Source organism: Peribacillus kribbensis DSM 17871, from assembly GCF_000430765.1.
Lineage (GTDB): Bacteria > Bacillota > Bacilli > Bacillales > DSM-1321 > Paraperibacillus > Paraperibacillus kribbensis.
Genome location: NZ_KE387241.1, coordinates 254,631 through 306,812 on the forward strand (window position 1 = coordinate 254,631; position 52,182 = coordinate 306,812).

A 52,182-nucleotide genomic window follows, 5' to 3' on the forward strand; every position below is an offset into this window, starting at 1 on the left:
GGGCCACAAGGAAGGAAAACTCTGCGGATGTTTTGTGGTCGGCCCTTGATAGCAGCCCTCCTGAAATGGTTGACCCTGCTCGGGAAAATCCGGGAATAACAGCGAGGCATTGGAACAATCCAATGGAAAGTGCCTGCATGTAGCTTAGTTCATCGACAGTCGAGGCTGTAAAGCGGCCGTGCTTCTTTTCAGCAAAAATCATCAGGATGGCTCCCAAGATAAGGCTGACTACTACAACTTTTGGAGAAAACAGCACATTTTTAATAAAATCATGGAGAATCAGCCCAACCAAAGCAGCAGGCAGAACACCCAATATTATATGGATGATATCCAATTTCTTGTGGGACTTGCCGATTGTCTTAAAGTTTAGCAGAGATAAGTATCTCCTCCAGAACAAAACAAGAACTGCAAGCATGGATCCAAGCTGGATAATGACTTCAAATGTTGCGGCTTTCTGCCCCTCAAATCCTAATAAATGGCCGGCCAGGATCAAGTGCCCTGTAGACGAAACCGGCAGGAATTCTGTCAAGCCTTCAACCACACCAAGGATGAAAGCAATGATATGTTCACTCATGCTGAACCAACTTTCTTTACTTAGATATCAATTTTCTCTCCATGAATTCTAGCATTTTTCAATGGAAGTTACCATCAATATCAGGTTAATATTATATTAAGTTTACGCATTCTTTATCCTAAACAATCAATCTAACGTAAATTCCTTTGTGATTGTCAGCTCAAATGTACCGTCTTTTTTCCTGGATTGTCTCTAGTAAGTTATTATCCACATAAACCGTCGGCAGTGTCTACATATACCCTCCTCCTTTCTACCACCTCCCTATAATTTGACAAAAATTTGAAATATCCTTTTAAAGACCAAAATAAAAAGCGGCACAAGGCCGCTTCCGTAGGATTATATATCAGGCTGAAAATCAGCGTCAGCCAAAAAATGTTTCATATAACAGAAATAGATTCAAGCCGACAATCAATACTGCAATAACCCATGAGACCAGTGTGGTGACCCGATGATTGACGAGACTGCCCATGATTTTTTTGCTGCTGGTAAACATGATCAGCGGCACGAGGGCAAACGCAATTCCAAAAGAAAGTACTACCTGGCTTATCACAAGGGCCTTGGAAGGATTGACTCCCACTATGATGATGGCAAGAGGCGGGATCATGGTGATGAAGCGCCTTAGATAGATAGGAATTCTCCTCTTGATAAAGCCCTGCATGATAATATCGCCCGACATGGTTCCGACCGATGAACTTGAGAGGCCCGCAAAAAGCAGCCCCACCCCAAAGCAGACAGCAGTAAACGGGCCAAGAATATGCCCAAATTGGTGATAGGCCACATCCAAGTCTTCTATGTTCAGGCCGTTCTTATTGAAAATGGCGGCAGACACGATCAGCATGCTGGCATTAATCGCTCCCGCGAAGATCATGGCAATGATTACATCCGCCAATTCAAAATGAAAAATTCTCTTTCTCTCTTCATCATTCGTTCCCTGTATCCTTCTCTGGGTAAGGGCAGAGTGCAGATAGATCGCATGGGGCATGACGGTAGCTCCAAGCATTCCTGCTGATAAGAGGACGCTGTTGACTCCCTCGAACTTAGGAGTAAACAAGCCTGCCAGGACTGAGTGGCCGTCGGGCTTTGCATCGAATACCTGGATGCCAAAAGCCACCACCACCACAAGAATCATGGCTGTTATGAGAAACTCGAGAGACCTCATGCCGCGTCTCTGGATTTCGAGGATCGCGAATGAACCGGCTGCCGCAATGAGGGCAGAGCCAATCAGCGGAATCCCCAATAATAAATACAGGCCGAGTGCCGCTCCGATGAATTCGGCGAGATCTGTGGCCATAATGACGATCTCTGCCTGGATCCATAAGAAAACCGAAGTCTTTTTGGAAAAGCGCTCCCGGCAGAGCTCGGGAAGATTTTTGCCGGTCGCAATCCCAAGCTTGGCAGAGAGTGCCTGAATCAGTACCGCCATTAGGTTGGAGGCAGCGATTACCCATAATAATGTATATCCATAGGAGGATCCTGCGGTTATATTTGTTGCATAATTTCCTGGATCTATATAAGCCACGGCGGCTATGAACGCTGGCCCTAAAAACGGCAGAATCTGCTTTATGCCTTTGGCTTCTTTCCATACTGCTTGTTCTCCAGGCATGAATTTCACCTGCTTTCTTTGAGTCGTCTTAAAAAGTTTCTCTAGGGAAACTTTTTTCGGTTGTGCCAATTATATATCCATAAATATCAAATTGTCAAAGAGAAAATCCCGACATTTTCCCGGTTTTTTAGTGACTTCTTTTCCGCAAGACAATTCCCTGTTTTCTAACGTACCCTTTTTAAACAGAAGAATATCGTCATTTTTTTCATCTTGCGGAGGAATCCTATATTCAGTTTCATTAAAACAGCTTTTTAATAGGATTTTAAGGAGGTTTTAATGAACATCTGATACACTCATCTAAAAAGACAGAGAAGAAGGAGTCCTATGAAATCAAAAAGCCTGATCTATCCCGCACTAATAGCTGCCGCTGCATGCCTGCTGCTCATTCTTTATTCCCTGCTGGCTGCAAGACACGGCCTGGAACATCAACCTTCTGGCCCTTTTAAGAATGGCGGGCCAGCAGGAAGCTTTCGCCATGAGAAGGATAATCTGAAGGAAGCATTTAAATTCCTGGGTACTATAGCTGTCTATGCAGGTGCCTTAAACTTTTTATGGTTTTATTTTAAGAAAAAGCTTAAATCTCCCCTATCGTATATCAAAATAGCGGGAAGATATCTTCATAAATTCCATACCTATATCGGCTGGGCAGGGCTGATCGCTGCTGCGGTCCATGGAGTCTATTTTCTGCTCAAGGAATTCCAGGATGAGCATGTATTAACAGGGATTTCCTCTATCCTCATCCTGCTGACGCTGGCTGTCTACGGATGGCTGTTTAAAAAGCTCCGCAGCAAGAAGCTGATCAGGCAGATTCACTTTTACCTGGCCTGCTTGTTCCTATTGGTCCTTCTCATCCACGCAGGCGGTACCATGTTTGCTGCCGCTGCCATCATCATCGGAATATGTGTGATTGTCTGGTTCCTGGATTCACGAGCTCAAAATAGAAAATAAATTCTGAAAATAGTAATATAGGAGTACTACATATCTATGCTGAAAGGAAGGATATTGTGGCACTCCTAACCTGCCGATTCTATTCAGAAGTACTAAACTTAAGCACCTCCATGACGGTCCTGCTCCCGCAGCAGACTCAGTCCCAGATCGGTATGGAAAATAAGATGACATCCGGCAAACATCAGACTCTCTATCTTCTTCATGGGCTGAGTGACGATGACAGCATCTGGACCAGAAGAACATCCATAGAGAGGTATGCGGCTCCACTGGGTCTTGCTGTCGTGATGCCGCAGGTTCATCACAGCTTCTACACCGATATGAAATACGGCAATAAATTCTGGACTTTTTTAACGGAGGAACTCCCTTTTATTGCCCGCTCCTTTTTTCCTCTTTCTGAAAAGAGAGAGGACAATTTCGTCGCAGGGCTTTCGATGGGTGGCTATGGTGCCTTGAAATGGGCATTAAACCGGCCGGACCAAATAAGCGCTGCTGCAAGTCTGTCAGGAGTTACCGACATCGCAGCTGTTCAGAAAGAAGACAGGCTGCAGCCTGTGCTGGACCTGGTTTTTGGTAATGAAGAAGTTAAAGGGACTGAACACGATCTTTTCTCGCTCATCGAGAAAAACACGGACCGCAAAGACAGGCCGATGCTTTACCAGGCCTGCGGCACAGAGGACTTCCTCTACCAGGGCAATGTCCGCTTTAAAGAGCACTGTGAACGCTCCGGCTACCCTCTCACCTCCCTGTTTGAACCGGGAGAACATGAATGGGGCTTCTGGGACAAAACCATCCAGGACGTCCTTGCCTGGCTTCCGCTAAAAGGACAAAAATAAATATGAATGAAAAAGGGCGTCCAGAAGTCAGGTAAACCTGCTTTCCGGACGTCCTTTTTTTGATTTAAAGATGCCATAGTAATGGACGAGTTCCTTTATTAGAAATACAAGCCTTGTTAATGCATCTGAATGTTGGATTTTAGAATGAAGAAACATCCTAGGTGGAGAAAAACAAAAAGTCTTCTCCACCTCCTTTTGTTTAGGGACTTATCGAACAGCCTCCTTTTTATTCCAAAAAAACTGAGGATGGTCCCCATTTCCCAGCATGATTTCCCGTCAAGCTGATATAGTAGTTTAAAAGGGTATGTAGGAGGAGGTTTTTAAAATGGGTCTTTTTGCTGATACGCCTGAGCCGCCATATTATGCGGTGATTTTTACTTCAAAGAGGACGGAGGGCGATAAGGGGTATGGAGGGATGTCTGAAAAGCTTGCGGAGCTAGTGCAGGGTGAGGATGGTTTTTTAGGGATGGAGAGTGTACGGGATGAGACCGGTGCAGGTATAACGGTGTCATATTGGAAAAGCCTCGATGCGATCAATGAATGGAGGAATCATTCCGTCCATAAAGCAGCAAAAAAGAGGGGGCGGGAGGAATGGTATGAAGGTTTTGCCTTACGAATTACCAGGGTGGAAAAAGATACACGATCCTTCTAAAAATCATTCCTTGTATCGAAGGTATTCAAATTTCCCTGTAGGCTCTTCCTTTACAACAGTTCCGTTCAGGTCAGTATATATTTCATACTCTTCGTACTTCTCAACGAGATAGCCATGATCTTCTGAGGTATCAACGAGACGGCTTTCCATAAAGGGAAGGTTCATGACTTTCTGCTCCTTCTGCCCGGCAGATGGATCGAGGGATACCTGAAGAGACCCCGCTTTGCTGTCCCGGTCTGTACCGGGAGTTTCCATAAACGCAGCAAAGGCAAGCAGTCCCGCGACACAAGCAGCAGGAAGGAAAGTTTTTTTCATCACTCTTGAATCCCCCTTTGAAGATCTTTGTAATAAGCTTATGCTCGTCCCCCGGGTGATTATGCCAAGTTATCTAGGGCGTGTACTTTCTGTTTTGTAAAAAATGTCTTGCATTAAAAGGCTAAATCTACCGAAGCCTTAATAAAACGGATAGAAAAAAGCAGCCGGCCGGCTGCTTTTAGTCATCATATTTTTGTTCAATTTCATACTCGATCCCAAGCTCATTGAGTACAGCTCTTACAGCCTTAACAGGCGTCACACTGTCCAGAACCTTTTTTCCGTCGACAAAAAGCTTTGTCCCATATTCACAGCAGGCTCCATCCTCGCATTCTTTTTCCCATTCCACAAATGCAATTTTATGCTTCATGATGTGCATAACTCCTTCCATTTTGGCGTTCATATCTGCTAAGCTTCGTTCTCTATTGTTTAAGCAGCCTCATGGCGGTCATTTGATATATTTGAGGATGCCGTCATCCAGAGTTGGACGGCTATACCATCATTTTTAGTATCTATCTCTTCCCTCTACTTTATCATAACTTGTCCTTTTTTCTTAGAAAAAAGGCATTCCGGGCTGGAATGCCTGATTCTGTTATTTTATTTTTAAACCATACAATTCTAATTGCTTCAAGCGGCTGTCCTTATTTCCTTTTTCCTTTAGTTCTCCATGATAGACAATGGACTGCGTATCAAGGTCAGCAGCATAAAGGTCGTATACAGGTGTCTCTCCTCCTAGATCATTTCCTTGTTTAAAAAGGAGATAGGATTTGCCGCCGGCAAATATACTCCACGTTTGGATGCTATCTCCTTCACCATTCTTGTGCGGTAAGACAACCTCGTTATCAAGTTTTCCATTACTCAGATTAACTGCACTGATCTTAAGTTGATCCTTTAGTATCTGCCCTAAATAGATGTCAGACTCTTCATAATAAGGCTCGATTTCATTGCTTTGATTCTCCAAAACATCTTTTGGAATGTTTAATTCCCCTGTACTATCATCCATATAATCATAAAAAGAGAAGCTGCTCTTCCCAGATGGGATATCTTCTTCCGTTTTCTTTGTCAGGTAATTTTTAAACACAATATATTTGTTAGGCTTAATATGGTTTTCGGAATTCACTATCTGGTGATGGAGCTTCATATCAGCTGGTGCCTTTTCATTTGAGAATAACGTTTGGTCTCCAATCAATTTCTTTGCTGGGATATCAAACGTGTACACATGAAATTCCTCATCACTTGAATTACCATTCATATAATTGGAGGTTAAAACCTTCAGCTCCCGATCGATATATTGAACGTCCTGGACAGACACCATATAATATCTGTGACTGTCCTTCAGCTGAGATTCGAAAGTGATCTTGTTTTCTGATTTCTTATTCAGAACATCGATGTTAAAGGTATAGACTCTCCCTCCGCTATTTTCATCATGTTGATCCTTAACACCCGCATAGGCGAGCAGCCTGTCGTCTTCATAAAGGGAATCCTCCATCCGCTTGCCTCTCATAAAGTTCCGGTATTTCTGCTGTAATTCTTTTATCGTAGAATCAAAATATCCTGCTCCCATAATCTGCTCGACAAGTGAACGATCATTTCCATAGTCTGTTCCATTTTTTGAAACCTCTAATCTTTGATTGGCCGAATAAAACCCATTAATTACAAGGTCTTTAATTTCATTCTCATTTCCTGATATTTTCTTTATATAATACTGCGGAAGCTTGCTTGTAGAATTGGCGGCTTGTACATAATAAGTACCTATAGTCAGCAAAATCAAAACAAGCAGCACTCCTGGACGCCAATATTTTTTCAATATCTTTCCCTCCTTAGACTGAGACCTTTTTTGTAATCAATCTGCAGCCCAGCCAGATTGTGCATCCCAATAAAATCAATCCGATAATCAATACCAGTGAGAGAAGTTCCTCAGGATATAAATAATCTCCAAGCCCTAATGTTTCCAAGATGAAAATAGGTGCGAACAGGATAATGAGTACCGCCGCACAATATAGAATTCCAAGGACAATTCCTTTAATCCGATAGCTTCTTTCAAGCAGTACAGCTGTAAATAGACTAAATAAAGCCAGCAGGCCAAGGCTATAGTATAAAAGGAATGCTGCAAACGTTTTTGGCAGGAACACGGAGGTAATCGTGTTATTCTGCAGAAGTGTCAGCACAGGAAAATCTCTCCGAAACGCTCCAGGCACCAATGCTTTGAATAGACCCACCTCAAGTGGGAAGATCAGAAGCTGAACCCCTACCAACCCAAGTACCATTAAAAAGATTGCCAGTGCTTTGGAAAAATAGATGCTCGATCTAGAAGCAGGAAGCATCAGAAGCCGGTAAATAAACGTATTTTTTCCGGACCAGTCTCTGTACCAGATGAGGAATATATATAGAATTAAAGCAGCTGCGCAGATGGCAATGGGAGCTGCGAACCATAATGAATTCATCACTTTGTTAGAAAAATCAACCAATCCAAACTTCATGATGTATTCAGCCTGCGACAGCACATTTAACCTCATTTCTTTCCGGGCATCTGACATATAGGATCTGGAAATCAGATATGTTCCCAAAAACTGCACTAGTATGGTCAATCCCAGCAATACCGCATAAATCTTTGAGAATCTCTTAAGCTCAAAATTTAACAGCTTTGTAAAACGGTTCATCCCATGTACACCTCTCTCATTACATCCACAACGGATTTCCCTTCACTGGACCGCATTTCTTCTGTACTGAATTCCTTTAGCACCCGTCCATTATCCAGGAGTACAACCCGGTCGATTAAGTGTTCGATATCGTTGATTTCATGTGTTGTGATGAGGACCCCTCTGTCTTCGATCAAATGGGAGGTGAAGACATTAGCAATCTGCTCTCTGCTGAATATGTCAATCCCTGAAAATGGTTCATCCATCAATATGTAATCCACATCGATTGCAAGGCCCAAAAGAAGATTGATTTTTGCCGTATTTCCTTTCGAAAGCTCGGAGATCCGCATCTCGGGAGTCAGTTTAAAAAACTCCAGGAGCTCAGCTGCCCGCCCGGGATTCCAATTGTTATAAAAGTCATCCATAAACTCAAAGGCTTCCTTAATCGTCATGGATGGGGGCATGATGGCCGCATCCGGTATGAAGGTGATTTTCTCGTAAGTATCTTTTATTACTGGAGCTTCATCCACCAGAATCGTACCGCCCTGATAGGGAGTCAATCCCATAATAGCCTTCAGCGTGGTGGTTTTTCCTACACCGTTGATGCCGATCAGACAGGTGATTTCCCCTTTATTCGCCGAGAAAGACACACCGTCCAGCACCTTCCGCCTGCCAAACTTTTTGACCAGTCCTTTTACTTCTATCATGGTTTACCCTCCTATACGTTCTCCTGCTCGGAGTAATTTTCGCTGACCTTTTTCAGCAGTTCATCCAAAGGCACCTTGATCGGACGGACAGCCTCAACAAATGCATTCACGGCCTCCAGCAGTAATTCCTCCCGAACGGAGCTTAGCACCCGCTCGTCAGTGGTAATCTTACTTGGAAAGTTTCGTTCTGTTGTGATCAATCCCTGTTCCTCCATTTCTTTATACGCTTTTTGTGCTGTATTTGGATTGATTTTCAGCATGCCTGCAAGCTCCCGCCGCGATGGTATTTCCTGGCCGGCTTCCAGATTTCCGACAGCAATTTCTTCTTTAAAATACCGGACCACCTGCAGGTAAACGGGATCGCGGTTATTAAAAGTAATATTCATGCTAACATCTCCTAGCGTGTGTACTACTTAGTTCATACACTGTATATCTGTACTATACAAGTAATACACCTGGCTGTCAATCTCATTTTAAGAAATTTTTCCATTTTTTCTCCATAAAAAAACACGCCCTATACTTTTAGTCACTAAGGCGTGTTTGTCTATTCTTCTGTTTCAGCTGTACCTTCTTTATAACCTGCTTCAGAGTTGACTCATATTGGACAGGCCAATGTGTCAGGCTGTCATTCAGCTGCACCGCATGATTTGGATTCAAACCAATGATTTTGATGGCACCATTGCCGATGATTTTCAGCATTTGAAACAATTCGCCGAGAAGGGCAATCCCATGGGTTTCAAACCTGCCCGTGGCCGTAAAATCAAATAAAATGGTCTGATAGCTGCCTTCGTAAGCGCGCTTGATAATAGCCGGATTTAAAACCCTCATTTTCTCCCCGGTAATATCGCCGAACAAAGGAACAAAAGCCATTTCCTGTGACAGCGGGATGAACGGACCGGACAGCTCGTTCTGCCGTTCCAGGGCTGATTCCAGCTCCTCCTTCTTTTCATACAATTCAAAGTCTGTGGAGAGGAGCCTTTTCTGCAGGCCAAGAAGCTTGTCCTCCAAAACCTCTATTTTCTGGCCGATTGGAATTAAGACCATGTGGCAGTGGTCCTCATAGTCAAAGGATATAAATACATCAAATAATTCTATCGTTTCATACTTTGTGAGGAAGTTTAGTTCAATTTTCCTCCGGTCCTTGGATAAGAAAAGATTATTATAAAGCTTTTCGACACTGCCTTCATCGACAAGGCTCGTAAGCTTGTTACGAGAAATCTCGAAGTACTTTAAAACCTCGAGAGAATTTCCAATAATATTGAAGTTGCTGTCCACTTTCAGATAGGGAACAGGCAGGTATTCATCATAATAAGGCATCTAATTTTTCTCCATGTTCTTTCTGTCCTATTATCTTATACAGTTCGTTCAGGTCTTTTACAAGGACAGCCTCTTTGCAATATGGAAGCAGATCGTATGTCCCTACAAGTCTTCCTCCCACAAAGATTTCGGGCTTGAAGGATAACTTAGACAGCTCTTTTACATAGGTTTTCAGCAAGGGCAGATGGTAGACAATGGTCACGGATAACCCAATGACATCAGGCTGCCAGGCCGCGGCATGCTTCAAGGCATACTCCAGAGGAAGATTGGGCCCGAGGTATCTCGTATTCCAGCCTGCTTCCTCAAACAGACTGCTGACCATTTTCAGTCCAAGATAGTGCTGTTCACCTTCCAGGCATAAAAACATAGCCCGCTTATTGAGCATAGCTTGCGATGATGAACTCTTGGCCGGATAAAGACGTGATAAAACAAAGTCGCAGACAGCTGTTGCTAGATGCTCGTCAGCAACAGAAATATCATTATTTTCCCATAGATCCCCAATATATCGCATGGCAGGGGTGAAAATATCAAGAAATGCCTCTGCCCGATTATAGTAATGGACTTTTTTGACGATATTTAGAGCGTCCTCCTGGTCACCTTTCAGCAGGGCCTCTGCAAAGCTTTTATAAATTTCTCTCATTTGCCTTCCGCCTCCTTTGTAAGGACGCTCCGGGCTTCTGATAAGTAAGACAAATAGGAGCCAATTTCGCGGGAGCCGGATTCAGGATGGTCCCTTAAAACTTGTCCAATCAAATCAAAGTTATCCAGAAGGTGCTGTGTAGTCATTCCATGCCTTGTCAGGATGCCATCAAGCCAGACGGCATAATCGGTAAAGAACTTTGATCTATTCAACTCCCACGCCGTATGCAGATGCTTAAAGTGGTGATGATTATCCTCAAGGCACTTTTTCTTTCCCTTCTCACCGTACTTCTCATGAAGAGATGGGTCCAACTCATAGATTTTGTCGGTTACGATTTCTGCTAGAATAGCAGTTTCAATCATCGAGCCACCACCTTATATTGCTGAACCTTGGGAATTACTGCCGCAAGATCTTTATCAGGATATTTTTTCTCCAGTTCGTGAATTTTCTTAAATTCCTCGCTTCGCACCCACTGAAGATAGTCCTCTTTGCTTTGGAATAAAAGCTGAACAGTCAATTCACCGGGCCGCTTATCGTTCTGCAGCAAAAAGAAATCCACGAATCCCGGCGCCTGATCAACCATTCGGGAACGGTTCTTATAAATATTGATCACTTCTTCTGCCTTTTCTCCAGCTACATCAAACGTTGAAAAAACTGCATACATCGTATAACAGGCCTCCCTAATACCAATACCTTAACTATAACAGGGATTTAAAAATTAATGAAAGAAAAAAGGGCTGTTTCTCTTAGTGCTTTCGCAAAACAAAAAGCGACTTTGAGAGTCGCTTTTTGCTGTAATCGTTTTTGGACATAGGAACAGTCATCCCAATCCCGCACCTGTGTTGGTCTTGACCAATACTTCTTCATATTTTTTCACGTCAGCTTTCTGGCTGGAGAAAAGGGTGCCAAGATATCCTGCAAGGAAGCCCAGTGGAATGGAAACTATTCCAGGGGTTGTATAAGGGAAGATGGGGTCTCCCACAAAGATGGCGGCTCCTTCTACTGGACTGAAAACATTTGGACTGATGAGGACAAGGCCGACTGCCGAGATCAGGCCGACCGTCATCGCCCAAATGGCTCCTGTGGTATTAAATCTTTTCCAGTAAATTGTATAAATGATAACCGGCAGATTCGCACTTGCAGCTACGGCGAAAGCCAGGGACACAAGGAAGGCCACATTGAGGCTCTGTGCTCCAAGTGCCAGGATGATGGAGAGAACGGATACCCCAATCGATGCATATCTCGCCATCCTGACCTGCTGGGCTTCTGTGGCTTTTCCCTTCTTCAGTATTTCATTATAAAAGTCATGAGAAAATGCGGAGGCAGCTGTAAGAACAAGCCCTGCCACCACTGCCAGGATTGTGGCAAATGCTACTGCAGAAATAAAGGCAAAGAGCATATTGCCCCCAAGGGCCTTTGCCAATAAAGGCGCAGCCATATTTCCGGCTGCATTGGCCCCGGTAATTTTTTCGGTGCCGACAAAGGCTGCGGCCCCAAAGCCAAGGAAGATTGTCATTACATAGAAGATTCCAATGATCCACGTAGCAAATACGACAGAAGCTCTAGCGGTTTTCGCATCACGGACGGTGAAAAAACGGACAAGGATGTGCGGCAGGCCGGCCGTTCCAAGAACCAGCCCCATATTAAGGGAGAGTGTGTCCATTCCATCTTTGTATTTAACACCGGGATTCAAAAACGCTTCTTTAAGCGGAGTGGCGGTTTTCATCTGGTCAAACATACCTGTTATGCTGAAATTAAATTTGGCAAGGACAATGATGGAAATCAGGAGTGTGCCGCCCATAAGCAGGACCGCCTTCACAATCTGGACCCAGCTTGTGGCGTGCATCCCGCCAAAGATCACATATACCGTCATTAGGACCCCGACAATCAAAACTGAGGTAGTATAGTTTAATCCGAGAAGTAATTTTATAAGTGCTCCTGCGCCCACCAGCTGGGCAATCATATAAAAAATCGAAATGGCAATTGTATTCATCGCAGCAAAGCCGCGGATTTTTTTGGCATTGAACCGGACCGCAATCATATCGGCGAACGTATACTTGCCAAGGTTGCGCATCGGCTCAGCCACTAAATAGAGAACCACAAGATAGGCAACAAGGAAGCCTATGCTGTAAAAAAAGCCATCAAAGCCTGTTAAAGCGACGGCACCTGCAATCCCTAAAAAGGATGCAGCAGACATATAATCGCCGGCAATGGCCATTCCATTCTGCCAGCCTGTGAGGCCTCCACCAGCTGTGTAAAACTCACTGGCATTGCTGGTTTTTTTTGAAGCGTAATACGTAATGATCAGGGTCACGAACACAATAACAAGGAACATACTGAAAGCTGCTGTATTCACGATTCAGCTTCACCTCTTTCTTCCATCACTTTATCCGCCATTTCGTCAAACTTCCTTGCTTTCTTTGAATAGACCATGCATAACACCCAGGTCATGACAAACTGAAGGAAAGCGAAGACCCAGGCCCAGGTAATGCTTCCGATAAAGGAATGATTCAGAACAGTCGTATAAGAAGTTAAAATAGGAAGTGCAAAATAAAAACAGAGAAAAAACACAATCATAGGTACAATGAATTTTCTTTTCTCACTTAATAATTTCTGAAAAGTCTCTGAATGGACAATAGAGCTGTAATCGCTTACATTATTATTCCTTTTCTTCCTTGCTTCCACCAATAATCCCTCCCTTGTAATGGTTGAGTCCCCTGACAGTCAAAAGATTTCAATATCACCCCCTTATAAAATAACTATCAGAATATTCCATCACTAAAATTATAGTTAGTTTCAATTCCTTTATGCAAGTGAAAGTTGTCTATCCCTCTTTTTTTGCCTAAAACACTTACCAACCCAACGTTCTGGAAACTTTCAGCTGGTTCTCAAGCTGTTTTCAGGTTCTCCCTTCATTATAAAAATATGGCCAGGCATTCATTCCCGCAAAAAATGGCCCGTAGATCTATGAATAAGGAGAAAAGAATCATGAATAAGCACCAGGGAAAACCCTGGTGCCCTTATTATTTATACGAACTTAATTTTACTCCAGCTCCCCGGACCCCTTTTCCGATATAATTTTCGCTGGCCTTTAACAGTAAGAAGTTTCCTGATTTGTGCATGTCGATCAGCATGGAAAGTGTCTGGTAAGCTGAATCAAATTGTTCTTTTGTTATAGCATTGGATTGGAGAGCATCGGCAAGCTCGTCTTCATCAAGGATAAAATACTCGCCGTCAGGCAAAATTACAAGATCGAGATATAAGTCATCATACCAGGGGATACCATTATCACCGATTCCATGCTGCCAGCACACATCCATATACCATTGGATGATCCGCCCTTTGGTATCAACAACGGCGGTTACTGTGTAACGTTCCCCTTCTGGAAAAAGTTGTATCCAGCTGTATCCCTCCTCAACGATGCATTGAGTGATGCCATTGTAGGTGACAAACAGAGGCTCGCGGATCTTCTCGAAGTCAATCCGGGTCCACATTCCGTTATAATCAGTAGATCTGCTGCTATGGAATTGACTTGCAAGCAATCGGCTCCAATTTTCTCGATCTGCTTTTTTCCTTTTCATCGTCGCTCCCTTTCTTGTCTTTTTTGTTATTTTAACAGAATACCCAAAAAAGTGTGATAACTATTTACTCACTTAGCATTTTTGTTGATAAAAACGGCGCTCAAAGGGGATTTCACCCCTGAGCATGGATGTTTTACTGCGCAAGGATTGTGGGAAGTCTATTATAAGGGCCAAAATCAGTGAAGGAACATGACGCACAGCCTTATACAATAAATTTATGAATAGCTTGGAAAAAGCCCTATATTCATAGAATAAGACAAAGTTCCTGTGCATCACACCCTGCAAGATGACTCGACATTATTGCCTGCCAGTCAGCAGCAAGCCGAACTGGATACCGCCTTCCCTGACAGCCGGGGCTTTGAACTACATACAGATAAGAGGGCGTTTTATGACAATCATCCTATTTCTTAGAGTTATTTTTACATTGGGAATCTTACTTGGTGCATTTGGGTTTCTATACTCAGCCATGGAAAAAAGAACACAGCAGAAAAAACTTCTGCTGCTATTCGCCTTCCTGTTGTGCTCAGCCCCCCTCTTATGGGCCGGGATAACAGGGGATCATTCCGCGGTTTTCAACATTGTCCAAATATTTGCCTTTACCTGGATGCTCACCTGCATCTTTCTATTTCTGGCCATGATTCTAACCGTCATCAGGATTGTCAGAAATCATATCAACCATGAATAGAACATTATGGGCGGGAACGCAGAAAGTTTCCGATAGGGCGGAATCAGATTCATTGAGTTGTTAGTGGATCATTGCACATGGACAAATCTTTTCCAGGAGGAGAAGGAACCTTGGCAGCTTCGGACTGATTTCGTCAACGGATCACAAAAGCTGTCCGAACTCAGATCCACTTCGGACAGATTGCGGACCCTGGTCTCAAAAGCTGTCCGAACTCAGATCCACTTCGGACAGTTTGCGGACCCTGGTTCTCAAAAGTTGTCCGAACACTGATCCACTTCGGACAGTTTGCGGCACCTAGTCTCAAAAGGTGTCCGAACTCAGATACACTTCGGACAGTTTGCGGACCCTGACCACAAAAGTTGTCCGAACTCAGATCCACTTCGGACAGATTGCGGACCCTGGTCTCAAAAGCTGTCCGAACTCAGATCCACTTCGGACAGCCTGCCATCGCTAAGCTTAAAAGGTGTCCGCATCCAGCAATATTCCCGCACTTCAAAAGCTCCCCATTCCCCTAAGACAAACAAGGCTGCCAGAACCTCCGGCAGCCGATAACCACATCTTACTCATATTTAGGACGTTCAATATCAAAGATCCCGCCAAGCTTGGAATAGCTGTTGCCAGCAAGCCTGCTGACCGGTTTTAGAAGCTGAGGGTCAATTCGGCCCTTATCATACAATTCATCTTTGATATGATAATGGACCACCTCTCCAATCAATAGATCACAGCCTGGCTCTGCTTCCTTCCCCCCAAGCGGGATAATCTGTTTGATCCTGCATTCCAGCCGCACTTTTGCTTCCTTGATGCCGGGTGCTTTTACTTTGGTACTTGGAATTGTGGACAAATCAGCTTTCTCAAGCTCTGACCGGTTATACTCGTACTCCACGGCTGTATCGTTGGCAGCCTCCACAATCTCTTCGTCCGTAATATGGACCACCATCTCACCGGTTTCCTGCGCATTTCTTGAGGTGTCTTTCATCTGCCCGCTCTTCCTTTGGACAGATACCGAAATCATCGGCGGATCAGCACAGACGATATTGAAATAACTAAACGGAGCAATGTTTACTACACCCTCCGCAGACAGCGTCGATACCAGGGCCACCGGCCTCGGGATGACACTGCCGATCAAAAACTTATAATTCTCCCTTTCATCCATATCCCGCGGATCCAATGAAATCAAGCGAAAACCTCCCTCAGGAAATGGGGACAGTCCCCATTTCCAAGATTATTTCCCAAAGTTCTTCTTAAACCAATCCCCCGCAGCATCAACTTCGGTGCGTGTGAGCTGGTGTCCGTAGTTTTCCCAGTGGACCGCTACAGAGGCACCGGCTTCAACCAAAAGCCTGCCCAGTTCCTCGGTTTCAGATGCCGGGCAGATTGGATCGTTTTTCCCCGCTCCGATAAAGACCGGAATTCCGCTTAGGTCCGGTAGACTGATCCCTCTTCTTGGCACCATTGGATGATGAAGGACTGCTCCCTTTAAGGCATGTTCATAATGGAACAGCAGGCTGCCCGCTATATTGGCTCCATTCGAATAGCCCACCGCCACCATATTATTCCGGTCAAAACCGTATTTACCAGCGGCCTCCTCCAGAAAATCATTTAGCTCCTTTGTGCGGAAGATGAGATCCTCCTCATCAAAGACCCCCTCAGCCAGCCTTCGGAAAAAACGGGGCATCCCGTTCTCGGACACATTTCCCCTGACACTCAGTACCGCAGATTCAGGGCTGATTAATTCAGCCAATCCCAATAGATCATTCTCTGTTCCGCCAGTCCCATGCAAGAGAAGGAGAACAGGAGCATCCTTGCTTGTCCCTTCGTTAAAAATGTGCCTCATGATTGGTCCTCCTCAAGGATTCTTACTTCTGCTCCAAGCAGATTCGCTTCGATCAATGCACGCTTTTCTTCCAGCCACGGAGGCAGAAGCAGGCTCCTGCCCATTTCTTCAGCCGTTTCATCCCTTGTGAACCCCGGGGGATCTGTTGCGATTTCAAAAAGAATTCCGCCCCGCTCCCGGAAATAGACCGCATTGAAATACTGCCTGTCCTTTACAGGAGTGACCCCATAGCCAAGATTTGCAATATGCTCCCGCCAGACTTCATGGTCCTCATAATCTGCCGCCCTCCAGGCGATATGGTGGACGATTCCGGCCCCCATGCTCCCTGAAGGCACCGGAGTCAGCTTTACATCAATCACATTGCCGAGATCATCCGATGCTTTAAAACGGGTAAAATCACCCTCTGAGCCTATTTCGACAAGCCCCATACCTTCGGTTAATAACTTCATGGTGCTCTCAGGTTTTAATGTCAGCAGCACCGCGCCGCCAAAGCCTTTTATGGCCTTATCCGCCGGTATTCCGCCAAAGGACCAGCTGCTGGCTGTTCCCTCTTTCCGCTCAACCAGCTCAAGATGAAGGCCGTGCGGATCATCAAACTGAAGGGTTTCCTCTCCAAAGCGTGTCAGCTTCTCGAAGGATACATTAAATTTGGCAAGGCGCTCTTCCCAAAATGAAAGGGTCCCAACAGGAACCGCAAAGGAAGTAACCCCAACCTGTCCTGATCCGATTTTGCCCTGATACGCATTCGGCCAAGGGAAAAACGTCATAATGGTTCCCGGACTTCCCGCTTCGTTACCAAAATACAAATGATAGGTGCCTGGATCATCAAAGTTTACCGTCTTTTTTACCAGCCGCAGCCCGAGCACCCCGGCATAAAAATCCACGTTCTCCTGCGGATTTCCGACGATGGCTGTAATATGGTGAATGCCAGCTGTTCTTTTACTCATTTATTCTCACTCCCTCACAAATTGGCCGTATCAAGAGGCTTCAGCTTCGCTTCAATTTCTGCTCTCTTTCCTTCAAGGAAAGGAGGAAGCGCAAGTGATTCGCCTAAATGCTCCAATTCCTCATCCGTATCGAAACCAGGTCCGTCTGTAGCCAGCTCAAATAGTATTCCATTAGGCTCTCTGAAATATAAAGATCGGAAATAATACCGGTCCACAAAGCCTGAATTTGGAATTCTGGCTTCTTTTATTTTCTTAACCCATTGTTTCATTTCCTCTTCATTATCCACTCTGAAGGCCACATGATGAACACCGCCCCGCCCAAGCCTTTCACGAGGCAGATCCTGCCGTTCCTCTATATGAACTTCTGCGCCTGATCCGCCATTTCCTGTTTCATAGACCAGAATTTCCGGCTGCCCCGGTTCTGCTGCAGGATAAGAGCCTTTTTTGCGGAATCCCAGGAGATTCGTCAGAATGCCGATCACCGCTTCAGCTGATTCCACTGTAAGCTGGACAGGGCCAAGACCCAAGATGGCCTTTTCAGCAGGGACTGCGCCTTTCTCCCATGGCTTTCCTGCTTCAACACCCGTATTATGTTCATCAGAAACCAGAATCAGGCGCTGCCCCTCGGGATCCCTGAATGCCAGGGTAAGACGGCCGCCTCTTTCCACAATGTCATCCTGATCGACTTTAAATTCGGCAAAACGGTCCTTCCAGTACTCTAGAGCGCTGTTATCCTTTACACGGAGCGAAGTAGCCGAAATGCTGTTGCCCCCCTTATGCGTCCTGGCGGCCATCGGGATTTCAAAGAATGTCAGCTCAGTCCCGGGATTCCCTTTTTCATCACCGTAAAACAAGTGGTAAACAGATGTGTCATCCTGGTTGACGGTCTTTTTAATCAGGCGCATGCCCATGACCTTTGTATAAAATTGATAATTATTTGCTGCCTTGGCTGTCAGTGCAGAAACATGATGGATTCCTTTTAGCTCCATTAAGATGCCTCCCTTTTTATTTATTGGTTTATGTAAAAGCTGGCTTTAGAAAAGGAGGCAGGGACAGCCTCCTTTCCACAGCTAAGCCTGTATAGATTATAAAAGTGTGTATGCTCCCGGCCCCGTCAAGGCAACACCAAGAACCACGGCAATCAGGATAAAATTATATTCATATCCATTGGCTGTCACCCAGAAACCATTTGCGCCATGCACCTTCACAATGGCACCTAACATAGTAGCAATAATAAGAATCGCACCTGCCCAGACGAAAATGCCTGATGCGAAGAAGAATCCTCCCAAAAATTCTGCCAGTCCGGCAAGAAGCGCCATTCCGTATCCCGGCTTCAGGCCGATGGAATCCATCCACTGCCCTGTACCCTTTAATCCGTAGCCGCCAAACCATCCAAAAAGCTTTTGTGCTCCGTGAGCCATCATGACAAGACCTATGACTAGACGTATAATGAGCAATCCTGTATCTACCATTGTATATTCCTCCTAAAGTTTAATAGATTTATATTTAAATTAAAAGTCTTGAATTAGAGATATAAGACCCAAAAAAATTAAACGGCTTGTTTAAATACTTTTAATTTAAATATCTTGAATTAAAGATAAATGATTTCATTTGATCTGTCAACTGTTTTTTTCAAACTTCTGTAAAACGGGCTTTCCCTTCTGGATTCACTGCCCAATGAAAGGGTATTATGAAGAGAGGTGATTCTTATGTGCGGAAGATTTACCCTGACACTCGGGGTTCTTCAGCTTCAAAACACATTCGGCTTTGAATTCAGCGGCGAACTCGTTCCGCATTATAATATAGCACCCAGCCAGGATATTCTGACGATTACAGGAGATGGATCGTCCCGGTTTGGAAGCCTGATGAGGTGGGGTCTCGTCCCTTTTTGGGCAAAGGACCCTAAAATCGGCTATAAAATGATCAATGCGCGGTCTGAAGGAATAGAAACTAAGGCAAGCTTCAAGGGCCCTTTCAGAAGAAACCGCTGTCTGATTCTGGCTGACGGATTTTATGAATGGAAGAAAACAGAAGAAGGCAAACAGCCGTACCGGTTTATCATGAAGGATGAAAAGCCCTTTGCCTTTGCCGGACTGTGGGATACATGGGGCAGGGGTGAAGATCTTCTGCAGTCCTGTACCATCATCACGACCCGTGCCAATGAAACAGCAAGTGATGTACACGACAGAATGCCGGTCATCCTTCCCGAGGAGGCATATGATGATTGGCTTGATCCCTCCTTATCCGACATCACCTTATTAAAATCGCTGCTTGTTCCCTATTCTGCTGAAGAGATGGATAAATATGAGGTTTCTCCAAAGGTCAATTCTCCCAGGAATAATACACCGGAGCTGCTTGTTCCTGTTAATAGTTTTTGAGCAAGCCCGCAGCAAAAAGAGGACGCTGCAAAGGTCCTCTTTTTCCTGAGTTTCTAATCAGCTGGTTAAAACATACTTAACGAATACTTCCTCGACATCATCTCCAGCAATTTTAAACCAGCCAGACTGTTGCCCTTTTCATCCAGGGCGGCTCCGAAAACACCAATCCCGCATTTCCCCGGGACTGCGGCCATGATCCCGCCTGACACACCGCTCTTTGCCGGAATTCCTACATTTATGGCAAACTCCCCTGAGGCATTGTACATTCCGCAGGTAATCATAAAGGTTTTGCAGATTCGGGCTACATCCCGAGGCATCACCTGCTTCTCTGTCTCCGTATTGAAACCGTCCATGGCAAAAACACAGCCCATTTCCGCAAGAGCCAGGCAGTCCATCTCTATGGAGCACTGCTTGGAATACAGCTCCATCAATTCCTCCACATCTTCATTAATGACTTTGCTCTGTTTCATGAAATAACAAAGCGCCCGATTTAAATGGGAGGTTTCAAACTCGGATGATGCAACCTCAGCATTGTAACTGACCGCGGAATTCCCGGTCAGGTCATGGATAAAATCCAGGATCCGGTCAAGACGTTCCTTTATGCTGTTTCCCTTGATCATGGAGGTAATGGCAAGAGCCCCTGCATTGATCATAGGATTTAGCGGCTTAGATGGATTGATGGTCTCAAGCTTGGCTATGGAATTGAATGGGTCTCCGGTAGGCTCCTGTCCTACACGCTCAAATACATACTCTGCCCCGCGGTCCATAATGGCGAGCGCCAAGGTAATGACCTTGGAAATGCTTTGAAGAGTCAGCTTCTGGTTACCGTCCCCGGCTGTAAAATGGCAGCCGTCCGGATAGAAGAGAGAAACCGATAAAAGCTCTGGATCCACCTTTTGGAGGGCTGGAATATAATCCGCCGCCTTCCCAAGCCTTGCATAGCCCCTGGCCTCGGCCACCAGCTGTTCTAATTCTGGTTGAGATTGGCACTGCACACACATCACCCTTACAAAGAAATATTTGGTTTAGTTTCAGCGGAACAGGGCGAAAACATGCGTAAAAAAGGAGCTGCCCATCCATTTAATAAGGCAGCTCCCTTTCTTACGCGATCATATTCAGGCATTTAGGCCAATTTCACATACAGACTGTATCCTTCTTCATCATTCTTTTCCGGGGTATATTGAATTTTAAAGTCCTCCGGGTCCACCATGAGGCAGTTCTCTTCTGCCCAGCTCATCATTTTTCCGAAATGGCCGGCAATATCCGTAACAGGGCCGCTGTAATGGGAATAAAGATATTTTTGTTTTGGTATGGCAGCACCTTCAAACCCCTCGGGAATATCAGAAAGGGAAGACACTTCCACCCCTACAAGCTGCGTAAATTCCCCGTCCCTGACATGAAGGCAGATATCCAGTATGTACGGCGAAACGCGGTTTTTTATTTCGTCCTTTTTTTCCAACACCTGCCGCCATGCTTCAGGCATTTGTGTCCCAAGCTCCTGCCAGCCGCAGGCCACCTTTTTTCCCACTGCGAGAAAGCCTTCTTTATTTATGATTTCCATTCGTTCCTCCCCCTTTTCTTTTTATAGACATTCTCTGTATTTTAAAGATTTCCTTTTAGCCTGACTGGTTTTTTTCTTTAAAATTCTGGCGGCATGTCAGATAATAAGGGGATGAAAGACAGATGTTCGGGAGAATTGCTGCCCGGAGTTTGTTGGGACCTGATGCCGGGTATTCCTGAACTAGGGCGGGCTGGCTCTTTTGAAATGGAAAAACTGCTAAGAGAAGAGACGGATATTATGAAAACTATGCAATTTCTTTACAAACTTTTTGTAATTTCTATATTTTGGCTGTATATAATCATACTGATGTACCTGTTGTTTTTTTCAGCTTACCGGCAGAGAGTTCAAGGGGAATTCGATTATAATCTTGTTCCTTTTGTCTCGATCTTCCGTGATATGAGGCAAATGAACGCACACCTTGAGATACAGACGTTTACCAATAATTTAGTTGGCAACATTCTGGCCTTTTTCCCGTTCGGCCTGCTTCTCCCATTGATATGGAAAAGGGGAAAGACTTTTTGGAGAACTGGACTATTGGCATTTGGGCTATCACTGACCATTGAAACGCTGCAGATTTATTTTAGAGTCGGTGCCTTTGATGTAGATGATATCATTCTGAACACGGCAGGGGCTGTCAGCGGCTGGATGATTATAAGGGTGATTCTGTATATACGAAAGAAATTTACATAAAGGGCGGGCATAGGCTGACATTCTCTTGAATATAGTAAGAAATGTTTGGCCTGCCTGGCTGCCCATAACAAGATACGAAGATTTGAAGCTTAGGAGTGATAGAATTGGAAGACCGTAAATACCCGATAGGGCGGTTTGTTGTACCGCATGTATTTTCAGAGGATAGTATCGATATTTGGATTAATGATATTGCTGCTGCCCCAGCCAATATCAAAGAGGCCGTTCACGGCCTGTCTGACGAACAGCTGGATACCCCGTATCGTGAAGGCGGCTGGACCATCCGCCAGGTCGTGCACCATATAGCAGACAGCCACATGAATGCTTATATTCGTTTTAAGCTGGCACTTACAGAGGATTTTCCTACAATCAAGCCATATAAAGAAGGAGACTGGGCCCTGCTCAGCGATTCCTCCGCCGAAATCTCAGCCTCTATCCAGATCATCGAAGGACTGCACACGCGCTGGGAAGCCCTGCTTCGTTCCATGAAACCAGCTGACTTTAAACGGAAATTCATTCATCCCGAAATGCAGACCACCATTAATCTGTACACAACCCTGGCCCTCTACTCCTGGCACTCCCGCCACCACTGCGCCCACATCAACTCCCTGCGCGAACGAGAAGAATGGTGATTGGGCACATTCTGGTATGTCCCTATTTCCCGATTATTTCCCATACCAAGCCGGGCTGCTTCGCTGCCCGGCTTTTTAGTGCTATGATGAATCTATCTTAACTGTTTGGAGGAAATGCTATGGCATTACACAGTTTTCATCTAAAGGCTGACTGGCCGGGTCTCCGCAACGATGTAGGAGAAATTGAGGCAGGAAATTTGAAGACGAAGATCTCGATCCCTCCCGAAATGGACGGGCCCGGAATCGGGACTAATCCTGATGAAATGCTGCTCGGCGCAGCTGCAACCTGCTATATTATTACGCTCGCAGCCATGATGGAGCGCAGCAAATTGGAAAAAGAGAGCCTTACCATGGAATCCGAGGGCATTGTAGATGTTACAGGCGGTGTAATCACCTACAAGGAAATCATCCACCGCCCTGTAATTGTCCTGAAATCAGACGCCTCTAAAAAAGATCGGGAACTTGCGATGAGGCTTGCAAAAAAAGCCGAAACCTCCTGCATGATCTCACGCGCTGTGGCTGGGAATGTAGACATTTCGCTTGAACCGGTTATAAAATAAACGGGAAATGGGGACAGCCCCCATTTCCCAATTATTCCCCAATGATTTCATCCGTGGTCAAGATTGTTGCAAATTCTTCATGGAGTGCAGCAAGTGAGGTCTGGTGGATTTGGTCTGCAGTGTAGTGTGTGCCGTCATGGGACGTGATGTCGAAGGAGGCCGCAGCATCGGATACCACGAAGGTGCTAAAGCCAAGGTTGCCGCTCATTCTGGCTGTAGTGGATACGCAGTGCGGTGTAATTAAGCCGGTGATAATCAGGGTGTCAATGTCATTTTCCCGTAAATACTCCTCAAGTCCTGTTCCGATAAAAGCGCTGTTCACATTTTTTTGAAAAACTGCCTCGCCGGCGCGGGGTGCTGCAATATCCTTAATCTCCGCACCATCCTGCCCTGGATATAAAGGCGATTCCGGATTAACGGACAAATGCTGGGTATGGATGACCGGGTACTCTCTTCTGCGCCATTCGCTTAACAGCCTTGAAATCTGTTCTTCTGCCTGAGGATTATTTCTCGTTCCCCACTTCTTACTGTCAAATCCTTTTTGTACATCAATGACCACCAAAGCCGTGTTTTTACCTAATTTCAACATCTGAATCCCTCCCTCTTAAGATACTTTTATTTTATTAAATACTTTCACCATTCGCCTTATGAAAAAAACGTTATTCTCCTTTAAACACCTTTCATATAATATAAAAATGAGAGGAGGGGGATTACATTTGAAAATTGATGAAATTGACAAGCACATTCTGCGCTGTCTAACTGCCAATTCAAGACTTTCCATCCGGGAGCTGTCCAAGCAGGTCAACCTCTCCGCGCCATCTGTGTCCGAGAGGGTCAGGAGGCTTGAGGAGGAAGGGGTCATTGAAGGATATTCCGCCAGTATCAATCATCCGGCACTCGGCTACAGTGTTCAGGCCATCCTTCAGATCACCACCCGCAGCGGCAAATGTGAGGAATTCCGAAAATTCATCCGGAGGCACCCCAATGCCGTCTGGTGCAGCAGAATTGCTGGTCCCGCCGACTATATCGTGAAGCTGTCGGTCAAACAGCTGAAGGACATAGAGCGCATCATCGATGAAATAGGCGGCTTAGCCCAGACTGTTACCCACATTATTTTATCCGAGGTTGAAATGGAATCCTCCATCCTGGACTAAATGATTAAGCTTCATACATTCTCCTATCAAAAACCCCGCCGATCAGGCGGGGTGTCTCCTGTTCATATACTAAACCGCCTCACTGGCCACACGGGCTTCCAATCCCTTTCTGGCCAGATACAGGCAGCTTTTTTCTAAAAGCTCAAATAATCCCGTTTCTGTGCGGATATTCAGGAAATCCACTATTGGATTCATTTTTTCAAGTGGATCCGTTTGGCAGATGCTATTAAATTGTTCCTTCGAAAAGTCACAAAATCCATGTCCGCTTACCCCGGCATGCCGGAGCTTGAGTATCTCGATGATATCATCACTGCTGAAAAGCTTATAGACCTCTTGAAAATACTTATCAGCTTCTGTCAGGTCCTTTTTATTCTTGAACTTTTTCACATGTTTTTCAAGTGTATTTAAATAGCTGTGGAAATGCCTTGTGACTCGTTCCTTTCCGGGAAGCTCGAGCTTGAAATAAGCATTCTTCCTGTTCATAAAGCTTTCACTGCCTTTTGCATCCCAGTCTATATCCCAGCCAAGGGCAAATAAGAGAAGCTCCTCTGCCAGACGATAAAGCAAGACAACAAAATCAATCAGTTTATTCTCCTCATAAAGCCGTTCAGCGGAATTATGAAGATAGGAAATAAAGGCTTTCTGGTCCTTATTTCTCAAGCCTTTCATGCTCAAGGCATATTGTATGACCTCTTCATCCTCTTCCATTTCCTTAAGCGTATCAATCAGCAGATCAAAATAATCCTCCTGGCCGTCCCTGACATGCACATCCAGATTTTTCAGCCGTTCCCCAAATAATAATAACTTAGTTAAATCTGGATTCTGCACGGAATGGTAGACCATTTTTCCTGCTGAGTGATAATTTCGGGAACAGATTAAATCATGCAGCCTTGAGTATACATCCTGAATCTTGTCTTCTTCAGCTGAAAAAGCAGGAACCAGCTCTTCCCCGTTTATGAGATATACTTCTCCTCCGCGCCATCCGAGAAGAATCTGCATGAAGACAAGCTCAGCAGGATCAGGTCTGTCATTCCAGATAAAGTAGGTGCTGTCGCCGCTCTCTATGTCTTCCTGGAGGATCTGCTTCAATCTCTGTTCAATTTCTTCAAGGCTTTCTGGCAGACTATGAAGCTTGCAGTCCTTAAAACCAGCAATATTCCCGACTTTCGGTTTTTTTTCGGAAACGTTATATAAAACATGAATGATGCTGCTGTCTTTGTCGTTAAGACCCCGCACCTTCACATTGGTTTTTCCCTTATGATAACGGCAGAACACGTGATTCTTCATCTGCTTCCTGTCCTTTCTGTACATCTAATTTAAGCTCCAGCATATAGTCAATCAGCTCTGAAAAATTATCATCCATTTTTGCACCTAAGTCTCTCAGCATCATATTGGATTCTAATAGAAACCTTCTTTTCACCTTGGCGACCGTGGTACGCTTTGTTCCATAATAGGAATGCCAGAGTTCTGCTCCCTTAATTTCCTCGCGTCCGTGCCCGATAAAGCTTTGATTCCTTACCTGAAGGGTGTGGGCGACATTTAGGCTTTTTAGATAAAAATAGGTTCCTATATAATCCTCGACCTCCCCGCTTTCATACTTCTTCTCCAATTCTTCGATCAGCTGGTAAATCGATGATTTTTTGATGGATGCTGCCTCCTCTTCTTTTGCGCCATGCTCCAAGAGAAATAAGAGGATTGCCTCACGGGCCCTGTAAAACCTTGTGAGAAATGCCGGGAGATCATCCAATTCAATGCATACCTCCATCTGTCTGTATAGCTCTTCGATGAGAGCCATATCCTTTTCCATCCCGTCTGCAGACAACAGCGTTTGCAGGATTTTTTTGGTCTCCGTAAAAATTTCTTTTTTTCCGTCCAGCTTTTCACATTCTTCCAGTAAATCAAGCGATTCTCTAAAACAAAAATTCAGCCTGCTTTCCATCATTTTCAGCAGCAGTGCAAATGATTCCGGTGCCCCGGGCTGATTTTTCACCAGCTCGAGCGCTCCCTGAAAATCATATTCCATCAGGAAACCACGGATTTGCAGTCTCCAGGACGAGTTTGAAACCGCAGATTTTGACATGGAAATAAGGGGCTTGTCCCCATCTGCAATCAAAAATCCATGCCTGCTTCCAAACTGCTTGATGCTCTCTAAGGATACGGCACGAAAACATGCCCCATCACCCAACCCCTGGAGCTGGAGAATGGTTTCATAAGGATAATAGTAAGCAATACGATGAATCAGCGCCTCGGTTTCGGACAAAAGACGGCTGAAGCTGCGCCCATTCTTTTTCATGGAGTAGGCATCCGCACTCCAGCCATCAGGGAGCGCCTCCTCCAGCAGACTTTCAAGGGACTGTTCAAGCTTATACTGGGTCTGTCTGTTCATCCCTTTTTCCACAGGAACGATACAGAGAAGAACCTTTGTATCTGTGGTTAAAGATGAAATGGCAGGCAATATGTGCTCTAGTTCAGCAGCTATATAAGAGTGAAGCTCTTTTTTTGTACGCATAGAATCCAGACTATTCAAGACCGCCAATGGCAGCAACTCATTCTCGTCCATTCCTCACACCTCATTCGTGCTATTTAAGTTATCTTTTAGTATATACCCTTAATTCTAACTATTTTGCTTTAGAAACTTTAGGAAGTTTTGTGAACATAAAAACCCGGGCCTCCATTCACCCGGGTTTATAAAATCTATGCTTTTTTTCTTCCGCTTAAATAAACCAGGATAACCGGAATCTGCAGAATTCCTACCCAGACAAGGGAGGTGCGGAGTGAAAACCTGCTGCCTATCAGTCCGACAGCCGGCCCTCCCGCCGTCTGTCCCAGGGCATCCAGCTGGCTGATCATGGATAATACAGTCGCACGCCTTTCCGAAGGGATCAATTGATTGACCCAAGTGTGAAAGAGAGGAGCCGAGATGGTACCTGTCATCGAGATGAGGATCAGCAGTCCAAGCGCGGTTGTAAAATCCGGAGACAGCGCAAAGCCGATAATCCCAATAATCCGGATTCCACTCAAGACAAGGAAAATCCGGATTACGGCATGTTCATTTTCAGTCCGGATATACCTTCGTGCCAAGGCTGCAGCAACAAAGCAGAATAACGCAGAAAGCAGATTGATGCAGCCAAACCACATGGACGCATTAAAGTGAAGGATCTCCGGCATCTTTAAAGTGATTAAAAACTGGGCCTCCCACAAACGGTCCCATCCTTCAGAGGCAGCGCCGGTGAACAGGCAAACAAACGCAAGCATACCAAGCACGGCACTCGCCTTGATGATGCCAAGACCGTCTTTAAAGGTGTGGAGTGCCGAGACCAGCCATCCTTTTTCGTTCTGGACCTCAGGAATAAAATGAGTCTCCTTCATAAAGAATACCAAAAACAAGGCTGTAAGAAGATAAAGGATGCCACCCATCAAATAGGGAAGATTCAGACCGAGCGAAGACAGAACCACACTGCAGAGAACGCCAAGTATATTGGCAGCCTGGGCATACTGGCCCGCCTTTAAAAATACTTCTCCTATGTTTTTCTCCCCGATCTCATCTGTGAGCCACGCCTGTGAGGCCCCGCTGACAAATGTTTCCCCCACACCGCGGATCATCTCTGCTGCAATGACTGCCCCGATAAACGGAATGATGCCGCGCAAGGCAGGCACGCTTCCTTCAAGTACATACGCGGTGCCAATGATCAAGAGACCGGCAATGATGGACAAACGCCTCCCCTTTGTGTCAGCGAATACACCTGTCACCGTTTCAAACACAAGGCAGGTAACCTCTAAAAACATACCGATCAAAAGAAGCTGAAACGGGTTGAACCCCAGCTCCTTAATATAATAAATGGCATAAGTCGTAAACATTAAGCTGTTTGCAAACTGAAGCATGGATTGGTAGGACACATAAATCTTGGACGCGTGCATGGATACAATCAAACCCTTCTCTCGCACGCACAGGGAAACCGCCGATGCGTGCTAATCTTGTACTATATAAACCTTACAATTTATCGTTCTCTGATCACATATTGACATTAGAATCCCTCCAACATTTTAATTCTGCTAGATGGAAATAGTTAATAAATTAGGGTTAGGAAAAAATCAAATAAATCTGTTGGTATACTGAACCGAACTCCCTTGGATCCCCCTTTTTAACGAATTGTTCCATCCACATACAAAACATACCCAATACTATTGAAAAAGCTGAAAAATTAAAATTGGTCCCATCTTAATATCTCATCCCCAAAACTAAAGTCTATTCAGGAATTTATTATTATCCGAATTGCACTTCTAATAAAGCGGTAATTCTTCCTGCTCTTCTATCAAATACCAATATACCTTGATAGTTTAGATGCGTTATTTGTCTTACCCAAAAATAAAATTAAAAGTTTATAAATAAGAAAACCTATAATAGTCCCAAACACATTACAAATAACATCGTCAATGTCTATTGTCCTTGCCATTACTACCTCTAAGAGACATTCTACAAATTGTAAACTTTCAATCCCAAGAGTGACAAAGAGTCCGATTATGATTGTATGTTTAAGCCTTTTGAATTTTCCCGATAATAAAGGTAGAAGAAATCCTAAAGGCATTAGCATTAAGATATTGCCACCTACATTTCGTACAATCAACTCAATCATAAATAAGGTGTCACCGCTATATGCGATTCCTACTTGGCTAATATCTTTAAGTATCGAGATAAGAGGTATGTAGTTTACCATTCTGTATGAAAACTCTTCGTGAGGAACGTTTATGTATAATGGGAACAATGTAACTGAGATAACCATTAATAAGTATAAAACCAACAAAAATCCTAACAATTCTTTAAACCAAACTAACGTCTTTTGGTTTTTCATTTTTAGCACAAGTATAATTACCCTCAAAAATAAGTAACACAAAACACCAAAAACAATTACTAAATCCCCATCAACTTTCAAACTAACCACCGCTTCCTTTGTATCTATAATCTCTAACTATCCCACCCTAATTTCAATAAAAAATCCAACCCCATTTATAGAAATAACACCAAACACCACTAAAATGTAACATTTTTACAATATAATTAACATACCTTCTTGAACTAAACTGCCCCTTTAGTTAAACAAGCTTGTTTGTTCTATTTCTCCTTGTTTTGGACAGATCGTTCAATGAGTGAAATGGTTGGGGGTTCGGTCGATGCCACATCTATAATATGATTTAAAGCATTAATCCCATAATGCTTGTATGGTCCAGGGTGAAAATCGGAAGCAATAGTACTTAATTTGACAAAATCTAAATATCTGGATTTTGAAAATTACAAAAAATCCCTCCCTTGAACTCCTCATATTCATCCAACAACGTAAAACTTTCATTTCTGACGGAGTATGAGATGTACCAATCAAATTCAATACGAATTACTGGTAGTGTTTCATCAACATCGATGGAGCTGTAGTTGGTTGTTCTTTCATCCGCCTCGCCTTCATTAAATTTGCAACGATCAACATCTATTATCAAAGAGTTATCACTTGGTTCAAATAACGTAGCAGACTTATATCTTCCGCAACTCCCCTATCCCGTAATGATTACAAATTACAAAATAAGGCTGCCACACCAGCTATGAATTCCCTAACTAACGCAACCGTTGGTGGGAAAAAGCTTTGGCCGCTTCTGTGCTTATGGCATATTTATAAAAAAATTCTGCTAACTAACGCCTAAATTTATGCAATTGTGTCAAATAGAAAATTTTTAATGCTAAAATAAAATAAAAATAATTTTTGAGGAGATTTAGCCATGATTAAAAAAATCGATCATATCGGGATAGCTGTCCGTGACATAGAGAACAGTATTTCTTTTTATAAAAAAGTGCTAAATGGATTATTGATAGACCGATATATAAGTGAATCAGCAGGAGTTGAAAGTGAGGTTGCTATTATGGAGGTTAATGGGGACCGAATCGAATTGCTCTCTCCAACCAACAACACAACCTCGCCAATAGCTCGTTTTATTAAACAAAAAGGGAAAGGAGTTCATCATATTGCTTACCGAGTCGATGATCTGGATCAAGCACTAGAAGAACTTAAAAACATAGGAATTCGCACTTTAGAAGGAACATTAAGAATCAACAAGCACGGAAGACGGCTGGTTTATCTTAATCCAGCAGACACTGAAGGCACAATCATTGAGTATTGCGATTATCCAAAAGAAAAACTGGTCTGATATCAAATCAGTTATTGTATATATTTCTTGTTAATTCAAGATCTAAGAAAATATATGCGGGCGGCCGAAGCAGCCGGCACCTTCTTCTCGAAGGGATCTAAATTGATTCATCTACTTTTTAAGTTACGAATAATCAGTCAATCTATAAATAACAGTGTACAATACAACTAATGCCAGTTAGTGTTCAAGAGAAATAACTGGCCAACTGTCAATCCTTGTTTAATTCAGCTCATATGAATATCTGTTCCATACTGAACCAATTGTAGTTTCCTCGCCAAAGACTGAGATGCGAAGTTGTCCCAAGAAGTACTATATAAAGCAATTCGTCCTTGTTTTTGTACCTCTGCAGCCCAGGCACTTGCTACATTTACTCCATATGCTCTTCCCCGGTAATGTTCATGTGTTGATACACTTGCTTCGTCTGCTTTTGATGTCTGCCTAGCACTACAACAAATAGAAACAGGTATATTATCTTCAACTATTACAAAACAAGGTTGCTTATATTCAAAATTCTCAAATGTATGTGGGAAATAAGGCTTTAAAATTTCTTTGTTTTTATCAGTTACTTTAATTGCTGTTGTGCAGGCCCTTTTTCTGACGTAAGGAAATACATATGCCGGTCCAATCCATAACTTAGTTACCGGTCGGTCCATGCTTAATACCTCTATTACTTCTCCAAGATTAGCACTAGGAATTGTCCCTATAACTTCTTCTAACTTCTCTACAATTCTCAGAGCTAAGGAATATGAAAAGCTGACTTCGCTTCCCAATTTGGTAACACCTAAGAAAAATCGTGGTGCTGGTTCGTAGGGTGGTTCATTCACAACCGACATTCGGTTTTCTGCATCGTGTTTAAATAACACATTCATATGATGTTTCATCAATTCTATATCAGATAACATATATATTCCTCCGGAATCACTTAATGAATCCAATATTCAAGATGCCTCTAGCTTTTCCCTGCTTTTTGCACTAAAACCGCTTCGGAAGGGAAACGACAAAAAGGGCTGCCTTAGCAGCCCTCCTTCTTTAACTACCGCACCCATTACTTAAAGAGAAATTCTTCACAAACTTTAATTTTCGCTATTCTTGTTAATAGAAATTATTTAGCGCTTTTAAATTATAATCTATTACAAGGAAATATACATTTTATTCCATAACGGTTTTAAACCAAAAGGAGAAATTAATCGTGGACACAATCAAAAGTACAAAGGACAATTGGAATGCAAATCTATATGATAATAAACATTCTTTTGTTTCAAAATACGGGAATACCTTGGTTGAATTATTAGTTCCAAAGCAAGGAGAGAAGGTTCTTGACCTTGGTTGTGGAACAGGAGATTTAGCCAATACATTATATGAGTTGGGCGTAAAGAACAATTCCCTTGGTATTATCCAAGTATTGCTGAGTATTCAACTTTAATGGAAGACGTAGGCTTTAGAGTGGCTTTTGCCCAACACTATGATAGACCAACTCAGTTGAATGGACATAATGGATTAAAAAACTGGATTGAAATGTTCGGTAATCATTTGTTCAATGGTATCCCTGAACAAACAAAAAATGAAATAGTTACAAAAGTTGAAAATAGTTTAAAAGGAACTTTATATAAAGACGGAATTGGATTGCAGATTATAAAAGAATACGTGTAATTGGAGTAAAATAATACTTAATAAAAGGAAGGAATTGAATTGTTCCTTCCTTTTTCAATTGTTCCAGTTCCTCTTTCACTAATAGCTGCCCGTCAGCTGAAGAACAAAAATGCTGCCATAGCAGCCTCCTTCTTTAACTAACTCACCCTATAGTTTAAGTACAAATGTCCACAAAGTCACATTTACTCTTATAAAGCACCTTATTTTAAATTCGATAAGGTGCTCTTTGTGAAAATTTAAGTACCTCATTTACTAATAAAACGGTTTACGGATATTGTTGCTAAATTCATTCATAATTATTGCTTCAAGTGCTGTGCAAAAGTTAAAAATCCTCTTCAACTAACCTTCCCGTTAATTCAAATAAGAAGAAAAGAATCGCTGCATAACCCCATTTATTCACCTACTAAGCCATCACCATCTCGGTCGTCCATATATTTATAGAGCCATGAATCACGGGTAATGGGCATTTTAAAGCCGGCAGCTTTGGCTTCGGCAATCGTAACCTGTCCATTATGATTGGTATCTACCTTACTAACATCTTCATCACTGCTTACTGTTCCGTTTGCTCGTACATGGTTTGTTTTCGGTGACGTGCTGCTCGTACCTGTCGTTACCCCTAAATTTTTGTTCACTTTATCTGGGTTTACATTGTCAAATTCATCTGTAATGGATCGGCCCTGAATTTTGTAGGTGAATGTATAATGATTAGGGATTTGCGTCTGAGTATTTGGATATTGAATGACTGCTGCGAAATCTGTACAGCCTCCTGCATCTCGAATCACTTTTTCCATATAAGCTTGGTCGCCGTGCCGATTGAGAGTGCTGTCCTGAGGTGTAATGTTATATGCGTTTGATACTCCCCCCAGTGAGTCCGCAATCACATGCCCTTTATCCAAGGCTGGACTCTCTGTACCAGGAACATTTGCTTCATCTGAGTAATATCTGCCTGATGACAAAACATGATCAGTATTCGGATTTTGCAGTATTATATTTTTTGCCTCAACACGGATCAGTTGTCCGTATTCATTGGTAAAAGCCCAATATTCCCTGTCGCCAAACCCGACATCAACTCTGACATTCGGCTTTCTATCTCCTGACATATCACCGCCATCAACTGAAATAAGTGTATATTTACTGTAGTCGAAGTCACCATTAACACTTGTTATAGAAGCTGCCTGTTTCGTAATGGGCTGCTTATTTTCAGTAGATGCTGGTTTTGCCGGCTTTGCCTCTTTTTTAGAATCAGGCTTCTCAAGTTGAGTCACTTTTTGCTGAATATCCTCTTTCGTTCCCACTTCACGATTTGTGCAGCCCATTCCAGCTATCATTGTAAGGATGACAAGGACGATCAGGGTTAAACCTTTTTTCACGTGTTCATCTCCACCTTGTTGTATTCAAATTTTTCCAAGAAAAACTTTACCATATCCCGTACAAACTGGCATTGGACAAAATATGGAAATAAAAAACGGCCCTTTTAATGGGCCGCTATCCGTTTATTTGATTAAGTATAGCTTCAAGCTTTTAACCGAGGTAATCACCCAGGCTAACATCCCTACCAGAGAAATGATGATGATCGAGTAAAACAGCCGCTCGTCCCTCAGCAAAATTATCCCTGCCAGAATGATGGCTAAATCAAGGATGAAAAGGGCTATTCCCACATTGACGGAAAAAATCCTGGCCAAAAGAAGTGCTAGTAAATCAATGCCGCCGGGGCTGATATGCTGCCGGAGCATAAGCCCAACCCCGGTTCCAATGGCCACTCCTCCCAAAAGTACAGAGCCCAGAGCAGGAAGATGAACGAGTGACTCGATCGGACTCAGCAGGGATACGATAACGCTTGAAATAGTGACGCCCCACACGCCGTTTATAAAGTATGTTTTATCATAGATTCCTGCAAAAACATAGACCGGTATATTCAAACAAAAAAACACAAGGGAAATCTTCAACCCAAATAGATAATGGATGATCAGACTGATTCCCCAGAAGCCTCCATTGATTAAATGTGCCGGTATGATAAAGCCATTGATGCCAATGCCTATCAATAGGCTGGCACCAATTGTTATGTAAAGTTTTTGAAGCATATGGCCCCACCCTTGTCCCGTATTACTTTATACTTTACTATACGGGACAGGCAGCAGTTTTATGACAAGCGCGTCAGCTGACTAATACGCATCTGTTCGGCTGGGTATAGCGTTACTATAATAGATCCCCTTCATCAACCTGTTTGTAAGATGCACTTTCATTCACAGACATCTTCAAAAGCAGTAATTAGCAAAAATTGCTCTCTTACTGCTCAAGCCTATTAAAATCACTCAGTACCTTCAGCATTTTGACGGTCAGATATCCCTTCCAGTCTTTTTCGGCTGCTTTCCATTCCTCCTCATATTGGCCAAACCAGGACCAGCCTGGATTCCAGGCTCCTTCCGGAGTCAGCCTGTCCAGTTCATAATCCAGATTATCGGGAAGCACTTCCTTAAATAAGTCAGCGAATGGTGATTCAGGAGAAGTAGCGATCTGCAGCGGAGTGAGTCCATAGTTCTCCCATCCTGCCCTGGAGCGGGGCGTGATTTCCCTGGCAGACTCCCTCAGCCTGTAAAGCACCTCCTGCTTGTCTTTGACTTCCAGCCTTTCAAACAGCCTTTGATAGCATAAAAAATCATGCATTTCCATTTTCATCTCAAGCTTATCAAGCTCCTCCAAGGCACGCACTTTTACGGTATCGAGGAACAACTTCGGAACCAGTTCCGAATATTCCAGAAGATAACCTGTAATTTCCGCACTGGGGTTTGCCCAGGAGGAGGCAGCCCCTGTATGACCCTTCTCAGCATCAAAATTCCACCAGGGTGCATGCGGTACATCGTTCACTTCCTCCGGGACGCCGTGCCATCCTCCCCTTTTTTGGTCATATGTATGAAGAAAATATTGAATTCCTTTTTGGATCAGAGGGCTTTCGGAAGTAAGATGCATTTCCCTGGCATATTGAAAGGCAATTGTTGACGCCATGGGAGAGGAATGCTCAAGTCGGAAGTCTGGTTCCAGAGAATGACCGAATCCTCCATCCTGATTTTGATAGTGAAGCAGCGCCTCTTCCACCAGGGCTGGGTCTCCACCCTCAAAATAATATTCATATAAACGTACATCTACAGGGCGGGCATTTTTTTTTATAAAGGCTTTGACTCTTCCGAATAGCTCGGAATTCAGCTTTTTCATTGAAAATCCTCCTTGTCGGGTTTTCTACAATGTTAATTCGACAGAAGGCAGATTTCTCCTTTTCTCTCCATGAAAAAAAGGAGACCAGTTTCCCGGTCTCCCATTTTTTAACGTTTCTGCAGTTCTTCAATCAATAATTTATTGACAAGCGGCGGATTTGCCTGTCCCTTTGTTGCTTTCATAATCTGCCCGATAAGGAAGCCGACAGCCTTCTGTTTGCCGCTTTTGAAGTCATCAATCGACTGAGGATTATTGTCCAGTGCCTCATTGATGTAAGTTCTCAGGGTTCCTTCATCAGAAATCTGCACAAGGCCCTTGTCTTTAACAATCTGTTCCGCATTGCCGCCTTTTTCAATCAGTTCCTTAAATACCTGCTTGGCAATCTTGCTGGAAATGGTACCATTGTCAATCAGCTTGATTAACCCAGCCAGGCTTTCCGGTGTAAGAGACGTTTCATGAAGCTCTTTTCCCTCTGCATTCAGATAGGCAGACACTTCCCCCATGATCCAGTTGGAGGCAGGCTTTGGCTCAGCCCCCGCTTTTACCGTGCCTTCAAAAAAGTCGGCCGTCTCCTTTGAAACGGTCAGGACAGCCGCATCATAGGAAGGAAGCCCGAATTCCTCGGTATACCGTTTCTTTCTTTCATCCGGAAGCTCAGGGATCTCAGCCTGGATACGGGCTTTCCACTCCGCATCAATGACAATGTCCACAAGATCAGGTTCAGGGAAATAGCGGTAATCATCCGATCCTTCCTTCACACGCATCAAAATGGTCTTGCCCGTTGCTTCATCAAAGCGGCGGGTTTCCTGCTCGATCGTTCCCCCGGAGCTGAGAACTTCAGCCTGACGTTTTTCTTCGTACTCAAGTCCTTTTTTCACAAAGTTAAAGGAGTTCAGGTTCTTCAGCTCTGTCTTTGTGCCGAATTCCTTCTGGCCGGCAGGGCGGAGGGAAATATTGGCGTCACAGCGCAGAGATCCTTCCTCCATTTTACAGTCGGAAACACCTGTATACTGGATGATGGATTTCAGCTTTTCTAAATATGCATAAGCCTCCTCCGGTGAGGTGATGTCTGGTTCTGAAACAATTTCGACCAGCGGCGTTCCCTGGCGGTTATAATCGACCAGGGAATAGCCGTCGCCTGTATGAGTAAGCTTTCCTGCGTCTTCTTCCATATGGATCCTGGTAATTCCAATTTTCTTCTTATTTCCGTTCACTTCAATTTCGATCCAGCCATTCTCTCCGATGGGCTTATCAAACTGAGAGATTTGATAGGCCTTTGGATTGTCCGGATAGAAATAATTTTTCCGGTCAAATTTAGTAACCTCTGCTACTTCGCAGTTCAAGGCAAGTGCTGCTTTCATGGCATATTCAACAGCCTTTTTATTCACAACAGGAAGAACCCCCGGATAACCCAGGTCAATGACACTTGTGTTCGTGTTCGGCTCAGCTCCAAAATGGTTGGGGCTTGAAGAAAAAATTTTGGATTCTGTTTTTAATTCAACGTGCACTTCAAGGCCGATGACAGTTTCAAAGCTCATTTTATTTTCCCCCTTCCATAACAGGCTTTTGTTTATGAAAATCCGTTGCCTGCTCAAATGCATGAGCGGCACGGTAAACGGTGCTTTCATCAAAATGGCGGCCGATGATCTGCAAACCTATCGGCAGGCCGTTTGAAAAACCACAAGGAACAGAGATTCCAGGCACTCCTGCAAGGTTGACCGGGATTGTCAGAATGTCATTTGCATACATGGTCAGCGGATCCTTCGTCTTTTCGCCAATTCTGAAAGCAGGTGTCGGAGCAGTAGGACCGACAATTACATCATATTTTTCAAATACTTTCTCAAAGTCCTGTTTGATCAGCGTGCGTACCTGCTGGGCCTTTTTATAATATGCGTCATAATAGCCAGAGCTTAACGCAAACGTACCAAGCATAATCCGGCGCTTGACTTCCTCGCCGAATCCTTCTGATCTCGTATTTTTGTACATCTCCAGAAGTGTTTTAGCGTTATCAGTGCGATATCCATAGCGGACACCGTCAAACCGCGCCAGGTTGGCTGATGCCTCTGAGGAGGATAACAAATAGTAGGCCGACAGGGCATATTTTGAGTGCGGGAGGGAAACCTCTTCCCACTCAGCACCTAAACCTTCTAACACCTTCAGGGCGCTCAGTACTGAATTGCGCACATCTTCACTGATACCCTCGCCCAGGTATTCTTTCGGAACTCCGATTTTAAGTCCCTTGATATCACCCGTAAGGCTTTCCGAATATTTCGGAACCCCCACATCAGCAGAAGTTGAATCCATGGCATCCAGTCCTGCGATGGCTTCTAGTAGGTAGGCATTATCCTCCACAGTGCGGGTAATCGGCCCGATCTGCTCCAAGGATGAAGCAAAGGCAATCAATCCAAAACGGGATACCCTTCCATAAGTCGGCTTAAGTCCTACCACTCCACAATAGGCTGCCGGCTGGCGGATGGAACCGCCTGTATCAGAACCGAGGGAGAAGAGAACCTCGCCGGAGGCAACGGCAGCCGCTGAGCCGCCCGAAGAGCCTCCTGGAACATACTCCGGGTTCCATGGATTCAAGGTCTTTTGAAACGCAGAATTTTCATTGGAGGAACCCATCCCGAATTCATCCATATTCAATTTACCAATGGTGATGGTTCCTGCTTTATGTAATTTTTGCATAACTGTTGCATCATAGATGGGATTGAAATTCTCTAAGATCCGGCTGCCGCTTGTCGTACGGAGATTCTTGGTGACGATATTGTCCTTGATTCCAATCGGCAGTCCCCATAATGCGCCGCCTGCTTTTCCTTTAACAGCCTGTTCATCAAGAAGTGCCGCCTGCTTTTTGGCTTCTTCTTCATTCAAAGTCAGGAACGCCTTAATTTCCGGGTCTGTCTCTGATATCCGTTTAAAGGACTCCTCTATGAGATCAGATACCTTTATTTCCTTTTTCTCCAATAAACTCTTTAATTCTGAAACTCTCTGCTCCAGCAATGACATGTCTTCCCCTCCTTAGTCGATAATCGATGGAACGCGGATATGCCCATCCTTGCTGTCCGGTGCATTCTTTAAGACTTCTGCAATTGGCAGCCCGTTTTCCGCTTTGTCTTCCCTCAGTACATTTTTCATTTCCAATACATGAGAAGTCGGCTCCACGTTCTTGGTATCCAGTTCATTTAGCTGCTCTGCAAAAGAAATAATCGCATCTAGTTCTTTTCTGAGTGTTTCCGTCTCTTCCTCTGTTACGGCAAGTCTGGCTAAATTAGCGACATGCTTTACCTGGTCCGCTGATATACGGCTCATTCCTTCCACCTCCATGTTCGTACAAACAGAATATATTGATAATATCAGACTTTTTCGCATTAAAGCAACAAGTCCTTCCTTCATAATGCGACATTCTAAAAAAAACAGAAGAATTTGAAAGAATGGCCTGCCTTCAGATTTGTCGAATGCCTTAATCAAACGTTTAATTAAAACCTCCATAGAGATTTACATACCAGCCATCACACCCTTTCTCCGCTAAAAATCCTGTTATTCCCAATACCTAAAACCCTCGAATATTGTCCGGGAAATATGGCACAGGAAATGGGGATGGTTCCCCATTTCCCAACTAAAAAACCCCCACAAAGAGCGGGGGTCATGAATCCTGAGTATTAGAATGCTTCTGAAGTGGTTTTACCCTGCATATGAAGAGCCAGGTAGTCCGGGCCTCCAGCTTTTGAGTCTGTTCCAGACATGTTGAATCCGCCGAATGGCTGGTATCCAACGATGGCTCCAGTACAGCCGCGGTTGAAGTATAGGTTTCCTACATGGAATTCTTCACGTGCCTTTTCAAGGTTTGCACGGTTGTTTGTGATTACAGCCCCTGTTAGGCCGTATTCTGTATTATTGGCAATTTCGATCGCATGATCAAAATCCTTTGCCTTCGCGAAGGCAACGACCGGTCCAAAGATTTCTTCCTGCATAATGCGTGCCTGAGGATCCACATCGGCAATAATCGTTGGCTGAACGAAGAAGCCTTTAGAGTTATCCCCTTCTCCACCAGCAGCCAGACGTCCCTCTTCTTTTCCGATTTCAATGTATTCCATGATCTTCTTGAATGCATTGTTATCGATGACAGGGCCCATAAAGTTGCTCGGGTCGGTTGGATTACCGATTGTCAGGTCTTTTGTCAGCTCGACAGCGCGCTGGAGAACCTGATCATATACATCCTCCACAATGACCGCCCGGGAGCATGCCGAACATTTTTGGCCGGAGAAGCCGAAAGCAGATTTTACGATAGATTGAGCAGCCAGTTCAAGATCTGCCTCTTTATCTACTACAATCGTATCCTTTCCTCCCATTTCAGCGATGACACGCTTCAGCCAGATTTGGCCTTCATTTACCTTGGATGCACGCTCATTGATACGAATGCCTACATCACGGGATCCTGTGAAGGAGACAAAGCGGGTACGCGGATGGTCAACCAGGTAGTCGCCCACTTCAGCACCGCTTCCCGGAACGAAGTTAAGTACCCCCTTAGGAAGTCCTGCTTCCTCCATCACTTCCACGAATTTTGCCGCAACTACAGGTGTAGTGGAAGCTGGCTTTAATAGCACGGTGTTACCGGTTACAATCGCTGCCACAGTAGTTCCTGCCATAATCGCAAACGGGAAGTTCCAAGGAGAAATGATAATTCCGATTCCAAGCGGAATATAATTAAAACGGTTGAATTCATTTGGACGGCTCTGAACAGGAATTCCATCCTTCAATTTAAGCATCTGGCGGCCGTAGAACTCAAGGAAGTCAATCGCTTCTGCTGTATCGGCATCCGCTTCGTTCCATGGCTTACCAGCTTCTTTCGTGAGCAGGGCTGAAAATTCATCTTTGCGGCGGCGGATAATGGCCGCAGCACGGAATAATACATCTGCCCTGGTTTCAGCTTTTGTCTTTTTCCAAGTTTTAAATGCTTCATCAGCAGCCTGCATGGCTTTTTCAGCAAGCTCGCGGTCTGCCTTTGAGACGCGCCCGATGACTTCTTCTTTATCGGCAGGGTTTACTGAGATGATTTTTTCTTCAGTCGAGATGCGCTCTCCGCCGATCACTAAATCGTAGTCTTTTCCAAGATAGCCCTGTACTTTTTCCAAGGCATCCATATACGACTGTTTATTTGATTCTACGGAAAAATCCGTAAACGGCTCATGCTTATATTGTTGTACCAACCCCATCGCTCCTCTTAAAATAAATTAAAACTCACAATACTTAGTTTAACTTAAATTTTCTAAGTCTTCAATTATGTTATTCTATTTAGAATTTGCTTCTAGATTCTTGCTGCTTTTTATAGAATGCAAAAAAGAGGCAGCCCCGATAGGAATTCCTCCTGTGAGACTGCCTTCATTTTTTATTATGGCTGTTTTCGTAAACTTTGTTGCTTTGGAACAAGGCGGTTGATTTCCGCTCCAATCAACCTATTTAATAATGGAATCGCCTCTCATAACTCTTTAAGAACAATAATCTTTTAGATAAGAGCCTTTATTATTCATAAATATGGACAAATGGCTCTTTATCCTGCGGTTTCCTTACAATTAAAGCCTCCGGGCCATTAACAGAATTTATATCGACCTCTACCGAGATGTAATCAGCAAAATGCTGCATCACCAGCCCTGTCACATACTGGGTAAATCCGATAGCTTCTGCTTTCCCATAGAATTGGATAGGAATTGTGATATTCAAACTCTGAAGCTGGTCGTCCGCATAAAAGGCACGCCCGATGACTCCGTTGAAGTTAGGGAAATACTTTTCCACATCCTGCTTAAAGTTCAAGAAAGAATTTACATCCTCGCGATTCTTATCCCCTGTTTTTGGGGGAGGGAAGAGAACATACTTTTCATTGATTCCCTTCCAGCCTCCAAGGCTCGTGTCACCTTCTCCTGCACTTGCATAGGAGACAAAGTTCCCTGGAACTGCTGATGTTTTAGGAGCCTGCTCAAACAGGGCAATCGTAATTGGCACATTGCTCAAGCCGTCCATTTTCCTTAGCCTTTGAAGTACCTCTGCAGCGATTTTCTTCCCTTCGGACAGCAGGACGCTTTTTGGGATCTGTGTTTCATAATCGGCGCCATAATCCTCTTTCTTGTAGTAATGAACAGAGTTCATGGCAAGCCCGATTACCACTCCTCCCAGCGAAACTGTATTTTTATCCGTTTTGACCAGGTAATCATGCTCCAGGACGTGAGCAAGATAAATGGGGTTTTCCTGATTTCTTTTATCAATATCGCCCTTGCCGGGGTCCAGCGGGTTAAGCCCGATATTTTCTTTATCGGTTAAACCCTGCGACTTTAACTGCTCCTTGGTGAACTTACGGTTAAGCCAAAGTTCGACTGTTTTCCGATCCAGGAACTGGCCTTCTCTAAACAAGTATTTATCAGGATCAAATTCATTCTGGGCCACCCTCATTAATCCTGTTTCAAACTCATTAATATCATAGCGTGTGTTTAAATTGGCCACGACCATCCCTCTTGCCTGCCCAGGCTCAAACGGAAGGGTCGTCCGGTAATATTCATCGGAAATCTTGTATTTTGGAATAATAGCCTTTTCCTTTTTTGTCTCCGAATTCTGCACTACTTCCTCTTGTTTATCAAACTTAGGCGCACACGCCGTTAATAATAAGAGAAGCGCCAGCCCGATAAAGGAAATTTTCACTTTCTTCTTCATCGATCTACACCTCTAATATAGGTTATTCCCTATTTATTTAGTTCTTCAAGCATCCGTTCCTCATTCCAGACTTCTATGCCAAGCTCTTCTGCTTTTGTAAGCTTAGAGCCAGCATCCTCCCCCGCAATGACAAGATCGGTTTTTTTGCTGACGCTGCCGGAAACATTTCCGCCAAGCGCCTCAATCTTTTCCTTGGCTTCATTTCGCGAAAGCTCTTCTAGCTTACCAGTTAGAACCACTGTTTTACCAGCAAAAAACGAATCAGATTCTGCCGGAGAAACAGGTTTAGGTCCATTATACTCCATATTGACACCGGCAGCCTTTAATTCCTGGATCAGCTCCTGGGCCTCATCCATGTCAAAATAAGCGGTAATCGAGTCTGCCATTTTTCCGCCTATCTCATTAATGGCTGTCAATTCTTCAAATGAAGCCTCCATCAGCGCATCCATGCTGCCGAAAACCTGTGCAAGCGTCTTGGCTGCCTTTGCCCCTACATGCCTGATGCCAAGCCCAAAGAGAAGCTTCTCCAATGAATTGTTCTTTGACCCTTCGATGGCTCCAAGAAGATTGGATACGGATTTTTCTCCCATCCGTTCCATGCTGATAAGCTGTTCATACGTCAATTTGTATAAATCCGCGACATCCTTGATAAGCTCCTGGGCAAACAGCTGTGTGATGACCTTTTCACCCAAACCCTCAATATTCATCGCATTCCTTGATACAAAGTGAATGAGGCCTTCCCGGATTTGTGCCGGACATTTAGGATTGATGCACCTTAAGGCCACTTCACCCTCAAGACGGACGAGATCACTGCCGCATTCCGGACAATGCTCAGGCATATTGAAGTCTTTTTCTTCCCCTGTCCTCATTTCAGGAAGTACATTCACGATTTCCGGAATAATATCGCCTGCCTTTTTCACCACAACATGGTCGCCGATCTTAATATCCTTCTCACGGATTAAGTCTTCGTTATGAAGAGTTGCCCGCTGTACAGTGGTTCCGGCCACACGCACCGGCTCGAGAACGGCAGTCGGTGTGACCGCGCCTGTTCTTCCCACATTGAGCTCGATATCCTTCAGGACGGTAACAACCTCTTCCGCAGGGAATTTATAGGCGATCGCCCAGCGGGGGCTTTTGGCTGTAGTTCCGAGCTGCTCCTGCTGTCTTAAAGAGTCGACTTTTACCACGATGCCGTCAATATCATATGGAAGGTCCGGGCGTCTTTCCACCCATCCCCGGATATAAGCAATCACTTCTTCAATATCCGCACATTTTCTTCTTTCTTGATTCGTCTTAAAGCCCAGACGATCCAGAAGATCAAGGCCCTCGCTATGGGAAGTCACGCCCGTCTCACCGAGATCAGCAATGGCATATAAAAAGATATCCAGGCTGCGTGAGGCCGCAATCTTAGGATCAAGCTGTCTCAGGGATCCAGCCGCTGCATTCCTTGGGTTTGCAAACGGCTCCTCCTCACGCTCTTCCTTGATCTTGTTCAGCTTCTCGAATGAGCGCTTTGGCATGAAGGCTTCTCCTCTTACCTCCATGGTAAAGGGCTCCTTAATGCGGAGGGGAATCGACTTGATGGTCCTTAAGTTGGCTGTGATGTCCTCGCCGATTGTACCATCGCCTCTTGTTGCTCCTTTTACGAATAAGCCGTCCTCATATCGGAGCGAAACAGCCAGACCGTCAATTTTGAGTTCGCAGACATACGAATATTCATCGCCTGCAGCCTGGCGGACTTTGCGGTCAAAGTCCCTCAGATCTTCATCATTGAAGGCATTTCCAAGACTCAGCATCGGGCTTCTGTGTTCGACTTTTTCAAACATATCAAGCATTGCCCCGCCTACCCTCTGTGTAGGGGAATCAGGGGTCACAAGATCCGGGAATTGCTCCTCAAGCTCGATTAATTCGCGGATCAATCGGTCATATTCTGCATCCGGCACTGATGGTTTGTCCAAAACATAATAGTCATACCCATATTGGTTAATGAGAGTTTGGAGCTCCACGATATGTTTTTCGGCTTCCATTCGTTCCATACATTCAGCACCTTTCCTTTTCTAGAGGCTAGCCCTTTGTAATCGGGGCAAATTTAGCAAGCAGTCTTTTTATTCCGGTCGGGCTCGGGAAAGCGATATCCAGCTCTTTTCCTTCTCCTTCGCCCTTCATGCTGACAACGGTTCCGGTTCCCCATACTTTATGAACCGCTTTGTCTCCCACATTCCAGCCGATTTCGTCTCCGCCAGTGGTGGTCTGCTTCATGACAATCGGCCGGACAGCTGCCGTCGGACGGCGTCCGAATTCCCGCGCTTGCCCTCTCGGCTGCGATGCCCTTTGTCTAGGGACTAAGTCCTCCAGCAGATCTTCAGGAATTTCCGCAATAAACCGGGATACTGGGTTCATACTTGTACGTCCGAACAGAGTTCTCATCTGTGCATTTGTCAGGAAGAGTTCCTCTTCGGCCCTCGTGATGCCTACATAGGCAAGCCTGCGCTCTTCTTCCATTTCCTCCTCTTCCATCAGCGAACGGCTGTGAGGGAAAACTCCTTCTTCCATCCCAATCAGAAAGACAACCGGGAATTCAAGGCCTTTGGCTGAGTGAAGGGTCATGAGGACTATGGAGTCCTGAGGTATGCCATCTTCATCATCTTCCAATGAATCAATATCCGCAACCAAGGCAAGATCCGTCAAAAATGCTACGAGTGTCTTGTCATCATTGCTTTCTTCAAAGCTTTTGGTAACAGATAAAAATTCGTCAATGTTCTCTAGACGGCTCTGCGATTCAATCGTTTTTTCTGCCTGAAGAGATTCCCTATAGCCCGTTTTGTCCAGCACTTCCTCAACGAGTTCCGTGACTGACAAATATTCCTGCATATTGGAATAGTTTTTAATCAGATCCCTGAACTCTGCTGCTGCCTTCATGATTTTAGGGCTGACACCGATCAATTCAACCGCGTCCAGTGCCTGCATGATGGATGTATCATTCATGGCTGCAAAATTGGCGATTTTATCGAGGGAAGTGGAGCCGATTCCCCTTTTGGGAACATTGATGATCCTGCGCAGGGATATATCATCATCCGGATTCGAGATCAATCGCAGATATGCGAGAATATCTTTAATTTCTTTGCGGTCGTAGAACTTTGTACCTCCGACAATGGAGTACTGAATATTCGATTTCAGCAATACTTCCTCCATTACCCGGGATTGGGCGTTGGTTCTATAAAGGATGGCAATCTCGGATAATTTCTTTCCATCCCTTGTCATCTCATTGATCTTTCCGGCCACAAACTGAGCTTCAGCCTGCTCGCTGTCCGCCCTGTAATAGCAGATTTTGTTTCCTTCAAGATTTTCCGTCCATAGATTCTTCGGTTTGCGGTTGGCGTTATTGGAGATTACCCTGTTGGCTGCTGAAAGGATCCGTTTTGTTGAACGGTAGTTCTGCTCAAGCAGAATGACATTCGCATTGGGATAATCCTTTTCAAAGCTCAGGATATTGGCGATATCCGCCCCGCGCCAGCGGTAGATGGATTGATCGGAATCCCCGACTACACACAGGTTCCGGAAACGTGCAGCCAGCATTTTTACCAGCATATATTGTGCCCTGTTTGTATCCTGATACTCATCCACGTGGATATATTGGAACTTACGCTGATAGAACTCCAGTACTTCCGGCACCCTGGTAAACAAAAGAATCGTCTTCATGATCAGGTCATCAAAATCGAGGGCCTGGTTTTTGGCCAGCCGTTTTTGATATTCCTTATATACATCAGCCGCCACCTGTTCATAGAAGCCGCCTGACATACCGGCATACTCCTCGGCATCGATTAATTCGTTTTTTGCGGAGCTGATGGTCCCGAGCAGTGCCCGGTAATCATATTTCTTAGGGTCCAGGTTCTTATCCTTTAAGATCTGCTTAATGACGGACTGCTGATCGGTTGTGTCAAGAATGGTAAAGTTCCGGTTAAAGCCGATCCTGTCAATGTCTCTCCTTAGGATTCGTACACACATGGAGTGAAAGGTCGAAATCCAGATATCCTCGGATGCCCCGCCAAGAATGCCTTTGATCCGCTCCTTCATTTCCCTCGCTGCTTTATTGGTAAAGGTAATTGCAAGGATATTCCAGGGAGCCACCTGTTTTTCAACCATCAAATACGCAATCCGGTGAGTCAGGACCCTCGTCTTTCCACTGCCTGCCCCAGCCATGATTAAAAGCGGTCCATCCGTGCTCTTCACCGCTTCCTGCTGTTCATTATTCAAGCCTTTCAATAATCGGTCTGAAAGGAATTGCATGTTTATTCACCACCACATCTAGAACGTTTGTTCTTATTATATCATGATTTCTGCCTTCGGAAACCTGTAATTGTGCAGTCTTTACGACTTGGCGTTTTTAACTGCCTCTACAGTCTCTATAGCAAAATCTATATTTTCATAAATGACATTACCGACAACCACTACATCAGCATGCTCTGCCATATCCCGTGCCTGCTTAGGTGTGCTGATTCCGCCGCCATAGAACAGGACAGTTTCTTCAAGCACTTCTTTTACACCCTGTATAAGGGAAGGATCGGCATATTTGCCGCTGTTTTCAAGATAAAAGATTGGAAGCTTATACATCTTTTCTGCAATCCTTGCATAAGCGGCGATATCATCTTCATCCATATCGCAGTCTGCCTCAGTCAAAGCAGCCGCTTTGCAATCCTCATTCAGGATGCAGTAGCCTTCTACATAAATTTCATCCCAGTCCATGATTTCCCCGTATTCCTTTACAGCCTGATGGTGAAGGCCGATCAGCCAGTCCTTGCTGCGGCTGTTCAATACAGAAGGAATGAAATACAAATCAAAGCCGGGTGTCACAGACTCTATATTAGAAATTTCAAGAACACAAGGCACCGTATATCTTCGAACGCGAGACATTAATTCAAGCACATTTTCCAGTGTCACTCCGTCGCTGCCTCCAATCAGGATGGCATCCGTGCCGGATTCACATACCCTCTCCAGGCTTTCATCGTCTATCGCCTTATTCGGATCGAGCTTAAAAACATGCTTCCACTCTCGAAAATCATACATACAAAATCCTCCATATTCATTATCCCATTCAACCATTATACCATTAGAACAATTTTATAAAAAATAGTAGGAGAAAGAAAAATGCAGGGAAATATTGAAAAAAGCCAAAGAAAAAACCCGGGCAGGGAGCCTGCAGCTCTGCCCGGGTTCTTCATCCACTCATCAAGCACTCTTCTTTTGATGATTTCCAGCTTTCTGTTCCTTCATTCTGCTGTAAACAAAAGCCAAAAGGGAGCCGGAAATATTATGCCATACACTGAAAATGGCACTTGGAACAGCCGCAAGCGGTGAGAAGTGTGCGGAAGCGATCGCGACTCCCAAACCGGAGTTCTGCATGCCCACCTCCATTGAGACGGCCTTTTGTTTTGACAAATCCATTCCCATTGCCCGGGCAAATAGGAACCCAAGGCAAAAGCCGAGAATATTGTGGAGGACCACCACCGCAAAGATCAAAAGGCCGGTCTTGGCAATCTGCTCCTGGCTTCCAGCTACTACGGCAGAAACAATTAAAACGATCGCCGTTACAGAGACAAGGGGCAAAGCCTTTACGCCTGCAGCCGCCTGCTTTCCAAAAAACTTTTTTATCAAGAAACCCAGCACCAATGGAATGATAACAACCTGCACAATGGAAAGAAACAGTCCGCCTATGCTGATATCCACCCATTTACTTGCAAACAAAAGGATTAACAGCGGCGTTATAATCGGTGCCAAAACCGTTGAAACCGAAGCAATGGCAACGGCAAGGGCTACATTTCCCCTTGCCAGGAAAACCATGACATTCGATGAAGTTCCGCTCGGGCAGCATCCTACCAGAATGACTCCTACCGCAACTTCGGAAGGGAGATGGAGTCCTATCGACAGCAAGAAGGCTAATAAAGGCATGATGATAAAATGTCCCGCCACTCCGATTGCTACATCCTTTGGTCTCTTGAATACTTCTTTAAAGTCTGATGCTGACAGCGTCAGCCCCATTCCAAACATGACAATTCCCAAGAGCGGAACAATATACGCACCGATCCACTTAAAGCTTCCTGGAAACAAATACGCTATGATGGCAATTGCAATGACCCAGAAAGAAAAAGTCCTTCCGGCAAATCCGCTTATCTTTTCAACAATTTTCATAAGATCCCTCCTGATTCGTCTATGCTGAAGCCAGTCTAATAGTAGTAATCTTACTACTTATTCTGAATATTTTAAATGTTATTACAGAAAAAAGTTCTAAAAAAAGAGAGACAGCATCTTTCAGCCGTCTCTTCCTGTTATTTTTCTTCTTTTATCCGTTCCAGTACAATATCGTAGGCGTCATTTCCATAATTAAGACTTCTCTTAACCCGGGAAATCGTGGCTGTGCTGGCGCCGGTCTCTGTTTCAATTTTATGGTAGGTATTTCCTTCCTTCAGCATCTTTGCTACCTGCAGGCGCTGGGCAAGGGATTGAATTTCATTTACCGTGCATAGATCATCAAAAAATAAATAGCACTCTTCTAGTGTTTCCAAGGATAAGATGGACTTAAACAGCTGATCCAGTTCTTTTCCCCTTAGCTTATCAATTTGCATATAGGGACTCCTTTATCTAACCTCTTTAAGGTTTAATGCTGACTTTTGAGGGGTTTTTCGTCTGAACAGGAATCACGCTGACCCAGGTTCTGCCCGGAATCAGTCCCGCTTCCTTTCCTCCTATATAGGGAGTGATTACATTTTTCTTGAATTCCCATGTAATCTCATGGACCCTTCCCAGCTGGAAGAGAAATCCCTTCCCTCCAGCCCGGAGGTCGATATCCCGTCTGCCCTTTTTATCTACAACCCTGTGAGGCGCTTCAATAATCAGCAGATTATCCAGGAGGACTTCCTCTTTTGTGTCATAATCTATGGTTAATACAGAATCAGAATATCGTTTATACTTTTTTGTCTCTTGGTCAAATACGTAGCGCGTCTTGTAGTCAGGGGTGGAATAATTGATTTCTACTGAACCTGCCTTCTCCCCATTAAAATGCTGCAGCTCCTCAGCAGTTAAAAACGTAAGCGGCTGCGGCGGGGTATCCAGTTTAAAGCCATTCTCCCGGGCTCCCTTTTCAATATTGTCATATGTGATATATGAATTGTGGGGAGCCTTCCGAAAGCTCGCCCGCTTAAAAAGGGTTCCATCATATTGAAGGCCGTTCAAATGATCGATATATCCATCGGCCAGCATTTTCTTTGCTTCGGGGCTGTATCCGTGCAGAATATACAGGGCATTCAATCCCTTGGCCAGCTCCATATAATAATCTCTGGCACTTCTTACCGGTCCAAGTGTATCCGGCCTTTCACTTTGAAATACAGCGAGGAGCCTTGTTACTTCCCCTTCAGCCAGGAGTTCGTAAACTAAGTCCGCTTTCGATATTCCGGACTGCGGCCTTGCTTTAGGATGATTGTTAATCATTACTGCAACGGCACGCCGGTTTACGGGCTGATTGGTTTTTAAGCCTGTAAGCGGGAATACATTCTGGTTACTTTCCTTGTGCACCTTTTGTTCCTGATGCTTCTCAACGGTTTTAGGCGGCAAGTCGGCCTTTTTGTCTGTCTGGGAGCAGCCGGCAAATAGTAAACATGCAGCAAGGCATATGGCTCCTGCTTTTAATGCCATTTCCCAAAACCTCCTGACTCCTTATTTTAGGAGGCTAACATCACTTTTATATTTTAACGCATTATAGTGGGAAAGAGAACATTTTTATTCATAACATCATACATTCCCTGCGGGGTAATCCGGATATACGGAAGATGCGTTGATGAGAAGAACAGCAGTGTATAAATCGGATCGCTGAACTTATATCCCCGTTCCTTGAGCAGGCTCTTAAGCTCCGTTTCTTCCTTTATCAGCTGTTCAAGGCTCTTATCGGACATCAGCCCATGAAGCGGCAGCCCCATTTCATAAATGACCTCGCCATTTTCAGCCGCCACGATGCCTCCGCCCATTTCCTTCATCCGGTTAAAGGCGATCAGCATCTCTTTTTTGCTCTTGCCGATCAAAATGATGTCACCAGTGTTGGTAAAGGAGCTTGCAAAACCGTCCAGCCTGCTCGCAAAGCCTTTGATCATCGTATTGATCCGCCATTTCCCTTTTCTATCCACCATCATCAGGAAGCACTGGTCATCATCCTGAGGCAGCCGGTCAAAGGACAGCTCAATAGACACGGAGTATGGCTTTGTAATCACATCATTCAGCATTTCAATTCCAAACGGCATGGAAAACTGCAGGTCATCGTAAGTAAGGCTCCAATCAAGCTTCATTGGACCGAAATCATGGCTGCTCCAATCCACTGGATGTTCCTCTTCATAAACATTATGCTGATCCAGCTTGATCCACTTTCCCTTTGCCATCACCGATACCGGGGCTGGATCATGAATATCCTTCAAAAAGTTAATGTTAGCCACTCTGCCCGTGGCGATTGAACCATGCAGATATTCAATATTATAGTACCTTGCGACATTGATGGTTCCCATATTATAAGCATCGACAATAGGGACACCCGCCTCTATGGCAATCCTGATGAGTCTGTCAATGACTCCCTCTTCATAAAATGAAGGAGGAGATCCATCCGTTGTAAGAAAGAACTTATCAAAATTATCCAGCTTGAACTCCAGGATTTCTTTCAGGAGCAGAGGCAGATCAGGACGGATGGATGAATGCCGCAGGCTGACTGTATACCCCTGTAAAAGCCTTGCGAGCACTTCCTTTCCTGTCATGGCCTCATGGTCACAGTCAGCCCCAAGGAGCATCATTTTGGCCAGGGTCTTTTCAGAGGCTCCGGGAAAGTGTCCCTCAATCTGCTTCCGCATACGCTTTGCTTCCTGAATCCAGTGAAGCATCATATCATCACCGGCAAGAAGCCTAGGCCAGCCTGTCAATTCTCCCCCCTGGAGAACGGCATCATGCTCAAGCCAATCCTTCACATTTCCGTGCGAAAATACTTTCTCCTCATCAGCAATTTCCGTCTGGGCATCAAAGCGGCACCACCAATAGAGGCTGGCCGGAAGATTCCGCAGTTCCTTCAAAAGGGAGAAGGCCTTTTTATTCTCCATTTGCAAAAAAAGCATCAGATTATCATTGATCATCGTAGTCGTCCCGCATGACGATGCATAGGCAGCAAAAGTCTGGGGATTATATAATTGAAATGGATGAGCGTGCGGCTCAATGTAGCCGGGAACGAGATAATACTCACTGCAATCCTTTACCTCGCATCCCTCGGCATGTTCAGGGAGCCTGTCACCGACGTAAACAATACGGTCATCATAGATCCAGATATTTGCTTCGATCCATTTCCTAAACGTTGGATTTAAATAACGGGCATTCGTAAGAACTATATGGGGTGATAGTTTACCGTCAAGGACAGCGACATGCTCACGAAGCTGCTTATTTTTCCACCGATAGCGCTGTTCCAGCATAAACATCCTCCTTAAACCGAACGGAATGTAAGCGTTTTACTTTTCTTAATAGTACCACATAATACGCCTTTAGTACATTAAAGTTTTACAGATATAATGTGAACATTTTATGAAGGGGGACTTACCATGAACGTTAAACCAAACATTGGAATCATCAACGCCCTGATCCGGCTAACCTGCGGATTTACTCTGCTTGCCTGGTCCACGGCAAGGCTTGCCAAGCGTCCAAACAAAAACCGGTATCTGCTGACAGCCATGATGTCAGCCATGAAAATTGGCGAAGGAATCGTCCGCTACTGCCCCGTTACCGAGCTCATGCAGCAAAGCAAAGAAATGACACAGCAAAATCAACAGGGCCAGCAGGGTCAAAAAAAGGATAACTGGTAATAAGCACTCTAGTTCGGCGGGCTTTGGCCCTCCGTTTTTTTGTGTTGTATAGGTGCATGTCAGCTCAGGAGGAGACAGGGAGCGCGCAGCAGGAGTTCGGCGTGACGTTGGCCGCCTTGGGAGGACTTTTTTTCTTATGCCTAGTCGGCCTGTCATCACGCGTTCCTGATTCGGACTGCTATTCTTTATCTGGCGGCTAAACCTGTCCGAACCTGGACTGACTTCGGACTACTTTTCCTCTCTGCCGCCTCAACCTGTCCGAACCTGGACCCTCTTCGGACTACTTTCTCTTCCTTGCGCCCCAACCTGTCCGAA

At 44.5% G+C, this 52,182-nt stretch carries 54 protein-coding genes and 1 pseudogene (1 of these 55 cut by a window edge); 12 read left to right on the forward strand and 43 right to left on the reverse strand.

What is annotated here, in order from left to right; all coding sequences use genetic code 11:
• On the reverse strand, positions 1-574 hold the 5' portion of the coding sequence (gene bacA, locus H539_RS0121535; protein WP_026695239.1) for an undecaprenyl-diphosphate phosphatase. 224 nt of this gene lie to the left of the window's left edge; only the first 574 of its 798 coding nucleotides appear in the window; it begins with the start codon at positions 572-574; the stop codon falls past the left edge of the window.
• A 361-nt stretch (positions 575-935) separates the two neighbouring features.
• A complete protein-coding gene (locus tag H539_RS29345; protein ID WP_281171457.1) occupies positions 936-2,246 on the reverse strand; it encodes an Nramp family divalent metal transporter in 1,311 nt (436 codons plus the stop codon).
• A 255-nt stretch (positions 2,247-2,501) separates the two neighbouring features.
• Here H539_RS29345 and H539_RS0121545 point away from each other — a divergent pair, with 255 nt between their 5' ends.
• From H539_RS0121545 to H539_RS0121560, 3 genes are all read left to right on the forward strand, one after another.
• Positions 2,502-3,125, forward strand: coding sequence for a hypothetical protein (locus tag H539_RS0121545; RefSeq protein WP_026695240.1), 624 nt, complete (start codon positions 2,502-2,504; stop codon positions 3,123-3,125).
• A 56-nt stretch (positions 3,126-3,181) separates the two neighbouring features.
• Complete coding sequence (locus tag H539_RS0121550) at positions 3,182-3,958, forward strand: alpha/beta hydrolase (RefSeq protein WP_026695241.1); 777 nt, start codon at positions 3,182-3,184, stop codon at positions 3,956-3,958.
• 325 nt (positions 3,959-4,283) lie between these two features.
• Positions 4,284-4,610, forward strand: a complete 327-nt coding sequence (locus H539_RS0121560; protein ID WP_026695242.1) for an antibiotic biosynthesis monooxygenase family protein — start codon at positions 4,284-4,286, stop codon at positions 4,608-4,610.
• A gap of 3 nt (positions 4,611-4,613) precedes the next feature.
• Here the strand turns inward: H539_RS0121560 and H539_RS0121565 are convergent, their stop codons facing one another.
• From H539_RS0121565 to H539_RS29355, 13 genes are all read right to left on the reverse strand, one after another.
• On the reverse strand, positions 4,614-4,928 hold the full coding sequence (locus H539_RS0121565; RefSeq protein ID WP_026695243.1) for a hypothetical protein: 315 nt from the start codon (positions 4,926-4,928) through the stop codon (positions 4,614-4,616).
• A 175-nt stretch (positions 4,929-5,103) separates the two neighbouring features.
• A complete protein-coding gene (locus tag H539_RS0121570; RefSeq protein WP_026695244.1) occupies positions 5,104-5,292 on the reverse strand; it encodes a hypothetical protein in 189 nt (62 codons plus the stop codon).
• 222 nt (positions 5,293-5,514) lie between these two features.
• Positions 5,515-6,729, reverse strand: coding sequence for a hypothetical protein (locus H539_RS0121575; protein WP_026695245.1), 1,215 nt, complete (start codon positions 6,727-6,729; stop codon positions 5,515-5,517).
• A 13-nt stretch (positions 6,730-6,742) separates the two neighbouring features.
• Positions 6,743-7,582 carry a hypothetical protein gene (locus H539_RS0121580; protein ID WP_026695246.1) on the reverse strand — a complete coding sequence of 280 codons (840 nt, stop codon included), beginning with the start codon at positions 7,580-7,582 and terminating at the stop codon, positions 6,743-6,745.
• Positions 7,579-8,268 (reverse strand): ABC transporter ATP-binding protein, encoded by a 690-nt coding sequence (locus tag H539_RS0121585; protein WP_026695247.1) that lies wholly within the window; start codon positions 8,266-8,268, stop codon positions 7,579-7,581. Before H539_RS0121585 ends, H539_RS0121580 begins: the two co-directional genes overlap by 4 nt.
• 11 nt (positions 8,269-8,279) lie before the next feature.
• Positions 8,280-8,654 (reverse strand): GntR family transcriptional regulator, encoded by a 375-nt coding sequence (locus H539_RS0121590; protein WP_026695248.1) that lies wholly within the window; start codon positions 8,652-8,654, stop codon positions 8,280-8,282.
• A gap of 136 nt (positions 8,655-8,790) precedes the next feature.
• Positions 8,791-9,585: an STAS domain-containing protein gene (locus H539_RS29350; protein ID WP_051348731.1), complete on the reverse strand. Its 795-nt coding sequence runs from the start codon at positions 9,583-9,585 to the stop codon at positions 8,791-8,793.
• Positions 9,572-10,225 (reverse strand): cobalamin B12-binding domain-containing protein, encoded by a 654-nt coding sequence (locus H539_RS0121600; RefSeq protein WP_026695249.1) that lies wholly within the window; start codon positions 10,223-10,225, stop codon positions 9,572-9,574. The genes H539_RS29350 and H539_RS0121600 overlap by 14 nt, the downstream gene beginning before the upstream one ends.
• Complete coding sequence (locus tag H539_RS0121605) at positions 10,222-10,587, reverse strand: hypothetical protein (protein ID WP_026695250.1); 366 nt, start codon at positions 10,585-10,587, stop codon at positions 10,222-10,224. The genes H539_RS0121600 and H539_RS0121605 overlap by 4 nt, the downstream gene beginning before the upstream one ends.
• Positions 10,584-10,889: an antibiotic biosynthesis monooxygenase family protein gene (locus H539_RS0121610; protein ID WP_026695251.1), complete on the reverse strand. Its 306-nt coding sequence runs from the start codon at positions 10,887-10,889 to the stop codon at positions 10,584-10,586. Before H539_RS0121610 ends, H539_RS0121605 begins: the two co-directional genes overlap by 4 nt.
• Positions 10,890-11,045: 156 nt before the next feature.
• Positions 11,046-12,581, reverse strand: coding sequence for a solute symporter family protein (locus H539_RS0121615; protein ID WP_026695252.1), 1,536 nt, complete (start codon positions 12,579-12,581; stop codon positions 11,046-11,048).
• Positions 12,578-12,910, reverse strand: a complete 333-nt coding sequence (locus H539_RS0121620; protein ID WP_026695253.1) for a DUF485 domain-containing protein — start codon at positions 12,908-12,910, stop codon at positions 12,578-12,580. Before H539_RS0121620 ends, H539_RS0121615 begins: the two co-directional genes overlap by 4 nt.
• Before the next feature lie 338 nt (positions 12,911-13,248).
• A complete protein-coding gene (locus H539_RS29355; protein WP_051348732.1) occupies positions 13,249-13,806 on the reverse strand; it encodes a ribonuclease FAU-1 family protein in 558 nt (185 codons plus the stop codon).
• Between the two features lie 388 nt (positions 13,807-14,194).
• On the opposite strand from H539_RS29355, the gene H539_RS0121630 reads away from it, so the two are divergent.
• A complete protein-coding gene (locus tag H539_RS0121630) occupies positions 14,195-14,491 on the forward strand; it encodes a hypothetical protein (RefSeq protein ID WP_026695254.1) in 297 nt (98 codons plus the stop codon).
• Positions 14,492-15,050: 559 nt separating this feature from the next.
• On the opposite strand, the gene H539_RS0121640 is transcribed toward H539_RS0121630, so the two are convergent.
• The 5 genes from H539_RS0121640 to H539_RS0121660 form a co-directional block, all read right to left on the reverse strand.
• Positions 15,051-15,668, reverse strand: a complete 618-nt coding sequence (locus H539_RS0121640; protein ID WP_026695255.1) for a flavin reductase family protein — start codon at positions 15,666-15,668, stop codon at positions 15,051-15,053.
• Between the two features lie 45 nt (positions 15,669-15,713).
• Positions 15,714-16,325 (reverse strand): alpha/beta hydrolase, encoded by a 612-nt coding sequence (locus H539_RS0121645; RefSeq protein WP_026695256.1) that lies wholly within the window; start codon positions 16,323-16,325, stop codon positions 15,714-15,716.
• Positions 16,322-17,272, reverse strand: a complete 951-nt coding sequence (locus tag H539_RS0121650) for a ring-cleaving dioxygenase (protein WP_026695257.1) — start codon at positions 17,270-17,272, stop codon at positions 16,322-16,324. The genes H539_RS0121645 and H539_RS0121650 overlap by 4 nt, the downstream gene beginning before the upstream one ends.
• Positions 17,273-17,286: 14 nt before the next feature.
• Complete coding sequence (locus H539_RS0121655; RefSeq protein WP_026695258.1) at positions 17,287-18,261, reverse strand: ring-cleaving dioxygenase; 975 nt, start codon at positions 18,259-18,261, stop codon at positions 17,287-17,289.
• A gap of 96 nt (positions 18,262-18,357) precedes the next feature.
• The gene (locus H539_RS0121660; protein WP_026695259.1) at positions 18,358-18,744 is read right to left on the reverse strand and encodes a DoxX family protein; all 387 of its coding nucleotides are present in this window, start codon (positions 18,742-18,744) and stop codon (positions 18,358-18,360) included.
• A gap of 237 nt (positions 18,745-18,981) precedes the next feature.
• Here H539_RS0121660 and H539_RS0121665 point away from each other — a divergent pair, with 237 nt between their 5' ends.
• Complete coding sequence (locus H539_RS0121665) at positions 18,982-19,650, forward strand: SOS response-associated peptidase (protein ID WP_026695260.1); 669 nt, start codon at positions 18,982-18,984, stop codon at positions 19,648-19,650.
• Between the two features lie 65 nt (positions 19,651-19,715).
• Here the strand turns inward: H539_RS0121665 and glsA are convergent, their stop codons facing one another.
• Together glsA and H539_RS0121675 are read right to left on the reverse strand one after the other, a co-directional pair.
• Positions 19,716-20,645 (reverse strand): glutaminase A, encoded by a 930-nt coding sequence (gene glsA, locus H539_RS0121670; protein WP_026695261.1) that lies wholly within the window; start codon positions 20,643-20,645, stop codon positions 19,716-19,718.
• A gap of 128 nt (positions 20,646-20,773) precedes the next feature.
• Positions 20,774-21,211, reverse strand: coding sequence for a GyrI-like domain-containing protein (locus H539_RS0121675; protein ID WP_026695262.1), 438 nt, complete (start codon positions 21,209-21,211; stop codon positions 20,774-20,776).
• Positions 21,212-21,448: 237 nt separating this feature from the next.
• Here H539_RS0121675 and H539_RS0121680 point away from each other — a divergent pair, with 237 nt between their 5' ends.
• The 3 genes from H539_RS0121680 to H539_RS0121690 all read left to right on the forward strand — a co-directional run bounded on the left by H539_RS0121680 (position 21,449) and on the right by H539_RS0121690 (position 23,090).
• Positions 21,449-21,901 (forward strand): VanZ family protein, encoded by a 453-nt coding sequence (locus tag H539_RS0121680; RefSeq protein ID WP_051348734.1) that lies wholly within the window; start codon positions 21,449-21,451, stop codon positions 21,899-21,901.
• A 98-nt stretch (positions 21,902-21,999) separates the two neighbouring features.
• Positions 22,000-22,530: a YfiT family bacillithiol transferase gene (locus tag H539_RS0121685; protein WP_035323731.1), complete on the forward strand. Its 531-nt coding sequence runs from the start codon at positions 22,000-22,002 to the stop codon at positions 22,528-22,530.
• Between the two features lie 119 nt (positions 22,531-22,649).
• Positions 22,650-23,090: an OsmC family protein gene (locus H539_RS0121690; RefSeq protein WP_026695265.1), complete on the forward strand. Its 441-nt coding sequence runs from the start codon at positions 22,650-22,652 to the stop codon at positions 23,088-23,090.
• A gap of 31 nt (positions 23,091-23,121) precedes the next feature.
• On the opposite strand, the gene H539_RS0121695 is transcribed toward H539_RS0121690, so the two are convergent.
• Positions 23,122-23,679: a cysteine hydrolase family protein gene (locus H539_RS0121695; RefSeq protein WP_026695266.1), complete on the reverse strand. Its 558-nt coding sequence runs from the start codon at positions 23,677-23,679 to the stop codon at positions 23,122-23,124.
• A 127-nt stretch (positions 23,680-23,806) separates the two neighbouring features.
• Between H539_RS0121695 and H539_RS0121700 the strand changes: the two genes are divergently transcribed.
• On the forward strand, positions 23,807-24,244 hold the full coding sequence (locus tag H539_RS0121700) for an Lrp/AsnC family transcriptional regulator (RefSeq protein WP_026695267.1): 438 nt from the start codon (positions 23,807-23,809) through the stop codon (positions 24,242-24,244).
• A gap of 69 nt (positions 24,245-24,313) precedes the next feature.
• Here H539_RS0121700 and H539_RS0121705 read toward each other — a convergent pair whose 3' ends face one another.
• The 4 genes from H539_RS0121705 to H539_RS0121720 form a co-directional block, all read right to left on the reverse strand.
• On the reverse strand, positions 24,314-25,555 hold the full coding sequence (locus H539_RS0121705; protein ID WP_026695268.1) for a hypothetical protein: 1,242 nt from the start codon (positions 25,553-25,555) through the stop codon (positions 24,314-24,316).
• A complete protein-coding gene (locus tag H539_RS0121710; protein WP_026695269.1) occupies positions 25,500-26,804 on the reverse strand; it encodes a hypothetical protein in 1,305 nt (434 codons plus the stop codon). Before H539_RS0121710 ends, H539_RS0121705 begins: the two co-directional genes overlap by 56 nt.
• Before the next feature lie 134 nt (positions 26,805-26,938).
• Complete coding sequence (locus tag H539_RS0121715) at positions 26,939-28,189, reverse strand: MFS transporter (RefSeq protein ID WP_162144771.1); 1,251 nt, start codon at positions 28,187-28,189, stop codon at positions 26,939-26,941.
• A gap of 368 nt (positions 28,190-28,557) precedes the next feature.
• Positions 28,558-29,175: a VanZ family protein gene (locus H539_RS0121720; protein WP_035323665.1), complete on the reverse strand. Its 618-nt coding sequence runs from the start codon at positions 29,173-29,175 to the stop codon at positions 28,558-28,560.
• Between the two features lie 832 nt (positions 29,176-30,007).
• On the opposite strand from H539_RS0121720, the gene H539_RS0121730 reads away from it, so the two are divergent.
• Complete coding sequence (locus H539_RS0121730; RefSeq protein ID WP_026695272.1) at positions 30,008-30,433, forward strand: VOC family protein; 426 nt, start codon at positions 30,008-30,010, stop codon at positions 30,431-30,433.
• Positions 30,434-30,657: 224 nt separating this feature from the next.
• Here H539_RS0121730 and H539_RS0121735 read toward each other — a convergent pair whose 3' ends face one another.
• The gene (locus H539_RS0121735; RefSeq protein WP_026695273.1) at positions 30,658-31,335 is read right to left on the reverse strand and encodes a GNAT family N-acetyltransferase; all 678 of its coding nucleotides are present in this window, start codon (positions 31,333-31,335) and stop codon (positions 30,658-30,660) included.
• 287 nt (positions 31,336-31,622) lie between these two features.
• Between H539_RS0121735 and H539_RS31035 the strand changes: the two are divergent.
• Positions 31,623-32,097: pseudogene (locus H539_RS31035) on the forward strand (class I SAM-dependent methyltransferase).
• Positions 32,098-32,475: 378 nt separating this feature from the next.
• On the opposite strand, the gene H539_RS0121755 reads toward H539_RS31035, so the two are convergent.
• The 15 genes from H539_RS0121755 to H539_RS0121825 all read right to left on the reverse strand — a co-directional run bounded on the left by H539_RS0121755 (position 32,476) and on the right by H539_RS0121825 (position 51,480).
• The gene (locus H539_RS0121755; RefSeq protein ID WP_026695276.1) at positions 32,476-33,453 is read right to left on the reverse strand and encodes a DNA/RNA non-specific endonuclease; all 978 of its coding nucleotides are present in this window, start codon (positions 33,451-33,453) and stop codon (positions 32,476-32,478) included.
• A 123-nt stretch (positions 33,454-33,576) separates the two neighbouring features.
• A complete protein-coding gene (locus H539_RS0121760; RefSeq protein ID WP_026695277.1) occupies positions 33,577-34,164 on the reverse strand; it encodes a YitT family protein in 588 nt (195 codons plus the stop codon).
• Positions 34,165-34,369: 205 nt separating this feature from the next.
• Entirely contained in the window at positions 34,370-35,293 is a 924-nt protein-coding gene (locus tag H539_RS0121765) for a hypothetical protein (protein ID WP_026695278.1), read from the reverse strand.
• A 107-nt stretch (positions 35,294-35,400) separates the two neighbouring features.
• The gene (gene gatB / locus H539_RS0121770) at positions 35,401-36,831 is read right to left on the reverse strand and encodes an Asp-tRNA(Asn)/Glu-tRNA(Gln) amidotransferase subunit GatB (protein WP_026695279.1); all 1,431 of its coding nucleotides are present in this window, start codon (positions 36,829-36,831) and stop codon (positions 35,401-35,403) included.
• Between the two features lies 1 nt (position 36,832).
• The gene (gene gatA, locus H539_RS0121775; RefSeq protein WP_026695280.1) at positions 36,833-38,302 is read right to left on the reverse strand and encodes an Asp-tRNA(Asn)/Glu-tRNA(Gln) amidotransferase subunit GatA; all 1,470 of its coding nucleotides are present in this window, start codon (positions 38,300-38,302) and stop codon (positions 36,833-36,835) included.
• A gap of 12 nt (positions 38,303-38,314) precedes the next feature.
• Entirely contained in the window at positions 38,315-38,605 is a 291-nt protein-coding gene (gene gatC / locus H539_RS0121780) for an Asp-tRNA(Asn)/Glu-tRNA(Gln) amidotransferase subunit GatC (RefSeq protein WP_026695281.1), read from the reverse strand.
• Positions 38,606-38,955: 350 nt separating this feature from the next.
• Positions 38,956-40,503 carry an L-glutamate gamma-semialdehyde dehydrogenase gene (pruA, locus tag H539_RS0121785; protein WP_026695282.1) on the reverse strand — a complete coding sequence of 516 codons (1,548 nt, stop codon included), beginning with the start codon at positions 40,501-40,503 and terminating at the stop codon, positions 38,956-38,958.
• 313 nt (positions 40,504-40,816) lie between these two features.
• Entirely contained in the window at positions 40,817-41,995 is a 1,179-nt protein-coding gene (locus H539_RS0121790; RefSeq protein ID WP_026695283.1) for a CamS family sex pheromone protein, read from the reverse strand.
• 29 nt (positions 41,996-42,024) lie between these two features.
• Positions 42,025-44,031 carry an NAD-dependent DNA ligase LigA gene (gene ligA / locus H539_RS0121795; RefSeq protein WP_026695284.1) on the reverse strand — a complete coding sequence of 669 codons (2,007 nt, stop codon included), beginning with the start codon at positions 44,029-44,031 and terminating at the stop codon, positions 42,025-42,027.
• Positions 44,032-44,059: 28 nt separating this feature from the next.
• Positions 44,060-46,282 (reverse strand): DNA helicase PcrA, encoded by a 2,223-nt coding sequence (gene pcrA, locus H539_RS0121800; protein ID WP_026695285.1) that lies wholly within the window; start codon positions 46,280-46,282, stop codon positions 44,060-44,062.
• 81 nt (positions 46,283-46,363) lie between these two features.
• Positions 46,364-47,059: a heptaprenylglyceryl phosphate synthase gene (pcrB, locus tag H539_RS0121805; RefSeq protein WP_026695286.1), complete on the reverse strand. Its 696-nt coding sequence runs from the start codon at positions 47,057-47,059 to the stop codon at positions 46,364-46,366.
• A gap of 162 nt (positions 47,060-47,221) precedes the next feature.
• Positions 47,222-48,181: a bile acid:sodium symporter family protein gene (locus H539_RS0121810; RefSeq protein ID WP_026695287.1), complete on the reverse strand. Its 960-nt coding sequence runs from the start codon at positions 48,179-48,181 to the stop codon at positions 47,222-47,224.
• A 137-nt stretch (positions 48,182-48,318) separates the two neighbouring features.
• The gene (locus tag H539_RS0121815) at positions 48,319-48,615 is read right to left on the reverse strand and encodes a YerC/YecD family TrpR-related protein (RefSeq protein ID WP_026695288.1); all 297 of its coding nucleotides are present in this window, start codon (positions 48,613-48,615) and stop codon (positions 48,319-48,321) included.
• 25 nt (positions 48,616-48,640) lie between these two features.
• Entirely contained in the window at positions 48,641-49,681 is a 1,041-nt protein-coding gene (locus tag H539_RS0121820) for a DUF3048 domain-containing protein (RefSeq protein ID WP_026695289.1), read from the reverse strand.
• Positions 49,682-49,734: 53 nt separating this feature from the next.
• The gene (locus H539_RS0121825; RefSeq protein WP_026695290.1) at positions 49,735-51,480 is read right to left on the reverse strand and encodes an adenine deaminase C-terminal domain-containing protein; all 1,746 of its coding nucleotides are present in this window, start codon (positions 51,478-51,480) and stop codon (positions 49,735-49,737) included.
• Between the two features lie 126 nt (positions 51,481-51,606).
• Here H539_RS0121825 and H539_RS0121830 point away from each other — a divergent pair, with 126 nt between their 5' ends.
• Entirely contained in the window at positions 51,607-51,867 is a 261-nt protein-coding gene (locus H539_RS0121830) for a YgaP family membrane protein (protein WP_026695291.1), read from the forward strand.
• Positions 51,868-52,182: the final 315 nt, after the last annotated feature.

Excerpts from the sequence above, each read along its gene's own strand:
- H539_RS0121545 (WP_026695240.1), top strand. The coding sequence starts at position 2,502 with ATGAAATCAAAAAGCCTGATCTATCCCGCACTAATAGCTGCCGCTGCA.
- H539_RS0121560 (WP_026695242.1), top strand. The coding sequence starts at position 4,284 with ATGGGTCTTTTTGCTGATACGCCTGAGCCGCCATATTATGCGGTGATT.
- H539_RS0121570 (WP_026695244.1), bottom strand. The coding sequence starts at position 5,292 with ATGAAGCATAAAATTGCATTTGTGGAATGGGAAAAAGAATGCGAGGAT.
- H539_RS0121580 (WP_026695246.1), bottom strand. The coding sequence starts at position 7,582 with ATGAACCGTTTTACAAAGCTGTTAAATTTTGAGCTTAAGAGATTCTCA.
- H539_RS0121585 (WP_026695247.1), bottom strand. The coding sequence starts at position 8,268 with ATGATAGAAGTAAAAGGACTGGTCAAAAAGTTTGGCAGGCGGAAGGTG.
- H539_RS0121590 (WP_026695248.1), bottom strand. The coding sequence starts at position 8,654 with ATGAATATTACTTTTAATAACCGCGATCCCGTTTACCTGCAGGTGGTC.
- H539_RS29350 (WP_051348731.1), bottom strand. The coding sequence starts at position 9,585 with ATGCCTTATTATGATGAATACCTGCCTGTTCCCTATCTGAAAGTGGAC.
- H539_RS0121600 (WP_026695249.1), bottom strand. The coding sequence starts at position 10,225 with ATGAGAGAAATTTATAAAAGCTTTGCAGAGGCCCTGCTGAAAGGTGAC.
- H539_RS0121605 (WP_026695250.1), bottom strand. The coding sequence starts at position 10,587 with ATGATTGAAACTGCTATTCTAGCAGAAATCGTAACCGACAAAATCTAT.
- H539_RS0121610 (WP_026695251.1), bottom strand. The coding sequence starts at position 10,889 with ATGTATGCAGTTTTTTCAACGTTTGATGTAGCTGGAGAAAAGGCAGAA.
- H539_RS29355 (WP_051348732.1), bottom strand. The coding sequence starts at position 13,806 with ATGAAAAGGAAAAAAGCAGATCGAGAAAATTGGAGCCGATTGCTTGCA.
- H539_RS0121630 (WP_026695254.1), top strand. The coding sequence starts at position 14,195 with ATGACAATCATCCTATTTCTTAGAGTTATTTTTACATTGGGAATCTTA.
- H539_RS0121645 (WP_026695256.1), bottom strand. The coding sequence starts at position 16,325 with ATGAGGCACATTTTTAACGAAGGGACAAGCAAGGATGCTCCTGTTCTC.
- H539_RS0121650 (WP_026695257.1), bottom strand. The coding sequence starts at position 17,272 with ATGAGTAAAAGAACAGCTGGCATTCACCATATTACAGCCATCGTCGGA.
- H539_RS0121655 (WP_026695258.1), bottom strand. The coding sequence starts at position 18,261 with ATGGAGCTAAAAGGAATCCATCATGTTTCTGCACTGACAGCCAAGGCA.
- H539_RS0121660 (WP_026695259.1), bottom strand. The coding sequence starts at position 18,744 with ATGGTAGATACAGGATTGCTCATTATACGTCTAGTCATAGGTCTTGTC.
- H539_RS0121665 (WP_026695260.1), top strand. The coding sequence starts at position 18,982 with ATGTGCGGAAGATTTACCCTGACACTCGGGGTTCTTCAGCTTCAAAAC.
- H539_RS0121675 (WP_026695262.1), bottom strand. The coding sequence starts at position 21,211 with ATGGAAATCATAAATAAAGAAGGCTTTCTCGCAGTGGGAAAAAAGGTG.
- H539_RS0121680 (WP_051348734.1), top strand. The coding sequence starts at position 21,449 with ATGAAAACTATGCAATTTCTTTACAAACTTTTTGTAATTTCTATATTT.
- H539_RS0121690 (WP_026695265.1), top strand. The coding sequence starts at position 22,650 with ATGGCATTACACAGTTTTCATCTAAAGGCTGACTGGCCGGGTCTCCGC.
- H539_RS0121695 (WP_026695266.1), bottom strand. The coding sequence starts at position 23,679 with ATGTTGAAATTAGGTAAAAACACGGCTTTGGTGGTCATTGATGTACAA.
- H539_RS0121705 (WP_026695268.1), bottom strand. The coding sequence starts at position 25,555 with ATGTACAGAAAGGACAGGAAGCAGATGAAGAATCACGTGTTCTGCCGT.
- H539_RS0121710 (WP_026695269.1), bottom strand. The coding sequence starts at position 26,804 with ATGGACGAGAATGAGTTGCTGCCATTGGCGGTCTTGAATAGTCTGGAT.
- H539_RS0121730 (WP_026695272.1), top strand. The coding sequence starts at position 30,008 with ATGATTAAAAAAATCGATCATATCGGGATAGCTGTCCGTGACATAGAG.
- H539_RS0121735 (WP_026695273.1), bottom strand. The coding sequence starts at position 31,335 with ATGTTATCTGATATAGAATTGATGAAACATCATATGAATGTGTTATTT.
- H539_RS0121760 (WP_026695277.1), bottom strand. The coding sequence starts at position 34,164 with ATGCTTCAAAAACTTTACATAACAATTGGTGCCAGCCTATTGATAGGC.
- H539_RS0121765 (WP_026695278.1), bottom strand. The coding sequence starts at position 35,293 with ATGAAAAAGCTGAATTCCGAGCTATTCGGAAGAGTCAAAGCCTTTATA.
- gatB (WP_026695279.1), bottom strand. The coding sequence starts at position 36,831 with ATGAGCTTTGAAACTGTCATCGGCCTTGAAGTGCACGTTGAATTAAAA.
- gatA (WP_026695280.1), bottom strand. The coding sequence starts at position 38,302 with ATGTCATTGCTGGAGCAGAGAGTTTCAGAATTAAAGAGTTTATTGGAG.
- gatC (WP_026695281.1), bottom strand. The coding sequence starts at position 38,605 with ATGAGCCGTATATCAGCGGACCAGGTAAAGCATGTCGCTAATTTAGCC.
- H539_RS0121790 (WP_026695283.1), bottom strand. The coding sequence starts at position 41,995 with ATGAAGAAGAAAGTGAAAATTTCCTTTATCGGGCTGGCGCTTCTCTTA.
- ligA (WP_026695284.1), bottom strand. The coding sequence starts at position 44,031 with ATGGAACGAATGGAAGCCGAAAAACATATCGTGGAGCTCCAAACTCTC.
- pcrA (WP_026695285.1), bottom strand. The coding sequence starts at position 46,282 with ATGCAATTCCTTTCAGACCGATTATTGAAAGGCTTGAATAATGAACAG.
- pcrB (WP_026695286.1), bottom strand. The coding sequence starts at position 47,059 with ATGTATGATTTTCGAGAGTGGAAGCATGTTTTTAAGCTCGATCCGAAT.
- H539_RS0121810 (WP_026695287.1), bottom strand. The coding sequence starts at position 48,181 with ATGAAAATTGTTGAAAAGATAAGCGGATTTGCCGGAAGGACTTTTTCT.
- H539_RS0121815 (WP_026695288.1), bottom strand. The coding sequence starts at position 48,615 with ATGCAAATTGATAAGCTAAGGGGAAAAGAACTGGATCAGCTGTTTAAG.
- H539_RS0121820 (WP_026695289.1), bottom strand. The coding sequence starts at position 49,681 with ATGGCATTAAAAGCAGGAGCCATATGCCTTGCTGCATGTTTACTATTT.
- H539_RS0121825 (WP_026695290.1), bottom strand. The coding sequence starts at position 51,480 with ATGCTGGAACAGCGCTATCGGTGGAAAAATAAGCAGCTTCGTGAGCAT.
- H539_RS0121830 (WP_026695291.1), top strand. The coding sequence starts at position 51,607 with ATGAACGTTAAACCAAACATTGGAATCATCAACGCCCTGATCCGGCTA.